Origin of the sequence: Staphylococcus sp. HMSC036D05 (assembly GCF_001836225.1) — a bacterium.
In the GTDB taxonomy this organism is placed as follows: domain Bacteria; phylum Bacillota; class Bacilli; order Staphylococcales; family Staphylococcaceae; genus Staphylococcus; species Staphylococcus caprae.
Genome location: NZ_KV827781.1, coordinates 120,054 through 169,910, shown reverse-complemented (window position 1 = coordinate 169,910; position 49,857 = coordinate 120,054). Strand labels below are relative to the sequence as shown.

Annotated in this window: 48 protein-coding genes, 1 riboswitch and 3 other annotated features (1 of these 52 cut by a window edge); of the genes, 2 read left to right on the top strand and 46 right to left on the bottom strand. The window is 33.2% G+C overall.

The genetic code is table 11. The features are described 5' to 3' along the window. Nucleotides 1-374: 374 nt before the first annotated feature. The 17 genes from HMPREF2580_RS05515 to HMPREF2580_RS05440 all read right to left on the bottom strand — a co-directional run bounded on the left by HMPREF2580_RS05515 (nucleotide 375) and on the right by HMPREF2580_RS05440 (nucleotide 15,257). Nucleotides 375-893 (bottom strand): adenine phosphoribosyltransferase, encoded by a 519-nt coding sequence (locus HMPREF2580_RS05515; protein ID WP_002443255.1) that lies wholly within the window; start codon nucleotides 891-893, stop codon nucleotides 375-377. Between the two features lie 18 nt (nucleotides 894-911). Then, nucleotides 912-3,185, bottom strand: coding sequence for a single-stranded-DNA-specific exonuclease RecJ (gene recJ, locus HMPREF2580_RS05510; RefSeq protein WP_070830988.1), 2,274 nt, complete (start codon nucleotides 3,183-3,185; stop codon nucleotides 912-914). A gap of 136 nt (nucleotides 3,186-3,321) precedes the next feature. Next, complete coding sequence (gene secDF / locus HMPREF2580_RS05505; RefSeq protein WP_070830985.1) at nucleotides 3,322-5,613, bottom strand: protein translocase subunit SecDF; 2,292 nt, start codon at nucleotides 5,611-5,613, stop codon at nucleotides 3,322-3,324. 228 nt (nucleotides 5,614-5,841) lie between these two features. Further along, on the bottom strand, nucleotides 5,842-6,105 hold the full coding sequence (gene yajC, locus HMPREF2580_RS05500; protein WP_002443260.1) for a preprotein translocase subunit YajC: 264 nt from the start codon (nucleotides 6,103-6,105) through the stop codon (nucleotides 5,842-5,844). Between the two features lie 15 nt (nucleotides 6,106-6,120). Beyond that, entirely contained in the window at nucleotides 6,121-7,260 is a 1,140-nt protein-coding gene (gene tgt, locus HMPREF2580_RS05495) for a tRNA guanosine(34) transglycosylase Tgt (protein WP_070830982.1), read from the bottom strand. 20 nt (nucleotides 7,261-7,280) lie between these two features. Beyond that, nucleotides 7,281-8,306 carry a tRNA preQ1(34) S-adenosylmethionine ribosyltransferase-isomerase QueA gene (gene queA / locus HMPREF2580_RS05490; RefSeq protein ID WP_070830979.1) on the bottom strand — a complete coding sequence of 342 codons (1,026 nt, stop codon included), beginning with the start codon at nucleotides 8,304-8,306 and terminating at the stop codon, nucleotides 7,281-7,283. A gap of 1 nt (nucleotide 8,307) precedes the next feature. Beyond that, complete coding sequence (gene ruvB, locus HMPREF2580_RS05485; RefSeq protein ID WP_037541493.1) at nucleotides 8,308-9,312, bottom strand: Holliday junction branch migration DNA helicase RuvB; 1,005 nt, start codon at nucleotides 9,310-9,312, stop codon at nucleotides 8,308-8,310. A 34-nt stretch (nucleotides 9,313-9,346) separates the two neighbouring features. Continuing rightward, nucleotides 9,347-9,949 (bottom strand): Holliday junction branch migration protein RuvA, encoded by a 603-nt coding sequence (gene ruvA, locus HMPREF2580_RS05480; RefSeq protein ID WP_070830976.1) that lies wholly within the window; start codon nucleotides 9,947-9,949, stop codon nucleotides 9,347-9,349. A gap of 11 nt (nucleotides 9,950-9,960) precedes the next feature. Next, nucleotides 9,961-10,416, bottom strand: coding sequence for an ACT domain-containing protein (locus HMPREF2580_RS05475; protein ID WP_070830973.1), 456 nt, complete (start codon nucleotides 10,414-10,416; stop codon nucleotides 9,961-9,963). Nucleotides 10,417-10,427: 11 nt separating this feature from the next. Beyond that, nucleotides 10,428-11,720, bottom strand: coding sequence for a GTPase ObgE (obgE, locus tag HMPREF2580_RS05470; protein ID WP_070830970.1), 1,293 nt, complete (start codon nucleotides 11,718-11,720; stop codon nucleotides 10,428-10,430). A gap of 146 nt (nucleotides 11,721-11,866) precedes the next feature. Continuing rightward, a complete protein-coding gene (gene rpmA / locus HMPREF2580_RS05465; RefSeq protein ID WP_001830822.1) occupies nucleotides 11,867-12,151 on the bottom strand; it encodes a 50S ribosomal protein L27 in 285 nt (94 codons plus the stop codon). A gap of 11 nt (nucleotides 12,152-12,162) precedes the next feature. Continuing rightward, the gene (locus HMPREF2580_RS05460; RefSeq protein ID WP_002443268.1) at nucleotides 12,163-12,483 is read right to left on the bottom strand and encodes a ribosomal-processing cysteine protease Prp; all 321 of its coding nucleotides are present in this window, start codon (nucleotides 12,481-12,483) and stop codon (nucleotides 12,163-12,165) included. Nucleotides 12,484-12,487: 4 nt separating this feature from the next. Beyond that, nucleotides 12,488-12,796: a 50S ribosomal protein L21 gene (gene rplU / locus HMPREF2580_RS05455; RefSeq protein WP_002443269.1), complete on the bottom strand. Its 309-nt coding sequence runs from the start codon at nucleotides 12,794-12,796 to the stop codon at nucleotides 12,488-12,490. 12 nt (nucleotides 12,797-12,808) lie between these two features. Continuing rightward, nucleotides 12,809-12,912 (bottom strand) — a sequence feature (ribosomal protein L21 leader region). A 23-nt stretch (nucleotides 12,913-12,935) separates the two neighbouring features. Continuing rightward, nucleotides 12,936-13,466, bottom strand: coding sequence for a rod shape-determining protein MreD (gene mreD / locus HMPREF2580_RS05450; protein ID WP_070830967.1), 531 nt, complete (start codon nucleotides 13,464-13,466; stop codon nucleotides 12,936-12,938). Further along, nucleotides 13,466-14,308, bottom strand: coding sequence for a rod shape-determining protein MreC (gene mreC, locus HMPREF2580_RS05445; protein WP_070830964.1), 843 nt, complete (start codon nucleotides 14,306-14,308; stop codon nucleotides 13,466-13,468). Before mreC ends, mreD begins: the two co-directional genes overlap by 1 nt. 231 nt (nucleotides 14,309-14,539) lie before the next feature. Beyond that, nucleotides 14,540-14,683 (bottom strand): hypothetical protein, encoded by a 144-nt coding sequence (locus HMPREF2580_RS12310; protein WP_002443277.1) that lies wholly within the window; start codon nucleotides 14,681-14,683, stop codon nucleotides 14,540-14,542. Between the two features lie 88 nt (nucleotides 14,684-14,771). Next, nucleotides 14,772-15,257: a DUF4930 family protein gene (locus HMPREF2580_RS05440; protein WP_037541496.1), complete on the bottom strand. Its 486-nt coding sequence runs from the start codon at nucleotides 15,255-15,257 to the stop codon at nucleotides 14,772-14,774. Between the two features lie 163 nt (nucleotides 15,258-15,420). Between HMPREF2580_RS05440 and HMPREF2580_RS05435 the strand changes: the two genes are divergently transcribed. Then, nucleotides 15,421-15,600 (top strand): hypothetical protein, encoded by a 180-nt coding sequence (locus tag HMPREF2580_RS05435; RefSeq protein WP_037541562.1) that lies wholly within the window; start codon nucleotides 15,421-15,423, stop codon nucleotides 15,598-15,600. Nucleotides 15,601-15,716: 116 nt separating this feature from the next. Here the strand turns inward: HMPREF2580_RS05435 and radC are convergent, their stop codons facing one another. The 4 genes from radC to HMPREF2580_RS05415 all read right to left on the bottom strand — a co-directional run bounded on the left by radC (nucleotide 15,717) and on the right by HMPREF2580_RS05415 (nucleotide 21,204). Next, on the bottom strand, nucleotides 15,717-16,406 hold the full coding sequence (radC, locus tag HMPREF2580_RS05430) for a RadC family protein (RefSeq protein ID WP_002443283.1): 690 nt from the start codon (nucleotides 16,404-16,406) through the stop codon (nucleotides 15,717-15,719). After that, the gene (locus tag HMPREF2580_RS05425) at nucleotides 16,403-17,113 is read right to left on the bottom strand and encodes a prepilin peptidase (RefSeq protein WP_070830961.1); all 711 of its coding nucleotides are present in this window, start codon (nucleotides 17,111-17,113) and stop codon (nucleotides 16,403-16,405) included. The genes radC and HMPREF2580_RS05425 overlap by 4 nt, the downstream gene beginning before the upstream one ends. Nucleotides 17,114-17,297: 184 nt before the next feature. Then, a complete protein-coding gene (locus tag HMPREF2580_RS05420) occupies nucleotides 17,298-18,563 on the bottom strand; it encodes a bifunctional folylpolyglutamate synthase/dihydrofolate synthase (protein WP_037541497.1) in 1,266 nt (421 codons plus the stop codon). Between the two features lie 10 nt (nucleotides 18,564-18,573). Next, nucleotides 18,574-21,204 carry a valine--tRNA ligase gene (locus HMPREF2580_RS05415; RefSeq protein WP_070830958.1) on the bottom strand — a complete coding sequence of 877 codons (2,631 nt, stop codon included), beginning with the start codon at nucleotides 21,202-21,204 and terminating at the stop codon, nucleotides 18,574-18,576. Between the two features lie 40 nt (nucleotides 21,205-21,244). Beyond that, nucleotides 21,245-21,490 (bottom strand) — a binding site (T-box leader). 58 nt (nucleotides 21,491-21,548) lie between these two features. Here HMPREF2580_RS05415 and HMPREF2580_RS05410 point away from each other — a divergent pair. Beyond that, nucleotides 21,549-22,109: a DNA-3-methyladenine glycosylase I gene (locus HMPREF2580_RS05410; RefSeq protein WP_070830955.1), complete on the top strand. Its 561-nt coding sequence runs from the start codon at nucleotides 21,549-21,551 to the stop codon at nucleotides 22,107-22,109. A gap of 170 nt (nucleotides 22,110-22,279) precedes the next feature. On the opposite strand, the gene HMPREF2580_RS05405 is transcribed toward HMPREF2580_RS05410, so the two are convergent. From HMPREF2580_RS05405 to pnpS, 25 genes are all read right to left on the bottom strand, one after another. After that, a complete protein-coding gene (locus tag HMPREF2580_RS05405) occupies nucleotides 22,280-23,353 on the bottom strand; it encodes an AbrB family transcriptional regulator (protein ID WP_070830951.1) in 1,074 nt (357 codons plus the stop codon). A gap of 174 nt (nucleotides 23,354-23,527) precedes the next feature. After that, entirely contained in the window at nucleotides 23,528-24,811 is a 1,284-nt protein-coding gene (gene hemL / locus HMPREF2580_RS05400; protein ID WP_002443297.1) for a glutamate-1-semialdehyde 2,1-aminomutase, read from the bottom strand. A 28-nt stretch (nucleotides 24,812-24,839) separates the two neighbouring features. Then, nucleotides 24,840-25,814: a porphobilinogen synthase gene (gene hemB, locus HMPREF2580_RS05395; protein ID WP_070830948.1), complete on the bottom strand. Its 975-nt coding sequence runs from the start codon at nucleotides 25,812-25,814 to the stop codon at nucleotides 24,840-24,842. Then, the gene (locus HMPREF2580_RS05390; protein ID WP_070832581.1) at nucleotides 25,804-26,484 is read right to left on the bottom strand and encodes a uroporphyrinogen-III synthase; all 681 of its coding nucleotides are present in this window, start codon (nucleotides 26,482-26,484) and stop codon (nucleotides 25,804-25,806) included. The genes hemB and HMPREF2580_RS05390 overlap by 11 nt, the downstream gene beginning before the upstream one ends. 35 nt (nucleotides 26,485-26,519) lie before the next feature. Beyond that, a complete protein-coding gene (gene hemC, locus HMPREF2580_RS05385) occupies nucleotides 26,520-27,446 on the bottom strand; it encodes a hydroxymethylbilane synthase (protein WP_070830945.1) in 927 nt (308 codons plus the stop codon). Nucleotides 27,447-27,622: 176 nt separating this feature from the next. Next, nucleotides 27,623-28,435, bottom strand: coding sequence for a cytochrome C assembly family protein (locus HMPREF2580_RS05380; protein ID WP_002443305.1), 813 nt, complete (start codon nucleotides 28,433-28,435; stop codon nucleotides 27,623-27,625). A gap of 21 nt (nucleotides 28,436-28,456) precedes the next feature. After that, nucleotides 28,457-29,803 carry a glutamyl-tRNA reductase gene (gene hemA, locus HMPREF2580_RS05375; protein ID WP_070830942.1) on the bottom strand — a complete coding sequence of 449 codons (1,347 nt, stop codon included), beginning with the start codon at nucleotides 29,801-29,803 and terminating at the stop codon, nucleotides 28,457-28,459. Between the two features lie 192 nt (nucleotides 29,804-29,995). Continuing rightward, complete coding sequence (yihA, locus tag HMPREF2580_RS05370) at nucleotides 29,996-30,583, bottom strand: ribosome biogenesis GTP-binding protein YihA/YsxC (protein ID WP_070830939.1); 588 nt, start codon at nucleotides 30,581-30,583, stop codon at nucleotides 29,996-29,998. A gap of 155 nt (nucleotides 30,584-30,738) precedes the next feature. Further along, nucleotides 30,739-32,001: an ATP-dependent Clp protease ATP-binding subunit ClpX gene (clpX, locus tag HMPREF2580_RS05365; RefSeq protein WP_002443310.1), complete on the bottom strand. Its 1,263-nt coding sequence runs from the start codon at nucleotides 31,999-32,001 to the stop codon at nucleotides 30,739-30,741. Nucleotides 32,002-32,208: 207 nt separating this feature from the next. After that, on the bottom strand, nucleotides 32,209-33,510 hold the full coding sequence (gene tig / locus HMPREF2580_RS05360) for a trigger factor (protein WP_070830936.1): 1,302 nt from the start codon (nucleotides 33,508-33,510) through the stop codon (nucleotides 32,209-32,211). 164 nt (nucleotides 33,511-33,674) lie between these two features. Continuing rightward, nucleotides 33,675-34,598: a hypothetical protein gene (locus tag HMPREF2580_RS05355; protein WP_070830934.1), complete on the bottom strand. Its 924-nt coding sequence runs from the start codon at nucleotides 34,596-34,598 to the stop codon at nucleotides 33,675-33,677. A 19-nt stretch (nucleotides 34,599-34,617) separates the two neighbouring features. Beyond that, the gene (locus HMPREF2580_RS05350) at nucleotides 34,618-35,226 is read right to left on the bottom strand and encodes an NUDIX domain-containing protein (protein ID WP_070830931.1); all 609 of its coding nucleotides are present in this window, start codon (nucleotides 35,224-35,226) and stop codon (nucleotides 34,618-34,620) included. Between the two features lie 129 nt (nucleotides 35,227-35,355). Continuing rightward, on the bottom strand, nucleotides 35,356-35,712 hold the full coding sequence (gene rplT, locus HMPREF2580_RS05345) for a 50S ribosomal protein L20 (RefSeq protein WP_044466739.1): 357 nt from the start codon (nucleotides 35,710-35,712) through the stop codon (nucleotides 35,356-35,358). A gap of 39 nt (nucleotides 35,713-35,751) precedes the next feature. Continuing rightward, complete coding sequence (gene rpmI / locus HMPREF2580_RS05340) at nucleotides 35,752-35,952, bottom strand: 50S ribosomal protein L35 (RefSeq protein WP_001830767.1); 201 nt, start codon at nucleotides 35,950-35,952, stop codon at nucleotides 35,752-35,754. A 27-nt stretch (nucleotides 35,953-35,979) separates the two neighbouring features. Next, nucleotides 35,980-36,507: a translation initiation factor IF-3 gene (gene infC / locus HMPREF2580_RS05335; protein WP_002443322.1), complete on the bottom strand. Its 528-nt coding sequence runs from the start codon at nucleotides 36,505-36,507 to the stop codon at nucleotides 35,980-35,982. Between the two features lie 27 nt (nucleotides 36,508-36,534). After that, nucleotides 36,535-36,658, bottom strand: a sequence feature (ribosomal protein L20 leader region). 60 nt (nucleotides 36,659-36,718) lie between these two features. After that, nucleotides 36,719-38,218, bottom strand: a complete 1,500-nt coding sequence (locus HMPREF2580_RS05330; RefSeq protein WP_070830928.1) for an amino acid permease — start codon at nucleotides 38,216-38,218, stop codon at nucleotides 36,719-36,721. 224 nt (nucleotides 38,219-38,442) lie between these two features. Further along, nucleotides 38,443-38,618: riboswitch (Lysine riboswitch) on the bottom strand. Between the two features lie 50 nt (nucleotides 38,619-38,668). Then, a complete protein-coding gene (gene thrS, locus HMPREF2580_RS05325) occupies nucleotides 38,669-40,606 on the bottom strand; it encodes a threonine--tRNA ligase (protein WP_070830926.1) in 1,938 nt (645 codons plus the stop codon). Nucleotides 40,607-40,950: 344 nt separating this feature from the next. Then, the gene (dnaI, locus tag HMPREF2580_RS05320; protein WP_070830924.1) at nucleotides 40,951-41,871 is read right to left on the bottom strand and encodes a primosomal protein DnaI; all 921 of its coding nucleotides are present in this window, start codon (nucleotides 41,869-41,871) and stop codon (nucleotides 40,951-40,953) included. After that, the gene (locus HMPREF2580_RS05315; RefSeq protein ID WP_070830922.1) at nucleotides 41,871-43,259 is read right to left on the bottom strand and encodes a replication initiation and membrane attachment family protein; all 1,389 of its coding nucleotides are present in this window, start codon (nucleotides 43,257-43,259) and stop codon (nucleotides 41,871-41,873) included. The genes dnaI and HMPREF2580_RS05315 overlap by 1 nt, the downstream gene beginning before the upstream one ends. Nucleotides 43,260-43,262: 3 nt before the next feature. Next, the gene (gene nrdR, locus HMPREF2580_RS05310) at nucleotides 43,263-43,730 is read right to left on the bottom strand and encodes a transcriptional regulator NrdR (protein ID WP_002443329.1); all 468 of its coding nucleotides are present in this window, start codon (nucleotides 43,728-43,730) and stop codon (nucleotides 43,263-43,265) included. Nucleotides 43,731-44,083: 353 nt separating this feature from the next. Continuing rightward, the gene (gene gap / locus HMPREF2580_RS05305) at nucleotides 44,084-45,109 is read right to left on the bottom strand and encodes a type I glyceraldehyde-3-phosphate dehydrogenase (RefSeq protein ID WP_002443330.1); all 1,026 of its coding nucleotides are present in this window, start codon (nucleotides 45,107-45,109) and stop codon (nucleotides 44,084-44,086) included. Between the two features lie 207 nt (nucleotides 45,110-45,316). Continuing rightward, nucleotides 45,317-45,928 carry a dephospho-CoA kinase gene (gene coaE, locus HMPREF2580_RS05300; protein ID WP_070830919.1) on the bottom strand — a complete coding sequence of 204 codons (612 nt, stop codon included), beginning with the start codon at nucleotides 45,926-45,928 and terminating at the stop codon, nucleotides 45,317-45,319. Nucleotides 45,929-45,943: 15 nt separating this feature from the next. Then, nucleotides 45,944-46,816: a bifunctional DNA-formamidopyrimidine glycosylase/DNA-(apurinic or apyrimidinic site) lyase gene (mutM, locus tag HMPREF2580_RS05295; protein ID WP_070830917.1), complete on the bottom strand. Its 873-nt coding sequence runs from the start codon at nucleotides 46,814-46,816 to the stop codon at nucleotides 45,944-45,946. Between the two features lie 15 nt (nucleotides 46,817-46,831). Then, entirely contained in the window at nucleotides 46,832-49,462 is a 2,631-nt protein-coding gene (gene polA, locus HMPREF2580_RS05290; RefSeq protein WP_070830914.1) for a DNA polymerase I, read from the bottom strand. A gap of 291 nt (nucleotides 49,463-49,753) precedes the next feature. After that, nucleotides 49,754-49,857, bottom strand: the 3' end of a protein-coding gene (pnpS, locus tag HMPREF2580_RS05285; RefSeq protein ID WP_070830911.1) for a two-component system histidine kinase PnpS. Its footprint extends 1,594 nt past the window's final position; the window shows 104 of its 1,698 coding nt (coding positions 1,595-1,698); the start codon falls outside the window, past its right edge; the stop codon is at nucleotides 49,754-49,756.

The following is a 49,857-nucleotide window of genomic DNA, read 5'->3' as shown; positions in this document are numbered from 1 at the left end:
TGCTAAATTATATTTCTGTCCCACTCCCTTGTTTGTTTTAATTAAATTTATTTCGCGAAAATTTAAATCTTTTATATTTGTAAAATTCTGATTACAGCAAATTTATACCCTTGTTATATCAATATATAATTACTTATATTTAATTTACTCTATATTATCCCCTAACTTAAATAAGGTAGCTCGCTTTTATCTAAATAATAGTTCTATGATACTACAATTTTTTAAATAAATAAACGTTGTTGAACCAGAAGTAATCCATCATCCTTGATTTAGTAGCAATGATACGTTGTTGATTTCAATTATTAAAATAAAAAAGTTATACCTTGTATTAACTGCATATTAACACAAGATATAACTAATATTATGGCTTTATTCTATTCATCATAAGAAATAAGGCTCATGACGTCGTAATCTTTAATTTTTTCAATACCATGGAGATATTTTAATTCAATAATAAATGCGATACCAACGACAATTCCGCCTAACTTCTCAACAAGTTTAATTGCCGCTTCAATTGTACCTCCAGTAGCGAGTAAGTCATCAGTGATTAACACGCGTTGGCCTGGTTTAATCGCATCCTTATGCATCGTTAAAATATTAGTGCCATATTCTAAACTATATTCGTAACGGATAACTTCTCTAGGTAGCTTACCTTCTTTACGAACAGGAGCAAATCCAATGCCCATTGAATAAGCAACAGGACATCCAATAATAAATCCTCTAGCTTCCGGTCCAACAACCACGTCCACTTCTTTTTCTCTCGCATATTCAACGATTTGGTCAGTCGCATATCCATAAGCTTTACCATTATCCATAATCGTTGTAATATCTTTAAAGCTCACACCCGGTTTTGGCCAATCTTCAACTTCTGAAACATATTGTTTTAAATCCATTAAATTTCCTCCTATAAATTAACTTAACTGAGATTTTATCCATTCTTTAATATTTGAAAAGTCATCATACAATAATCGTTTTTCAACTTCCATTCGTGACTGTCTCAATTGATATATATGACTTGATTCAATAGCTTGCTTACTAGGCTGGCTATTAATTTTAATAATTCCTTGATCATCATAAATAAATTCTAAATCTTTGAATACTTTAAGCATAAATTTAAGTAATTCAGGCTTAACTTTTAAATATTCACATAACATCATACCCTCTTCAACGAGGTTTGTTTCCTTTTTATTAATTAATGCTTTATAACAATTTTTGAAAAGATCTTTGCTTGGCATACCTTCAAAATAGATTGACTGCTCGTGTTGTAATACAAGATAAAGTTGAGATAATTGTAATTGATTTAATGTTTGCTCAATTTCATCCATCGTATTTGGCAAATCTCTAAATACGACTTTATCATAATTTGTCGAAATTTCCTCACCATAATGATAATGATGATTTGTTGTTTTTTCTTTTCTAGGATGAATGACATAGGCAGTGTTCACATCATCTTCTGAGAATTGATAATGCTTACGTTTACTACGATAGTCTAAAATCTGTAGTGTTTCCATAGCTATATCTTGAATAATAAGCTGTGGCGATTGATTGCCATTCCATTCATTGATTTGTAATTGTCCTATTAAGTTAACAGGTTGCCCTATTTCTAATTCATTTGCAAGGTGCCCATTACTCCAATAGAGTGCTGCGATTTGATTTTCACCGAGTGATAATTTCAAATGTTTCCCATCTTGGCCTATCGCTTTGATAGACTGTACATTTAAATCTTTGAGTTCAAATGTTGGGCTATTAAAATCTGTACCAAATGGACGTAGTCTTTGAATGTCTCGAATATTTTTAACAGAAATTTCTCTTTCATCAAGTAAAACATCAACATGCTTTCTTGGTTCTAATGATTTCGTTTCAGCAAGTTGGCCCATCCAGTCATTTAATCCTTTGCGAAGTTCATCGATATTCTCAATATCCATAGTCATTCCAGCAGCCATATGATGACCACCAAATTTTGAAATTAAATCTTGGTGCGCATTTAAAATCTCGAACATGGATACTTGATCTATCGAACGCGCAGACCCTTTGGCATGATTTTGTTCTAAATCAATGTTTAGTATCAACGTAGGCAAAGCGTATGTTTCGACAACTTTAGAAGCCACAATACCTAACACGCCCTCATGCCAATTCTCTTTCGCTAATAATAAGAATAAATGTCCTTGTTGAACCTGTTCTTCTGCTAATGCTAATGCCTCTTCAGTAATCTCAGAAACGATGTCTTTTCTTTCTTGATTAAAATGTTCGACTTGTTCAGCTAAAAATTCTGCTTCTTCTATCTCTTCTGACATTAATAATTCAGCAGCAAGCGACGCATCTTCTAAACGTCCAACAGCATTTAATCTCGGTCCAATGATAAAACCAATCGTTTCTTCGTTGATATTATCGTTGTATCCAGCTTGCTTTAATATGGCTTGAATAGACACAGGTGCATTGCTATTAAGTATATTTAGACCTTGTTTAACGATAGAACGATTCTCATCAGTAAGGGATACTAAGTCTGCAATTGTACCTATAGCTGCTAGCGCTAGAAATTGCTGAGGTGGATGACTTAATAAAGCTTGTGCAAGTTTGTATGCCACTCCAGCACCACATAAATATTGAAAAGGATAACTAAACTCAGGATGCATGGGATGTACAATCGCATAAGCCTCAGGTAAAGTGCGACCTATTTCGTGATGGTCGGTCACAATCACATCTACCCCTAAGTCTTGCACCATTTTTATCTCTTCGTGCCCTTGGATACCATTATCAACAGTGATGATAAGTGACGTGCCCTCTTCATATGCATTTTGAAAAGCAAGTGCGTTTGGACCATATCCTTCACTAAAGCGGTTAGGAATATACCATCCTACTTGCGCGCCTAATTGACGCAGCGTATTAACAAGTATAGTGGTTGAAGTCACACCATCAGCATCATAATCACCATATACTAAAATACGCTCACTTTTATCAATAGCTAAATTAATACGATCTACTGCTTTTTGCATATCACTGAGCGCCCAAGGATCATGATTAATGATTTTATCTTGTAGTACATCTTGAATCATTTCTTCTTGTACTAAATTTTTACTCTCTAAAACCTTTTTGACTATCGGAGAAAGTTTGAGTTCCTTTGCAAGTTCTTCTGTTATGTATTCAGTTGGTTCAGCTAAATCCCAATTATATTTAGGTTTAATCATAACAATCGTCCTCATTTCCAAAAGTCATTATACCGAAATTTAAATAAAATAAAAAGTACAACCCGTTGTGGTTTGAAAATTTACATAAAAAAACTGCCAATAAAGCGATGTGCTCTATTGGCAGATAAATTGGGAATTATACTAATATTTTTTCGTCGTTAGATTTCTTCTCTTTGTATACTTTTAGCTTATGATTTGGAGATTTTTTCAATTGACGTTTTTTCATGATGCCCCATAAAGGCACAGCTATGAATACAGATGAGAATACACCTGAGATTAAACCAATTAATAATGCTAATGAGAAGTTAAAGATTGTTGGCGCACCAAAAATGAGGATTGCCACAACTACAACAACTACAGTTAACACTGTATTAATTGATCTTGTCATTGTTTGTCTAATTGAGCGATTGACCATATCGTCAATTTGTTCAGGACTTGTAATGACTTTAAGTTTGTGTAAGTTCTCCCTTACTCGGTCAAATGTAACAATCGTATCATTGATTGAATAACCTACAATCGTTAAGACAGCAGCGATAAATGTAAGGTCGACTTCAATTCTGAATAAGCTAAATACCGCAACGATAATAAAAACATCATGTAATAAGGCAAGTACAGCAGATAAGCCCATTCGCCATTCGAAGCGTAATGATACATAAATAATGATACCTAATGACGCTAATATAAGTGCAGTAATTGCGTTTTTGGCTAATTCCTGACCAATTAATGGAGATACGGTATTGATTTGAGGTGTATCGCCAAATTCAGATTTGATTTTATCACTCAATTTATTATCTTCAGCACGTGATAAATCTTTTTTGAATTGTACTGTAGCTCCTTTATTGCTGCTACCATTAATTTGAATTTGATCTGGTTCTAAACCTACATCTTTAACAGTTTTTTCAACTTTAGCTTGTGTTAAAGGTTGTTTCGCATTAATATCAGCTCTTGTACCAGATGAGAAATCGATACCTAAGTTAAGTTTAAAGACTGCTAAAATAACTAAACCAACCACGACGATTAATATACTTAATGCGATAAGCGGTTTCGCTAACTTAACAAAGTTCCATTTTTCAAATGAGGTCTTAAGATCATGAACGTCTTTACCATCGTTCATATCATGACGGTCTTTCTTCTTAACACCGAATAACCAGTATTGTTTCTTGAAGAAATTAGATGATACTAATAAATTTAAAAGACCACGAGATAAGAAGACGGCAGTGACAAATATCATCAAGATACCTAGTAAGAGCATTGTTGCGAAACCTTTAACTGAGCTTTCACCGAAGAAGAATAATACTGCTGCGGCGATAACAGTTGTAAGGTTGGAGTCAAAGATAGTTAAGAATGAACTCTTATTAGCTTTAGAATAAGCTTGTTTAAGCGTTCGTCCTATTCTAAGTTCGTCTTTTATCCGTTCGTACATAATAATATTAGCATCTACAGCCATACCTACACCTAGAACTAACGCAGCGAGTCCTGGCAACGTAAGTACACCTGAAATAAAGTTAAACGCTACTAATGTTAAGTAGATATATGTAGTTAGAGCGATAATCGCTACTAAACCAGGTAATCTATAGAATCCTAACATGAATAAATAAATAATTGCGACACCAATAAATGACGCGAATATTGTTTTATTGAGTGCATCTTGACCGAACTGTGCACCTACAGAATTTGAATAAATTTCTTTAAGATCTACAGGTAATGAACCAGCATTCAATAGCTCAGAAATTTGCTTAGCTTCTTTTACACCTTTTTTACCATTGAATCCACCAGAAATTTCAACACTGTCTGAATTAATAGGTTGATCTACATTTGCTGCTGAGACATATTTAGGTTCTTTACCTTCTTGCTGTTTTTTAGCCTCTTTTTTGTAGCTATCACCTTTTTTGAAATCCATCCAAACGACCATTACATTGTCACGTTTTTTTGAAATCTTTTCAGTGACTTTTTTAAATTTATCTTTACTTTTAACTTTAAATGTAACAGTTGGTTGATTTGTTTCTTGTTTAAATTCTTGTTTTGCTGAACCTTGTTTAATATCTGAACCAGACATAAGAACATGGTCTTCTGCATCCCTAATTGTTAAATTGGCTTGCGTTGATAACATTTTTCGTGCTTGTGCTTGGTCTTTAATACCCGCTAATTGAACACGAATACGATTAGGGTCTTCAATTTGAATTTTAGGCTCTGAAACACCTAAGACGTTAACACGACTTTCAAGTGTTTGAGATGTAGCTTGAAGTGCTTTCTTATCTATCTTCTCACCTTTATGTAAAGGATCAACTTGGAAAAGTACTTCGAAACCACCTTGCAAATCAAGTCCTAAATTAACATTTTTAACTACATTCTTATACGTTAGTCCCATTCCAGCAAACAATAGAACTACGAGGAGTATGAATGCAACTAATCTACTACTTTTCTTCACATGAACACCTCATTATTTACTTATGTATTTAGAATACTCGATGAATAAATTATCATGCAAGTTAAAATGATATTACGTTCACTTTAACGACCTATCTATATTAACATACTACACTTAATAGTGAAATTGTTGGCTAAAAGAATGGAGTTTTGTCATTAAAACATCATAATTAAATGAAAAAAGGAACTCAACAACTTGAGTTCCTTTTTTGTCAAAATGACTTCTGTTTTATGAAGGATCTACTTGTTTAATGGCTGGTTTCTCGAAAGTCATTTCTGTACCATGACCATTTACTGTGATCACAACTGTAGTTTCATCTACAGATTTAACAGTTCCTTTAATACCACCGATTGTAGTAACCTTTTGACCTGATTCTACACGGCTAATCATTTCACGATGTGCTTTAGCACGCTTTTGTTGTGGTCTAATTAAAAAGAACCACATAACTGCCAATAATAGAATCGGCAAAATTAATGATGCAAATTGGCCCATTGTTAATTCTCCTCTTTAAAAGTTTTTAGGGTTTTCTACATTTAATCCATACTGTTCAAAGAACTCGTCTTTGAAATCTAAAAGACGGTCTTCTCGAATGGCTTGTCTTATATCTTCCATTAATTTTAGCAGAAAATGTAAATTATGAATAGTAGTAAGACGGATACCAAAAGTCTCTTCCGCTTTGATTAAATGTCTGATATAGGCTCTTGAATAATTGCGACATGTATAACAATCACAATGTTCATCTAAAGGTCCTAAATCATCAGCATATTTCGCATTTTTGATCACTACACGTCCATTAGACGTCATACATGTACCGTTTCTAGCGATTCTAGTAGGCAAAACGCAATCAAACATATCCATACCTCTGATACTACATTCTATAAGTGCATCAGGTGAACCAACGCCCATAAGGTATCTTGGTTTGTCTTTAGGCATAAATTGCTCTGTATGTTCAACCATTTCATACATAACTGGTTTAGGCTCTCCAACAGATAAACCACCAATGGCATATCCAGGAAAGTCAAGATCAACAAGTTCTCTCGCACTTTGTTCACGTAAATCTTTATATTCTCCGCCTTGAATAATTCCAAATAAAGCTTGGTCTTCAGGACGTTGATGTGCCTTTAAACATCTTTCAGCCCATCGTGTTGTTCTTTCAATTGAATTTTTAACATAATCATATTCAGAAGGCATTGGTGGGCATTCATCAAATGCCATCATGATATCTGAACCTAGATCATTTTGAATTTGCATTGATTTCTCAGGACTAAGAAATAGTTTTGACCCATTCGTATGGTGTCTAAATTCTACACCTTCTTCAGTTATTTTACGTAAATTGCTTAAACTGAAAACTTGAAATCCACCAGAATCAGTTAGTATCGGACCGTCCCAATTCATGAATTGATGCAGTCCCCCAGCACGCTTGATGATATCATTTCCAGGTTGCAACCACAAATGATATGTGTTTCCTAAAATAATTTTTGCTTCAATATCTCTTAATTCCTCAGGACTCATTGTTTTAACAGTAGCTTTCGTACCAACAGGCATAAACATTGGTGTTTCAAAAGAACCATGTGGTGTATGTACGATACCTAATCTTGCTCCTGATTGTTTACATGTTTTTATATGCTCATAAGTTACTGCAGGCATATGTTAAACCTCACATTCTATTAAATAATTAACATTGCATCTCCAAAACTAAAGAATCTATATTTCATTTCAACTGCTGTTTGATATGCGTTTAAAATATTATCTCTCGTACTGAAAGCAGAGACTAACATGACTAATGTAGATTTCGGTAAATGGAAATTAGTAATTAAACCGTCAATTGCTTTATATTCAAATCCCGGGTAAATAAAGATATCAGTCCATCCACTTTTCTCAACAAATTGCTCATGGTCACGTCGTATCGTTTCTAAAGTACGAGTAGAAGTAGTTCCTACAGAAATGATTCTCTTTCCATTCGCTCTTGTCTGATTCAATAATTCTGCAGTTTCACGCGTCATTTGATAATATTCACTATGCATTTCATGATCGTCAATATTATCTACACTAACTGGACGGAATGTGCCTAAACCTACATGCAAGGTAATAAATGTTATATTTATCCCTTTAGCTTTAATTTGATCAAGTAACGCTTCCGTGAAATGAAGTCCTGCAGTCGGCGCAGCAGCTGATCCACTCTCTTTAGCATAAACTGTTTGATAGCGATCAGGATCATCTAAACGCTCTTTGATATATGGTGGGAGTGGCATTTCACCTAGCTCGTCTAAACGTTCCTGTAATATACCCTCATAATGTAAACGCATAATACGTCCACCCTGCTCTAATTCTTTAACGCATTCAGCAACAATCTTACCATCACCAAAACTTAAACGATTCCCAACTTTAATTCTTTTAGCTGGTTTTAGCAAAACTTCCCAGTCGTTACCTTCGATTTGAGTGAGCATTAGCATTTCAACTTTGGCGCCGGTCTCTTCTTTTAAACCGAAGAGACGTGCCGGCATCACACGTGTATCGTTTAGAACTAACGTATCACCAGGATTCAAATAATCTATAACATCTTTAAAATGAAGGTGAGCCATTTCGCCAGTTTCTCTTTGAAGTACAAGCAAGCGACTCTGGTCTCTATTTTTTAAGGGTGTTTGAGCGATTAAAGATTCTGGCAAATGATAGTCAAATTCTTCAATATTCAACTTACTTCCTCTTTTCATCTATGTTTTTAAAATGCTCATAAGCGAATGCCGTAGCTTTTCTACCACGTGGCGTTCTCTCTAAAAAGCCTTTTTGAATTAAAAACGGTTCATAAACGTCTTCAATTGTAATACGTTCTTCACCTATAGATACAGCAATCGTATCCAAGCCTACAGGGCCACCATTATATTGGTTGATAATACAATTCATCATTTTGTGGTCTATGTAATCCAAACCTTCTTGATCAACTTGTAATAATTGTAATGCCCTTTTGGTTGTTTCAATATAGATTTGATCATCTTCATTCACTTGTTGGAAATCTCTCACACGTTTTAATAATCTATTTGCAACCCTCGGTGTACCTCGTGACCGACGTGCTAATTCTAGGGCACTTTCTTCATCAATTCCTGTATCAAGTACTTCAGCAGTACGTGTGATAATTTCTTTTAGTTCATTTTCATTATAATATTCAAGTCTTAAATGAACACCAAATCTATCTCTAAGCGGACCAGTTAAACTACCAGCTCTCGTCGTCGCTCCAACAAGAGTAAATGGTGGTAAATCAATTCTGATACTTCTTGCTTCATCACCTTTACCTATGATGATATCTAGGAAAAAGTCTTCCATCGCAGGATAGAGTACTTCTTCTACAACACTACTAAGACGATGGATCTCGTCAATAAATAATACATCGCCTGGTTGTAATCCAGATAAAATAGCTGCTAAATCGCCTGGTCTCTCTAAAGACGGACCAGAAATCGTTCTTATATTCACTTCCATCTCATTAGCAATAATATTGGAAAGAGTCGTTTTACCTAGTCCAGGAGGACCAAATAATAGAACGTGATCGAGTGGTTCTTCTCTTAATTTAGCAGCTTTTATAAATACTTCTAGATTACTTTTAATAGAGGATTGACCGATATATTGTTTAAGTTTTGTAGGCCTTAATGACAATTCAAAAGCCGAGTCTTCATCATGAAATTCTTGATCGACCATTCTTTTATCCATATACGTTTCCCCCATTAAATCATTATTATTTATATTAAGATATTAAGGTTTGTAAGCCAAGTTTGACTGCTTCATCCACTGAAGTAATACTTTGCTTGTTTAGCACCTTTTCCACTTTAGAAAGTTCACGTTTAGAATAACCCAGTGCTTCTAATGCAAGCATTGCTTCTTTAACGATTTGACTTTGTTCAGTTGAATTTAAATCAACTTGAAGTAGTGTGTCACTGTCTTCTTCATTAATCGTTACCTTACCTTTTAAATCTAACACAATTTGTCTGGCGGTTTTCTTACCAATTCCTGGGAATTGTGTGAGATATGCATCATTTTCATTCTCTATTGCTTGTTTAACTTCATTTGGAGTACTAGCAGCTAAGATTGCTAAGGCTGATTTAGGCCCTATACCAGTAACCTTAATTAAACTAAGAAACATATCTTTTTCTTCTTCACTTATAAAGCCATAAAGCAATTGTGCATCTTCTCTAACTATTAGTGATGTGTATATTTGTACTTCTTTATCCAAATATTTTTGAAAACGATAAGAATTCGGTGTCTGTATTTCATAACCTATTCCAGCTGTTTCTACAACAACGTGAGTTGGAAATAACTGAGATAAAGTCCCTTTTACATATGCATACATGTTAGCACTCCTTACATACTCATACTTATTAATTCTACTTTTGAAACATGTTCTATCTTTCTCAGTGAACTAACCACATCATCAACTGATAAATGAGAAGATTGCGCATTCAGTGATAACGTAATCGTTGCTTTATCTTCCATTGGAACACTTTGATGTATTGTTAGAACAGATAATTGTAATTGAGATATTGTATTTAACACTTGTGCTAACATTCCAACGATATCATTCACATACAAAATTAATGTAAACTCTCTATGGTCAAGCATCTTTTCATCAACTGGAAAGATTGTCTCTCTATATTTATAAAAGGCACTACGCGACAAATCGTATTGTTTTACAGCGTCATAAATGGACAACTTAGGATCGTTTTTCAAAGCATCTTTTACTTTTAAAGTTTTAACCACAGATTCAGGTAATACATCTTCTCTAATTAAATAAAACTTTTTATAATCTTTATTGTCCAAAGTTTACACTCCTATTCGACGAATTCAAACTCTCCACCTAGAATTCTTACGATATCACCGTTGCTACATCCTCTTTCTCTAAGTGCATCGTCAATTCCCATAGAACGCATTTGTCTGGCAAATCGACGAACAGCAGGGTCGCTATTAAAGTCTGTCATCTTGAACATTCTTTCTATAGCATTTCCGCTTACAACATATGCACCATCGTCATCTCTAGTAATCGTAAATGCATCTTGAGAAGGTGTATGTTTGTATAGTACACGATTGACGCCTACATTTTCATCTTCTTCAACTGAGAAGTCAATATCTTTAACTTCCTCTAGTTTATCTGCAATGAGATATAATAATTGGTCTATGTTATCACGCGTAACCGTTGATACTGGAATGATAGTCACGTCATCTTCTATTTCTTCTTTGAAAAGTTCTAAGTTTTCTTCAGCTTCAGGTATATCCATTTTATTCGCGACAACAATTTGCGGACGGTCTTCAAGACGTTGTTTATAATTCACTAATTCTTGATTAATTACTTTATAGTCTTCGATAGGATCTCTACCTTCAGAACCGCTCATATCAATCATGTGAACAATCACTTTCGTACGTTCCACGTGTCTTAAGAATTGATGTCCTAAACCTACACCCTCTGAAGCGCCTTCTATAAGACCTGGTAAATCGGCCATAACAAAACTTCTTTGATCTGGTGTGGAAACAACACCTAAATTAGGTTTAATAGTAGTAAAGTGGTAAGCACCAATCTTAGGCTTCGCTTTAGAAACGATAGATAATAACGTTGATTTACCTACACTTGGGAAACCAACTAGGCCTACATCTGCAAGTAATTTAAGCTCTAAGGTAACATCTAGCTCTTCGCCCGGTTCACCATTTTCACTAAAGTCTGGGGCAGGATTTCTTGGAGTTGCAAATCTTGAATTACCACGTCCGCCTCGTCCTCCGCGAGCTACAACGGCTCTTTGACCATCTTCAACTAAATCCGCTAATACTTCTTCAGTATCTACACTTTTAATGATTGTGCCAGGAGGTACTTTTAGCACTAAATCTTCGGCATTTTTACCATGCATGTTACTGCTTTGTCCATTTTCACCTTTTTTAGCTTTGAAATGACGCTGATATCTAAAGTCTAAAAGAGTTCTTAGACCTTCATCTACTTCAAATACGACAGAAGCACCTTTACCACCATCGCCACCTGCAGGTCCACCAAAAGGGACGTATTTTTCTCTTCTATAAGCTGTGATTCCGTTTCCTCCGTCACCAGCTTTAAGAGATATTTTAACTTGATCGACGAACATATATCTCACCTCTTTTGCTCTGCAATTTTCATCTTTATAATTATATCATTATCACTATTTTTAGAAAAATCATATTTAAATATGATGTCGTTTTAAACAAAAATAAAACACCAGAAGCATTCACTTCTGGTGTTAACTAGACAAAATTATTCAGCTACTGCGTATACAGAAACTTGTTTTTTGTCGCGACCTTTGCGTTCAAATTTAACAACGCCGTCGATTTTAGCGAATAATGTATCATCGCCACCACGACCTACATTTTCACCAGGGTAGATTTTAGTACCACGTTGGCGATAAAGAATTGAACCACCTGATACGTATTGACCGTCAGCACGTTTAGCACCTAAACGTTTAGATTCAGAGTCACGTCCGTTTTTTGTAGAACTTACCCCTTTTTTAGATGCGAAGAACTGTAAGTTTAATTTTAACATCGGGATACACCTCACTTATAATTTAATCTGATATTCTCATTATATTCTTCTTCAATCGTTTGTAAAGAAACTAACATCGCTTGAAGAATTAATTGCGCTTCTTTGTTATTAGTATCAACACTTCTTATATGAAAATGACCACCATCATCGTCGTAATCGATATCAGGCTTTTCAGATGTCAATCCCATAATTGCGTTTACACTACCAAATAAAACAGCTGAGGCTCCAGCACAGACAATGTCATGACCATATTCACCATGATCAGCATGGCCATCCATGATCACATCTGTCACTTTGCCTTCATCATCAATTGTAATATCAACAGTAATCATAAAATTATGCGTTAATTTTATCGATTGTTAATTTAGTATATGGTTGACGATGGCCTTTTTTACGTTTAGAGTCTTTACGACGTTTGTAAGTGAAGACAGTGATTTTCTTACCGCGTCCTTGTTTATTAACAGTAGCAGTAACAGAAGCACCTTCAACAGTTGGCGCACCAACTTTAACTGAATCGCCACCTACAAATAATACTTTATCAAAAGTGAATGAGTCGCCTTCATTTACGTCTAATTTTTCAACGAAGATTTCTTGACCTTCTTCTACTTTGATTTGTTTTCCACCTGTTTCAATAATAGCAAACATACTTTGCACCTCCTATAATATAAGTCACGCCATATACAGGTGACGTTAGCTCAAGTTAAATATTAACTCTATGCTTCATTGTTCTTAAACCTGTATTTGAGCGGTTGTATGTAGCCTGAAACTACTCAACTATTGAATCTTACCATCGCTTAGCTTTACTGTCAATTGTGTTTTGTACTTTTTTAGTAAATTTAATAATAATTGGAAATAAGATCAATAGTAATATGAAATTAAGTAACAGTGTTGTAACAAGTCTGAATAAAATAAATTCAATAAAGTTAAATTGAATAAATCCAATGACACCGTATATCGCAACAACATATATTTCAAGTACTATTGTACTTAAGAGTACGATACCAAATAGCATCGAATAGTCTCTATAAAATACTTTAAAGAATTTATCTATAAGTACGACAAGAATGATATAGCCAAACATGTATAAGCCATAAATGCTTCCAAAATATAAGTCAGTAATGATACCAAAGAATATAGCAAGTATAAGTGCTACACCGAATCCTCTGTACACTGTCATAATTAAAATATACATCAGCGTTAGATGAGGCACAAAAATGATATCAATTTTACCAAAATGCAAAGGGATTACTAATCCAATTGCTGTATCAATATAGAATAATAAAATTCCTATAAGAAAATAGTAAAGGGTACGCATTAGTTACCCCCACTTTCATCATCAGGAATCGTGTTCACATCACGTTTTGCTACATATACATGGTTTAAGTCGGCTAAATCTGCGCCAGTTTTAACTCTAACTTCTTTAGCAAGACCATATTGGTCATTCTCTACTTCAGTTACTTCACCTATGTAAAGATCACTTGGTAATTGATCCGCTAAACCACTTGTAACAACCTTATCTCCTTTTTTCACACTATCTTTATTATTGATGTCACTGATGACTAACTCTTCATTTTTAGCATCATAATGATCAATTAAACCAAAAACATTTTTAGAACCATGTTGTACATTCACTGAAAGTTTACCTGCACGTGTGTTAGTAGAAATCAAATCCACTTGCGATGAAAATTGATTTACCTTCGTCACTCTTCCTACTAAACCTTCTGAAGTCATCACAGCCATATTGTTCTTAATGCCTGACTTAGACCCTTTATCTATCACAATAGTATTCATCCATTGATCTGGGTTTCTAGCAATGACCGTTGTAGAAATAGGTTCATACTTTGATAAATCCTTCACATCAAGTTCTTTTTTATATTTTTTATTTTCTGTCTCTAATTTCTGATTCTCCGCTTCAAGTTGTTTGATTTTATTTTTATCTTGTTTCGATCCATCTTTATTAAAGATATTTCCAATAGCTCCAGTTACAAAATGAATCGGATAACTTACTGCTCTTTGCCCCAAAGAAACCGAGTCGCCGACATATTGTTCTGGAGGTGATTGAGTTTGAGAACGAATGGATAAACCTATTAACGCTATAAAAACGATAATCGCACATAAAACAACAACAAGCTTGTTATTTTTAAAAAAGTTAAGCACCCAGAACACCTCTATAATACTAAATTTATTATCCTTTTATATTTTATATTACTCATCTCTTTAAATAAAGCACTAACTCATTATTACAGATAAATTTTACGAATGATTTAGTTGAGCGTTGTTATTTAGTGAGTTAAACCTGTATATATATAATAAAAAACTACCAACAGTTACGTTAGTAGTTAGTTAAAATTAATTTTAAATTTTTATCAGAGCCAGACAAACTTGTAATTATTTACTCTCATCTTCATTAGAATCTTTATTTTCTTTCTTTTCGTCTTCGCTGTACAACGTTTCTTCTTTTCTCCAACGAGCAAAAAGATTTTGCGCTTTTGCTTGTTCGTTTGCTTGTTTTTCTTTTGATTGTTCAGCCATTCGAAATCACACCAACCTTTACTCTATTTATCTATATTCAAAGGTTAACTTATTTAAAATCACATTTCAAATTCATAGTTTATGAGATTTAATTGTATGCATCGGCCGGTTTTAGTTCTATATGTTGCCCTAGTTTATTTAAGTCTTGTTGCATTTCAAATTCAGTTTTGTAAACTCTTATAGAATCAGATCCAAATTTGTAGATAATGAATTCATCGTCTCTTTGCCCTGCGAGATATTTGTCATTATATCCCATTCTACCTATACCGGAAACAGACATAAATTCTCTTTTATCTATCATATTAAAAACATTTTTTATCTGACTTGAAGGTACATTGTTAATAATATCATTTTCTTTTAATGAATAACGCTTACCATTTTGAGGCTCTCCCGATGATGAACCATTTGGATTTTGTGTGTCATTTAAATTTTGTTGGACATTATTCGAAGTATCACTTAGTGGATTCCATTCTTGATCTCTAAGGAAAGGGGCGTATTTAAGTGCTATATAGATAATGGCTATAATTGCTAGCACTGCAACGATGTTCTTTACTATACTGAAAATAAATCTCATATTTGCCCTCCTTAACATATTAAATTAAGTATAATTTAATTATGGCATTTTAGCATCAGACTAAGGAAGTAGGATTTTTATATCTATGGACTGATGTCATTGCTATTTGTATACATTATAATACATAATATGGAATGTACACATAATAAGGAGGTACAACATGTTGAGCATTTTAACAATCATACTCATCGTACTATTAGTCATACTGCTATTTAGAGTAGGTTTGTCTATTTTACGATTCTTAATATCTGCTGGTATTGTTTTATTATGTATATATTTAGGTTACCAAGGCGTGATTTGGTTACTTGATCATTTTCAAAATTTATCAGGTTTTATTCATTAGTCAATAAGTTAGCTATTCATTTTATGTATGTTTGGGTTGTATGCTCAAATTTCATATTTGGTTTAGCTAACTTTTTTATTTTTACATGGATAAAATAAACAATCGAAAGGACGATATTAAATTGAATTATCTTCAAAATAGCCCGCTTCTACTAAACTCGTAAATTTATTATCTCCTATAATAATATGATCTAACAATTCGATACCTAAGATAGCTCCACATTCTTTTAAACGTAATGTTGTAGTTATGTCCTCTCTTGATGGAGTCACATCACCAGATGGATGATTATGTACAACAATCATTGCATTTGAAGATTCTCTTATTGCTATATTAAATACCTCTCTTGGATGGATAATCGAACTATTGAGTGTACCTTTATATATCCACGATTGTTTAATAACAATATTTTTCGAATTAAGTAATAACACTACGAAATGTTCTTGCTCCAAATCTTTCATTTTAGACATCATTAATTCAGCTACATCGCCAGGGCTTGTAATTTTCACTTTATCAATCGTACTCGTTGCATTTAATCTTTCCCCTAACTCAAAAGCAGCTTTTAACGTGATTGCTTTATATAATCCTATACCTTTTATTCTTAACAAATCATTGATTGACAGTTTTTTTAATTCTCGAATTGAATGATGATTCTTTATTAATTCATTCGCTATATCAATGCTTGAGAAACCTTTTCTTCCTGTGTTGATAAGAATAGCTAACAATTCAACATTCGATAGACTTTGAGCACCAAAATTCATCAACCGTTCTCTAGGTTTTTCTGACACTGCCATTTCATTAATTTTCAATAAAAATCGCCTCCTAAAAATTGATTTATTTCTTGATAAAAAAGTGCGTTAGTTACAAAGGAAAGAAATATAAAAGGGATAAGTGGAATATATTTAATATCTTTTTTAATAAACAATTTAAAAAGAATCACGACTAATCCACCTATTATAAAAGTGAAGATAAACAAATAAAAAGAGAGTTTCAACGGTAAAAACAATGCAAGCATATTAAAGATAATAATATCGCCATATCCAATAAGTTTATACATAAATAGATATAATGTATGGGTTATAGTAAATACAATTAAAAAATTCCAAAAATAAATATGTGAAAACAAACATGTGATAATGATATAGATACATACGAGTCTTAAATCGACTGTCATTGAATGCATATCGTAGAGAGACATTGTAAGTAAGAATAGAAAAGTGGTTAGAAAAAGTACAAAATGAATATTTGTATTTGTCATCGAATAAAGGAATATCGGAATAACAGACAGAACTTCACCTATAAAGTAGTATATTTGTAATTTTTGTCGACAACAACGTGAACGACCATTTAACGTAATAAAACTGATAATCGGTAATAAATCATAAGGTTTAATTATTTCAGCACAGTAATCACATCTAGACCTTGTATAAAAGTATCTCAAACTGAGAAAACCTTTATGACTAAATTGATATAAAAAGCTGAAAATCACACTACATGAATATGCAAGTAGAACCATATATCATCCTCCTTAAATTTATTATAAGTATTTTCAACTCAATGTAAATAACTTGTATTCCTCTAAAATTCCGTTAACAAAATAGAGAAATTTCCTATTTATAATCATTCAAGTTTTTGCACCTTCAACACAACAAAAGAGCAAAACAAGGAAGTATAACAACCTGTTTTGCTCTTTTAGTTAATTAATTAAATTTTGTTTTAGCTTTTACTTCACTGATAAAGTATAAACTTCCAGTAATGATTAAGCCTTCACCTTGATAATTTTCTATAAATTGAACGTAGTCATCTACAAGTTCTATATTTTCAAAATTAATTTCTTCAGCAATTTCTTCTTTAGTTAACGCTTTTGGAAAGTCAAAGTCGGCAATATAAAATCTTGATGCAATATCGCTTAGATTACTCATCATACTATTGATAGGCTTCCCTTTAATTGCAGAAAAAAGTACATCAATTTTATCTCGGCCATAATAATGTTTAATTGTGTCTATTAGCGCTTCTACACTTTCATTATTATGCGCACCATCAATAACCATAAGTGGATGTTCTTTAACTTGTTCAATACGACCTGTCCAATTTACAGATTCAATACCATCAATCATTTTATTAAAGTCAAGATCAATCATATGCGCTTCATTAAGTTCTATAAGTGCTGTAATAGCTAACGAAGCATTCTCTTTTTGATGTTCTCCAAGCATATTTAAAAGAATCGTCTCTAGCTCATAATCCTTATATCGATAAGTAAATTCATCATCTTGTGAAATGATCGTTATTTCTCGATCTAGTTCAATAGGTTTCGCATTTTGCTCTAAAGCATAGTCCCTAACATATTTTAAAGCATCATCATTTTTAACTGCATATATAATCGGTGTATTAGGCTTAATAATAGCTGCTTTATCTTTAGCTATATCTAAATAAGTTGTACCAAGAATATCGGTGTGATCAAGTCCAATGCTAGTTAAAATAGATAAAATAGGTTTAAATACATTCGTGGAATCGTGTTTAATTCCTAACCCTGCTTCAATAATAACGAAATCAACTGGATGAATCTCTCCAAAGTATAGGAACATCATCGTAGTAATAATTTCGAATTCCGTAGCGCCCCCTAATTCAGTTTCAGTTTCTAAGGCTTCGCTTACAGGTTTGACGCGTTCAACAAGTTGAACAAGTTCGTCATTTGTAATTGGTGTTCCATTCAAGCTAATGCGCTCATTAAAACTTTCGATAAATGGTGAAGTAAAGGTACCTACTTCATAGCCATTTTCCACTAAAGCAGTTCTCAGATAAGCTACCGTAGACCCCTTACCATTCGTGCCACCAACATGAATACCTCTAATCTTATCTTGAGGATTATTAAATTGTTCTAACATCCATTCCATACGCTTGACACCAGGTTTAATACCAAATTTCGATCTTTCATGTATCCAATACAAGCTGTCTAGGTAATTCATGATCATACTCCTATGCTTTTAATTGTTCAATTCGTGATTTAACACCATCATATTTTTCTTGATAATGTTGTTGTTTTTCTTTCTCTTCATTTATAACTTTTTCCGGAGCTTTATTTACAAAGTTCTCATTTGAAAGTTTTTTATCTACTCTATCTAATTCACTTTGAAGTTTATCTAGTTCTTTCTCCAAACGTGCAATTTCTTTTTCCATATCAATAAGACCTTCAAGTGGTAGAACGACTTTACCAGCTACGACCATTGAAGTCATTGCCTTTTCAGGAATATCGATTTCTGTATCAATGATTAACTCACTAGGATTACAGAATTTGTGTAAATAACTCACATTCTCTTTAAGCGTTTGTTTAACATTCTCATCCTTAGTTTGAATTAAAATTGGTATCGATTTAGAAAGTGGCGTATTCACTTCAACTCTTGATTGACGAACTGATTTGATGATTTCAACAAGTTGTTGCATTGTTTGTTTACTTTCGTCAAATGTAAATTCTTGCTTAACCGTCGGCCAACTTGCATTGACAATTGTTTCACCTTCGTGAGGTAAACTTTGCCAAATTGTTTCAGTAACAAATGGCATAAATGGATGCAACATTTTCATAATTTTATCGAGTACATAACTCAATACTGAACGTGTTGTTTGTTTTTGAGTTTCATCATCACTATTCATTGGTATCTTACTCATTTCAATATACCAATCACAGAATTCATCCCAAATAAAGTTATAAAGTGCACGTCCTACTTCGCCAAATTCATATTTGTCACTTAACTCTGTTACTGTTTTAATTGTTTCATTTAATCTTGTTAAAATCCACTTATCCGCTAAAGATAATTCACCTGATAAATCGATATCTTCTACTTTAAAGTCTTCGCCGATATTCATTAAGCTAAAACGCGCTGCATTCCATATTTTATTGATAAAGTTCCAAACAGATTCTACTTTTTCAGTTGAATAACGTAAATCATGACCTGGAGATGAACCAGTAGCTAAGAAATATCTTAAACTATCCGCACCATATTCATCAATTACATCCATAGGATCAACGCCATTCCCTAAAGACTTACTCATTTTACGTCCGTCTTCAGCTCTTACTAACCCATGAAGTAACACATCATTGAATGGTCTTCTATCTGTAAATTCTAATCCTTGGAATATCATTCTAGCTACCCAGAAGAAGATAATGTCATAACCAGTTACTAATGCATTCGTTGGATAATAACGTTTAAAGTCTTCTGAGTCCGTATCAGGCCAACCTAATGTAGAGAATGGCCATAATGCACTTGAAAACCACGTATCCAATACGTCTTCATCTTGGATCCAATTTTCGATATCTTTTGGTGCTTCTTCACCAACATAAATTTCATTCGTTTCTTTATGATACCATGCTGGAATTTGGTGTCCCCACCATAACTGACGAGAAATCGTCCAGTCTCTGATTTCTTCCATCCAACGATTGAACGTATTTTCAAAGCGTCCAGGGAAGAAGTCGATTCTATCGTCGGTTTTTTGATTATCTAATGCTCTTTGCGCTAGTGGTTTCATTTTAACGAACCATTGTGTTGATAAGTAAGGCTCTACAATCGCACCTGTTCGCTCTGAATGACCCACAGAGTGTGTATGTTCCTCAATTTTAATCACTAAATCTTGTGCTTTCAAATCTTCAACAAGTTGTTTACGACAATCGAAGCGATCCATACCTTCGTATTTTCCAGCTTTATCGTTCATTTTACCGTATTCATCCATCACGATAATATTTTCCAGATTGTGACGTTGACCAATTTCAAAGTCATTTGGATCATGTGCTGGAGTGACTTTCATTGCACCAGAACCGAATTCGATATCAACATATTCGTCTGCAAGAATAGGCAACTCTCTACCTACTATAGGTAAAATTACCTTTTTGCCAATAACGTCTTTATAACGTTCATCATTAGGATTGACGACAATGGCTGTATCTCCAAGCATTGTTTCTGGACGTGTTGTCGCAATTTCAATATACCCTTCGCCATCTGCAAATGGATATTTAAAATGATAAAATGCACCCTGAACGTCCTCATGGATAACTTCTATATCAGATAACGCTGTTCTTGCTTGAGGATCCCAGTTAATGATTCTTTCACCGCGATAGATAATACCTTTATTATATAAATCGACAAACACTTTTCGAACAGCTTTACTTAATCCTTCATCTAAAGTAAAACGCTCTCTACTATAATCTAAACCTAGACCAAGTTTAGCCCATTGTTGTCTAATAAATGACGCATATTCTTCTTTCCAATCCCATGCTTGTTCTAAGAATTTATCTCGTCCAAGGTCATGTCTAGAAATACCTTGTTCGTTTAATTTTGCTTCAACTTTAGCTTGTGTTGCAATCCCAGCATGGTCCATACCAGGAAGATATAAAGTGTCATAACCTTGCATACGTTTCATACGTGTAATAATATCTTGTAACGTTGTATCCCATGCATGTCCTAAATGCAACTTCCCAGTTACATTGGGTGGTGGAATCACAATCGTATATGTATCTTTCGATTTATCTTCTGACGGTTTAAAATAACCATTTTTTACCCATTCTTCATAACGACCCGCTTCAACTTCTCTTGGATCGTATTTCGGTTTCATTTCCATAAAAAATCCTCCTAATAAATTAAAAACACCCACCCTATAAAAATAGGACGGATGTTCCGTGGTACCACCTATATTCAAGAAGAATTACATTCTCAATTTGTTACATGTAATGTCTTCAAGCACTTAAGTATTAGATTAACGCTCAAACACGCTTTCACCTACTATATATATGTTCAGTGAAAGTTATTAACGGGCTACCTTCAATTCAAACCACTTACATATTTCCACCAAATATATGCTCTCTATAAAATGATTAGAATTTACTCTTCCCTAACATTATATTCATTTACTCACTTATAGTATAATGGATATATCAATAAGTCAATGTATTGGAGGTAAAATTTATGAATGAGTGTGCCTTTAGTACAAAGGATGAAACATACTTAGAATATCACGATGAATTTTGGGGGCAACCATTATACGATAGTAAGGAATTGTTTAAACTGATTGCTTTAGAGTCACAACATGCAGGTTTATCATGGCTAACTATTTTAAAGAAAAAAGATGCATACGAAGAAGCTTTTTATAACTTTGATCCTGAAAAGGTTGCTCAAATGACGAGCAAAGATATCGACCGATTAATGGAATTTCCTAACATCGTTCATAACAGAAAGAAGCTAGAAGCAATTGTGAGTCAAGCTCAAGGTTATTTAAAAATCGAACAAGATTATAATAGTTTTAGTGATTTCTTATGGTCATACGTAAACAATAAGCCTATTGATATGGGATATAAAAAGCCAAGTGATCGAATAACAGTTGATGAACGCGCAACACAACTTTCGAAAGATCTTAAGAAATACGGTTTTAAATTTTTAGGTCCAGTGACTGTCTTTTCTTTTTTAGAAGCTGCTGGCTTATACGATTCACATTTAGAAGGTTGCCCTGTCAAACCTTCACATGCATAAAATTAAAAAGAGGTCGGGACAAAAGCGTTTAGGATTTGAGCAGAACCGAACAATGAGCAAAATTGTTTCTCAAATTTTGTCGAATTGTGAGTGTTACTGCCGAAAATCCTGCTTTTGGGACACCGTTAATCGGTTTCCCAGAGTATAAACGATAAGGTTTCCCGCCTCTTTTACTTTTCATTATATCTTGCTCTGTATTTTAAGAAGTAACCAATTAATGGTGCGATAACAAATAAGATAAAGAAGATTCTAAATATATGATAGCTTGATATCATTGCAACGTCAGCACCTGTTGCCATAGCCACAAGTACGATTTGGCTCATACCACCTGGCGCTGCACCTAAGAATAATTCATTGATGGAATTATTGGTAAACACATGCACAATGACAACCATGATAAATGCAGATAGAATTAACATGATATTTTGAAATGCAATTGCTACAGCGATCCTGCCCTTCAAGTCATTCAGCAAATAAGCAATTTGTATTCCGATACGAATCATATACACAACTTGTGCAGACGCTAATAACCAATGATCTAATGTAAAAGTAAGATTTGTTGTCATGTTCCAAACTATAAGTACCACGATTGGTGCAAGTAACTGTTTCGTAGGAAAATTAATTTTAGCCATTAAAATATAAACAATTGCAACTAATAATAGTAGAAGTGCAATTTGCCATATTTCTAACGCTTGCGTGAATGGCGCTACTTTCATGCTAGCTCCTTCAGAAGAACTACTAGAATCTCTGAAAAAGTAAGAAATCAGCGGTACTAAAATCACAACAAATATAATTCGTGAGGTTTGAGTTAAACTGACTACTAAAATATTTGCTCTTTTATCTTCTTCCGCCATTATTAACATTTGACTTAGCGCACCTGGAATCACGCTTAAAATAGCTGTTTCTGTGTTAACTTGAGCAATCTTTTTAAAGAAGTAAGCAATGAATAACGCTAGGACTAGTAATAGTACCGTAATAATGATGATGGTTAACCAATCATTCCTAATATCACCTATGACTGTCTTCGTAAAGGTAGAACCAATTTGTATACCTAAAAATATTAAACCAGTTTGGCTTAACCAAAATGGCCATTTGATTTCTAACTTGAAAACTTTCACACATAAAATTGCTGCAATCATCGGACCAAACATGAACGGTAATAATATATGTGAAAATTTTAAAGTTAAACTTAAAATAATGGCTAAAGCTAAGACAATAAAGTTATTTCTTTGTATTTTATTCATCCTATCACGCCACTTTCTTGAGTACAGAAGTTAAATAGAAATCGTTGAACCTTAAATTATATGATTCCTTGATCATTCTACTCAGACATTTACTGTCAATATGTTAAATGAGGCTGAGATAATCAATCATGTCTCAGCCTCACTAAATTGTTATCTTATATTAAATTAAATTTATCATACAATGCGACTTAAGGCATTATCAAATGCTTGAATCGTTTTTTCAATGTCCTCTTTAGTATGTGCCATTGATAGGAATGTTCCTTCAAATTGTGAAGGTGGTAAGAATACGCCCTCTTTTGCCATTTCTCTATACATATTACTGAATAGTTCTAAATCACTTTGATTAGCTTCATCAAAATTAGTTACTGGACCTTTATTTAAGAAATAACCAATCATTGAACCAGCTCTGTTAACTGTAATAGGCACATTATGCTTACCAAATACTTCTTTAAGACCTTTTTCTAAAATATCTCCTAATTCATTGAAATATTCGTACGACTCAGGTGTAAGTTGACTTAATGTCTCATAGCCACTCGTCATAGCTAATGGATTACCTGATAACGTACCTGCTTGGTAAATATTTCCAACAGGAGCGATTTGATCCATAATTTCTTTTTTACCGCCAAAGGCACCAACTGGTAAACCGCCACCGATGACTTTTCCTAAACAAGTTAAATCTGGTGTTACGCCAAAGTAACCTTGAGCACAATTATAACCTACACGGAAACCTGTCATAACTTCATCAAAGATGAGTAATGCACCATATTCATTTGTAATATCACGTAAACCTTGTAAAAATCCTTCGACAGGAGGTACAACGCCCATATTCCCAGCAACAGGCTCAACAATCACACCTGCAATGTCGTCGCCATACTTTTCAAATGCGAGTTTAAGGGAATTTAAATCATTGTATGGTACAGTGATGGTATTTTTAGCAATACCTTCTGGTACACCTGGAGAGTCCGGCAAGCCTAATGTTGCTACACCAGAACCAGCTTTAATTAGTAGCGAGTCACTATGTCCATGGTAGCAACCTTCAAATTTAATGATCTTGTTGCGACCAGTATAACCTCTTGCAAGACGCAATGTATCTAATGTAGCTTCAGTACCTGATGACACCATTCTAACCTTTTCTATTGATGGAACACGGTCAATGACAAGTTCTGCAAGTTTATTTTCTTGTAAAGTTGAAGCACCAAAACTTGTACCATTATCTACTGCTTCATGAAGTTTTTCTATAACTTGTTTATTTTTATGTCCTAAAATGAGAGGCCCCCAACTTAAAACATAGTCTATATACTCATTGCCATCGATGTCATATATTTTGGAACCTTCAGCATGATCCATAAAAATTGCAGGCGTATCAACTGATTTAAATGCTCTTACAGGACTATTCACCCCACCAGGCATAAGTTGTTCCGCTTTTTCCATTGCTTTAATAGATTTTTCATAACCCATAATTAAGTGCCTCCTTAGTAGCGTATTATTATTTATCTAAATAACGACAAATATCTTTTGCAAAATACGTAATGATTAAGTCAGCGCCCGCACGCTTCATAGAAACCATTTGTTCCATTACGATTTTTTCTTCGTCAATCCAACCGTTAAGTGCAGCAGCTTTAGTCATACTATATTCGCCGCTGACATTATAAGCTACTACAGGTACATTAGTATTGTTCTTAACATCTCTCAAAATATCTAAGTAGCTTAATGCAGGTTTAACAATCATCATATCGCAACCTTCTTTAAGGTCACTTTCTAATTCTCTTAAAGCCTCTAGACGATTGGCAGGATCCATTTGATATGTTTTTCTATCTCCAAAAGATGGTGCTGAATCTGCAGCGTCTCGGAAAGGACCGAAGAAACTAGATGCATATTTAATACCGTAACTCATGATTGGAATATTTTCATAACCTGCTTGGTCTAAACCTTCTCTGATTTCAGCAACAAAGCCATCCATCATATTACTTGGAGCAATAATATCTGCTCCTGCTTCTACTTGAGAAATTGCAGTTTTCACTAATAAAGGTAATGACTTGTCATTATCTACATCATGTGTATGATCATCTATCACACCACAGTGACCATGATCTGTATATTCACAAAGACATGTATCAGCAACAATTAATAAATCACTATACATTTTTTTAGCAATTCGAGTTGCCTCTTGAACAACGCCATTATGATCATATGCGCCAGAACCTACATCATCTTTTTCATTCGGAACACCAAAGAACATAATCGCTCTTATGCCTAGGTCATAAGCTTCTTTAATTTCTTCATGTAATAAATTTAAACTAATTTGATATACACCTGGAAGAGATTGAATCTCACTTTTAACATCATCTTTTTCAACCACAAAGATTGGATAAATTAAATCTTTTTTTCTCACATGTGTTTCTCTTACCAAATCACGCATTGTTTGTGAAGAACGTAATCTTCTATGTCTATCAAATTTCATTATTGTCCCTACTTTCTAAAATTTTATCTATTAATGATTCTGAAGTTTGTTGATCAGCAATCCGAACATTTTGATGATATTCTTTCAGCGTATCAGCCGTCTGTTTTCCTATCGCATAATAATGATTAAATTCTGGAATATTATTATCACTAAAATAAAATCTAACAGCCGATGAACTAGAAAAAGTAATAGCATCAATGTGTTTTTCTTTTACTAATTGTTTTACTTCCTCAATATGTTGTTGATGCGGTACAGGTCGATACAAATCTATCTTAGTAACATCATTATATTTGTTCAATTGATTTGCTAATTTAGGCCGTGCGTACTGACTTGATGGAAGTAATATTTTTTGGTCCTTATTTTGAAATTCTGCTAAAAATCCTTCTTGTGAAAAATCTTGTGGAAGAAAGTCAACATGAATATTTAAATCTTTGCAGTATTGAGCAGTTTTAGCTCCAATAACTGCTACCTTTTTAACTTTAACGCTTTTTAAATATGCATAAAAGTATTTAACTGCATTTTTTGACGAAAAAATAAGCCAGTCATAGCTATGATTGAGCAAATGTTCATTAAAAGAAAGTTCTTGAATTTGTATCAATGGTTTGTGAATAATATTCACTAAATCACTTTGAACTTTACTTGTTTGCGTCATAACTATCACTGGTTTCATCATTTTAGTGCCACCTCTAAGGTATGGTTATATAATTAATTTTCTTCATTTAACTTTCTAATGATTTCATAAGCACCTTGTTCTTTTAAAACACGACTTACTTCTTGTCCTAACTCAACAGGATTGTGACCTCTAGCGGTATGTTCATAACGCTCTTTTCCGTCAGGTGTCATAATTAATCCCGTAAATTCAATTTGACTATTACCGTCAATCGTTGCATAACCTCCGATAGGAACTTGGCAACTACCATCCATCTCAGATAGGAAAGTACGTTCAGCTGTCACGCATTGTGCAACTTCGTGATTATGAACCTTTTTAAGTAGATCAAGAAGTTCTTCATCATCACTTCTACATTCTATACCTAATGCGCCTTGTCCGATTGCTGGTAAGAGAATATCTTTATCTAAATAAGTGGTAACGATATCATCTGACCAGCCCATGCGTCTTAAGCCAGCTGCCGCTAAAATAATAGCGTCATAGTCTTCTGTTTCTAATTTATTCAAGCGAGTATCGATGTTTCCACGAATCCATTTAATTTCTAAATGTGGATACTTGGAAAGAATTTGAGCACCACGACGTAATGAGCTTGTGCCCACAATACTACCTTCAGGTAATTCACTTAAAGGTGTATGATTCTTCGAAATGTATGCGTCAAATGGTACTTCTCTATCCGGTATACATCCTAACGTAAGCCCTTCAGGGATAATGCTTGGTACATCTTTTAATGAATGGATAGCCATATCGATATCTTTATTAAATAATTCGTTTTGAATTTCTTTAACAAAAAGTCCTTTGCCCCCAACTTTAGATAATTGTTTATCAACTATTTTATCACCTTTGGTAACAATCTCTTTAATCTCAATATCTAAATCAGGTTCAATTTCCTTTAATTTATCTATAAACTGTTGACTCTGTGTTAAAGCTAATTTACTTCTACGTGATCCAACAACGAGTTTACGCATATGTTGAATGCCTCCTAGGTACTAGTATCTTCTTAAAATGATTGAAATAGATGACAGACTGTAGATAAGCCTTTTAAAAACATAACTTAAATCTCAATACTCTTTAATTTTAACAAAAGATTATTAACAGTCTGTTTTGTTTATTTTGCTTCGTCCTTAAGTGCTTAAATTTATTTTTAAGTAAAGTGGGCTGTAAAGAACAGATTAATCATACAAAGACAAAATAAAATGATATTAAAATACACTAAATTTCTTTGAGTAATCCATTTTTTGATACGTAAAAAAATGTAAACGCCATATAAGAATGTAATGACCGAAGAAAGTATGACTTTAGGATCTATAAATATTTTATTACCTACTGCGAAAACGCCCCATTGCGCGCCTAATATAATACTTAAAATGAGTACAATAAAACCTGTTAGAGTTGAATAAAAAATAATTGACTCTAAAGTACCCACACTACCGATTCTAAAATAATTTTGATCAAAGTTTTTCTCTTTTAAGTTTCTATATTGAATAATATATAATAATGCATTCACAAATGCTACGGCAAAGAAAGCGTAACTTAATACAGCTAATCCAATATGCACAAGCAACAACTCATTTATAACTGCTACTTGTTGGATTTGAGTTTGATAATTTTTCGGCTGGAACGTATTCATTGCCATAAGTATTAATCCTATAAGATTCAAGAAAAATACAGAAAAATTAAGTACTTTAATTAAATTCAATACTAGAGAAATCGTTATAATAATCCACGTCAACGTGAAAAAGACATCAAATATAGAATTTAAAGGGACCTTCTCTGTTTGAATGATAAAAACAGATAAAGAGATTGTTTGTAATATCCAAACAATCCCTAGTGAATAAACGCCTAAAGTCCTAACTTTATAACTTTTTCTTATAAAGTCCACAAAGTAGCATACTATGCTCAATATATAAATAATTAATATAAATTCATGAAATCTAATAAACAGGGTTTCTTGCATATTATCACCATATTAATATGCTTATTCAAAACTAAAAATTCGACGAGCAGAAATTTCCTTTGCTTTACTTTCTTTTTCTAGCTTAGCCTTTTCTCTAGGATCTTCGGCTTCAATGTCAAAAATGTTTTGAAATAGCTCTAATTTTTCAGTACTTTTCTTATCACTGCTTAATTCTTTAGCCTGTTTGATTGGATCTTTCAACATTTGGTTAATAATACTTTTTGTATGTTTAGAAATAACCTTTCTTTCTCTCTCTGAAAGATTCGGCAACTTGTGATCGATACTTTCCATCGTTTCAGATTGTATATTCATCGCTTTTTCTCGTAAAGCACGAATAACAGGAACAACACCTAACATATTGACCCATTCATTGTGGGAATCAATTTCATTAGGGATTTGTTGTGCAATTGCTTCGGCTGCAAGTTGACGTTCTCTTAAGTTTGCATCGACTAAACCTTTTAAATCGTCAACATCATAATTGAAGATATTCGTAATCGCATCAATTCCTGGTTCGATATCACGAGGAACAGCAATATCAATCATGACTAATGAATCGCCTTTTCTACGATCAGAAATTTGATCAATCATGTGATTGGTAATGATATAGTCTTGAGAACTTGTAGAACTAATCACAATATCAGTTTGCTCTAATAATGATGGCAAAGCATCTAAAGAATCGTAAGAGACATTGTGCTTATTAGCTAACACTTCAGCTTTAGCTACTGTACGATTGACGATAGTGATATTTGAAATTCCAGAACCTAACAGATTTAAGAGTGATAATTCGCTCATTTCCCCTGCACCAATAATGACAGCATGTTTGCTTTTCAATTTTCCGAATACCTTTTTAGCTAATTCAACGGCAGCATAAGAAACACTGACAGCATTATCTGCAATATCAGTTTCACTGTGTGCGCGTTTAGCAAAAGTAATCGCCTGTTTGAATAAATGATTAAATATAGTTCCAGTAGTACCTGTTTCTTGTGCTAAGAAAAATGCATCACGCATTTGACCTAGAATTTGAGTTTCTCCAAGTACTATTGAATCAAGGCCAGAAATCACACGCAATAAATGTTCTACTGCGTCGTCCCCCACTTTGACTTCTGACATTTCTTTAATATCATCTACTTCAAATCCAAAAGAACGTGCTAAGAAACGTTGGATATAGTAACGTCCTGTATGAATTTGGTCAACTACGGCGTATACTTCAGTACGATTACATGTAGATAATATGACGTTTTCTAAAATGGATTTCGTTTCATATAAATCTTCATGGGCTAATCGCAAGGCATCATCTCTGAAAGCTACTTGCTCTCTTAGTGCTACATCAGCAGTACGATGATTTATGCTAATTGCAATAAAATGCATTTATAACGCCCTCCATATACTAACAATAAACCAAGTATAACACATTTATTTACACAATTAAGTTGAATGCTCAAATAAATTAGAAATATTCTAATGTAACTTCAAAATTTTGTCAAAATAGTAACAAATCATTCATTCGTATTTACAAGATTTTATATTTCTGTGATTTTAATTACTTATACATAAGAATAGTTATAAATAAGAAGCAATGATATCCCAAACTTGCTGTTGTTTACTATTTTTAATAGAAGAATAGCTGATTATCTCATCTTCAGGTTCAAGATCTAATTTTTCTTTAATATTTTTAATGTGTTTTTGAACTTTACCTTTAGCAATTTTATCCTCTTTGGTACAAATCACTAATGTTGGAATATCAAAATGTTTCAAATAATTATACATGAGTACATCATCTTCAGTTGGATTATGTCGTAGATCGACCAGTTGAATAACAAGTTGTAGATTTTCTCGTTGTGTTAAATACTCTTCAATCATTTTACCAAACTTTTCTCTTTGAACTTTACTCACTTTAGCATAACCATATCCAGGTACATCGACAAAGATAAGCTGTTCATCTATATTAAAGAAATTGAGCGTTTGCGTTTTCCCTGGTTGTTGGGAAGTACGAGCCATATTCTTACGTCCTATCATACTATTAATGAAAGTCGATTTACCCACATTAGAACGTCCGCTTAATGCAACTTCGGCCATCTCTGTTTCAGGGTATTGAGATTTTTGCACAGCACTGATGATTAATTCGATATTATTAGGATTGATATTCATATTTTATCCTCTCTTTATCACTTAAATTTAACTTAACTCTAACATTATAAATGATTTTATGTCGATAAGATATGTTTGAAATCATATTACGGTGTGATTTATATAAAAAAACTGAGCCACAACTTATGTGGCTCAGTATGTTTCATCAATATGAATTATGCTGAAGTTTTACTTTCGTTAACAAGATTACCTTCAGAATCGTATAGTTCAGGTTCAATTTCTTCATTAATTGTTTGTTCAGTAATAACAACTTTGCTTACATTTTCAGTTGAAGGAACATCATACATGATATCAATAAGTGCTTCTTCAATAATTGAACGCAAGCCACGTGCACCTGTTTTACGTTCGATTGCTTTCTCACTAATTGCTGATAATGCTTCATCAGTAAATTCTAATTCAACATTATCTAATTCTAGCATCTTAGTATATTGTTTAACTAACGCATTTTTCGGTTGCGTTAAGATATTTTTAAGTGCTGCAATATCTAATGTTTCAAGGTTAGCAACAATCGGTACACGTCCAATAAATTCAGGAATTAAACCATATGATTGTAAATCTTCTGGTCGAATTTGTTCTAATAAAGCTTCTTCATCATATTTATCAGCTTCATTACTAGCAAATCCAATTACTTTCTCACCTAAACGACGTTTGATTACTTCATCAATTCCGTCAAAGGCACCACCCAAGATGAATAAAATATTCGTAGTATCAATCTGGATTAACTCTTGGTTTGGATGTTTACGTCCACCTTGTGGAGGAACACTTGCAGTTGTACCTTCTAAAATTTTAAGTAAGGCTTGTTGAACACCTTCACCAGACACATCACGTGTAATAGAAGTATTCTCAGATTTACGAGCTATTTTATCAATTTCATCGACATATATAATACCTTTTTCAGCTTTATCTATATCAAAGTCAGCAGCTTGGATTAAACGTAATAGAATATTTTCAACGTCGTCGCCGACATAGCCTGCTTCAGTAAGACTTGTAGCATCTGCAATCGCAAATGGTACATTAAGCGTCTTAGCTAATGTTTGCGCTAATAATGTTTTACCGCTACCTGTAGGACCAATTAATGCGATATTACTTTTTTGTAACTCTACATCATCTTCACTAGGGCCTAATTGTTGAATACGTTTATAGTGGTTATAAACTGCAACAGCCAATGATTTTTTTGCTTTTTCTTGGCCAATGACATATTCATTTAAATGATCCATAATTTCTTTAGGAGTTGGTAATTCAGTAAATCCTTCTGACGTATTTTGAGCTAATTCTTCTTCAACGATTTCTGAGCAAAGCTCAATACACTCGTTACAAATATATACGCCACTTCCTGCGACTAATTTTTTAACTTGATCTTGGTCTTTACCGCAGAAAGAACATTTTAAGTTTTCTTCATCTTCATTGAATTTGAACATTCTTTTTTACACCCCTATTCCTTAAAGACTATACTAGATTGCATTCTACAATGCAACTTTGTGCATTTACAATTTATCTGCTTAAATAGTTATAGCAGATACACATTACATGTATCTGCTACCTTTTTCACTTAGTCATTAAATATGAACAATCTTTGATTAATTATACTTTGTTGATGATATCGTCAAAGTAACTTCACCTAATAATTAGTCTTCTTTTGTTGATTCAACATATTTAGCGTTATCTCTTAATAAATCGATAACTTTTTGAATACGTACATCATTTTTCACGATATCTGTATTACCTAAAGTTGATTTAATATCTTCAACTGAAATATTAAACTGTTCACTCATTTTTTCTAGTTCTTTATCGATATCTTCGTCAGAAACTTCAACATTCTCAGCATCTGCAATAGCTGTAAGCGTTAAGTTTGTTTTAACACGTTGTTCAGCATCATCTTTCATTTGCTCTCTTAATTGTTCTTCGTTTTGACCAGAGATTTGATAATACGTTTGTAAGTCTAAACCTTGTTGTTGAATTCTTTGACCGAATTCTTGAATCATACGGTCTAATTCAGTGTTAACCATAGCTTCTGGGATATCAATTGTTGTGTTGTCAGTAGCTTTGTTGATTGCTTCTTCTTTTTCAGTATTTTCAGCTTCTGTAGCTTTTTGTTCAGATAAACGTTTACGTAAGTTTTCTTTATATTCATCTACAGTTTCAGCATTTGAATCTAATTCATTTGCTACTTCATCAGTAAGCTCAGGCACTTCTTTATATTTGATTTCATTTACTTTTGTTTTGAAAGTAGCTTCTTTACCTGCTAATTCTTCAGCATGATATTCTTCTGGGAAAGTTACAACAACGTCTTTTTCTTCTCCAGTTTTCATACCTTCTAATTGCTCTTCGAATCCTGGGATGAATGAACCTGAACCAACTTCTAGGTCATAGCCTTCAGCTTGACCGCCTTCAAATTCTTCACCATCAACTGAACCACTAAAGTCAATGTTTACTGTGTCGCCATTTTCAACAGCGCCATCTTCTTTAACAACCATTTCAGCTAAGTGGCCTAAACTGTGATCAATAGATTCTTGTAATTCTTCATCAGTAAGTTCAGTCTCTTGTTTTTCAATTTTAAGACCTTTATATTCACCTAATTCAACTTCTGGTTCAACTGTAACTGTAGCATCGAAGATAAAGTCTTTACCTTTTTCGATTTGAGTAACACTTACTTCAGGTTGTGCTACTGGATTAATACCAGTTTCATCAATAGCTTCTCCATAAGCTTCAGGTAATAAGATATCTACTGCATCTTGGTATAATGCTTCTACACCAAAACGTTGTTCAAAGATTGGACGAGGCACTTTACCTTTACGGAAACCAGGCACATTAATTTGTTTAACTACTTTTTTAAATGCTTGATCTAATGCTTTGTCTACTTTTTCTGCAGGAACTGTAACTGTTAATACGCCTTCGTTACCTTCCTTTTTTTCCCAAGTTGCTGTCATGTATAAATACCTCCATGATTGACTAATTTATTTTTTTCAACTTCCCTATTATATCATAGGTTTAAATCGTAAACAAACATTGAAAACACTGAGTTTTTCAAGTTTATTTATTTTCAATAGATACTATATTAAATTTCTTTTTCTAAATTTGCAACAAATGAATTTCAGTTCTCAATATCTAAAGATTTAATAAATTCTAATGTGTTTAAATTCTCAACAGTTATTTCTATACCAATTAATGATTTAAAATAAACATCATAAGCATTAATCCATTCATCAATATGGTATAGAGATTTAATTTCTAATGGATATAAGAGTATTGAATGATTATTCATAATATGATGCGCTTCATCTACAATGTGTAATGCGCCTTCTTCAAGCCTTTGTATCACTTGAGGAATCACAGTTTCTTTCATCGTTGTATGTTCTAATCCAGTTAGGTTTGAAGGTATGACGTTTACCTCTTGACCATACTTTCTGATTACAATTTCATTATCGTATTCAGCAAATCTTAAATATTCTAACATGAGGCTCATAATATTATGAGGTAATTTCAATGTTGATAATAAATGCGCAACACTCTCTTTAAATTGATAATGTCCATTATCAATCAGTTGTAAAACTAACGCTGTTTGTTCTCTACTATTATAATCTTCGAATTTTGAAAGAGATGATGAAATCATTTGTCGATCTTCATCTAATTTAGATTGTGCATACTCTTTTAAAGGAAAGAGTGCCATTCTTGTTTTATGATCACGCACTTCATCAATAATTTGATTGATTACTTCAACTGTCTGATAATATTGACCTAAACCATTTAAACTCTTAACGTAATAAATCATTAAGTCATCATAACAACTCAATCCACGCTTCAATAATATAATGGCTTCTTCCCTTAATTCTAAAAATGAACTCATTTGATTAAGCATCCAACATTTTTTCAAAGCAAGATCTTCAGTAAGTTCGAAATGTCTTTCGTAGGTCTCAAATAGGTTATACATTTCTTCATAATCATGATTGTGTTGAGCGTTTTTTATTTGCGTGATTATTTTTTGTTCAGATTGTGGAAAAGGAATTACATTCGACAATTATTATGCACTCCAATCTTTATAGGTCTTGAAGAATTAAAGCACTCCATGTCTCAAAATCATCGTAAGATTCAATACTTCCTTTTTCTACCCACTTTATTCTAAGTGTATCAGTTTCTTTTGCTTCAACATCAGAAGTTTGGACAGTAATTTTAAACACTACACCCATATGAACTTTACCTACTTCATTAGTATCATCATTAATAAAACCAATGTATTCCATATTTTGTGAATCTTCACTAGCTAGACCTACTTCTTCTTCCAATTCTCTTTGCGCATTAACTCTTAAAACTTCATTAATAGAATCTGCACCAACGACGTCATTCATGTGACCTCCTACACCAATAGAAGATTGACCGTGTAATCTCTCTTCTCCGCCACCAGATAGACGTTCGTAGACAAGAATTTCTCCTTTTTCATTTTCCAATAAACAATAAGAGATAAGCTGTTTAAACGTAGGATCTTCTTCCATATCACCACGTCTTTTGACTTCATATTCACTTAAAGCGTTAAAGATGTCTTTTCCTTTAATATTATTTTTATGTAAAAAACCATTGAAAGCATTTTTATCATCATTAAATAATACACTTCTTGGTACAACGATAATTTGTTCATCAAATTTAGACATTTTTATCTCCTTTTGAATTTATACTTTTATACCTGTCATTTTAGCAAAAATCATTATATTTTGCGATTTAACACTTGCGATTTGGCAATAAAAAAAGAGATGACCTCTACATCATCTCTTAATCAATTATTATTTTAAAGCTTCTTTAGCTTTAGATACTAATTCACCGAAAGCTTTGTCGTCAGAAATAGCGATTTCTGATAACATTTTACGGTTAATGTCGATTTCAGCTTTTTTCAAGCCGTTCATTAAACGAGAATAGCTCATGTCATGTTGACGTGCAGCCGCATTAATACGAGTGATCCATAATTTACGGAAATCACGTTTACGTTGACGACGGTCACGGAAAGCATATTGACCTGATTTCATTACTTGTTGTTTAGCTACTTTGTATAATGTGTGTTTCGCACCGAAGTAACCTTTAGCTAATTTAATCGTTTTTTTACGACGGGCTCTTGTAACTGTTCCACCTTTAACTCGTGGCATAATAAATTCCTCCTTAGATATTAACTATCGTACTATTTCTTATTTTTTGTATGCTAATAATTGTTTTACACGTTTCATATCACTTTTAGACACTAATTTAGCTTTACGTAATTGACGTTTTTGTTTAGTGTTTTTATTTGCGAATAAGTGAGATGTGAAAGCTCTTGAACGTTTTAATTGACCTGAACCAGTTCTTTTAACACGTTTAGCTGCTCCACGGTGAGTTTTCATTTTAGGCATGATTCATTTCCTCCTATTAATTGACGATTATTTTTCATTGACAGGCGCTAACATAATAAACATTTGGCGCCCTTCCATTTTAGGTTTTTGTTCAACAGTTGCGATATCTTTACATTCATCTACAAATTTTTCTAATACGCGTTGACCAATTTCTTTATGCGTAATCGCACGTCCTCTGAAACGAATAGAAACTTTACATTTATCGCCTTTAGATAAGAATTTACGTCCATTTTTCAACTTAGTTTGGAAGTCATGTTCTTCAATAGTTGGACTTAAACGTATTTCTTTAACATTGATAACTTTTTGTTTCTTTTTCATTTCTTTTTCTTTTTTCTGTTGTTCGAATTTATATTTACCGTAGTCCATAATTCTCGCAACAGGTGGTTTAGCGTTTGGTGCTACAACAACTAAATCTAAATCTACACGTTCAGCCATTTCTAACGCTTCACGTTTAGGTTTCACACCAATTTGTTCTCCATCTTGGCCTATTAAACGTAGTTCTTTTGCACGAATTTTCTCATTAATTTGAGTTTGATCTTTTGCTATGGTTGACACCTCCTAAAGTTTTACGAAATTGTCCCAAGCAAAAAAGAAGAGCGAGTATCACTACCCGCTCTTCTTTCACACATTTATTGTGTAACATGATTAACCTGCCAACTGCATTAGCGTCGCTACAGGTGAGAAGCGGGTGCTTCTACTTGGTTCGTTTCGTATTCAACGTTTACAATCATATCAGTAATAAACATGTAAGTCAATTGTTTTTTTATTATTTATCATGATGTCTAATTTCTTCCATTGAAACATCTTGTCTTAGATCCACTTTATTAAGTGGAATCATTTTAGTTTTATAGCGTAATTTATGATAAAGGAAGAAGATTAAAAATACAGGTATACCCATATAGGTAATTACAAATCTATTTAGGTCAAAATGTCCTGTTTTAATAAAATCAACATCTTGCCCGATAATAACAATCACACATAATATACCTGCGAATATAGGACCAAATGGGAAAAGTTTGGCTTTATATTTAAGCTTACTTTTATCGTAATCTTGTTTATCAAAAGCGCGTCTAAATCTAAAGTGACTAATCGCTATACCTACCCAAGCAATAAATCCTGTCATTCCACTCGCCGCAACAATATATTCATATGCATCGCCACTGAGGTGTTGTAAAGCGAAAATAAGTACAACTAGTACGCCAGTAGCAATTAATGATAAATAAGGTACACCACTTTTGTTTGTTTTGCCAAATGAAGCAAACGCAAGTTTATCTTTACTCATTGAATATAACATACGAGTAGACGCGTACATTCCTGAATTTCCGGCTGATAGTACTGATGTAAGTATAACAGCGTTCATGAACGAAGCTGCAAAGGCAAGACCTGCATTCTTAAATACAAGTGTAAATGGTGAAGTAGAAATACTATCTCCGCCACCCATTAATGCCTTACTATCATAAGGAATCAACATACCTATGATAAATATTGCCAAAATATAAAATAATAAGATTCTCCAAAATACTTGTTTTATCGCCTTTGGAACAGCTCTTTCAGGATTTTCAGATTCACCAGCTGTAATACCTATTAATTCAGTACCTTGGAATGAGAATCCAGCTACTAGGAATACACCTAAAATAGAGAGAAGACTACCTCCAAGGTTTCCACCTAGGATAGGACCGTCACCTTTAGTGAATGTATCGAATCCTACAAATTCTCCACCCATGATACCTAGTATTGTTAATAAACCTATCACAATAAAGATAATTACAGTAACAACTTTAATTAAAGCAAACCAATATTCACTTTCGCCATACACTCTCACTGATAAAGAATTTAATGCGAAAATAATAACTAAGAATATACAACTCCAAACCCAAGCAGGCATCCCTTGCATTGGAGTCCAATACTGTATAACTTGAGCTGCAATCGTTACATCAGCTGCAACTGTAATAACCCAGTTAAACCAATAATTCCAACCTAAAGCAAATCCTAAAGAAGGATCTACGAATCTTGTAGCATACGTACTAAAAGATCCTGAAACCGGCAAATATGTTGCCATTTCACCTAGTGAAGTCATTAGGAAGAATACCATCGCACCAATAATCGCATACGCAATTAATGCACCTAATGCACCAGCATCATGAATGGCACCACCTGAAGTCATAAATAGACCTGTCCCAATACAACCGCCAATTGCGATCATAGAAATATGACGATCTTTTAATCCTCTTTGAACACCGCCATTTTGATTTTCATTTTTACTCATAGAAGTTCCCTTTCCTTGTCTTAGAGGCTAACATGTAACTATTTCTCTGTGTAGAATAACTATACATGTCTTGTATGAAAATTCGATTAAAATCATACATAGTTATGAGTAGGCTTAATTTCATCATCATTGAATTGAAATTATACGAACTTTAGTTACACACAGAACTCAAACAAAAAAGTGGTTACATACCTTTAAGATATGCAACCACTTTGCTTTTATCTATATAAGGTAGCACATCACATTCAGTGACAGTACAGCTTCTTATCGAAAACTGTCCCAACAAATGTAAATTATGGTTTTACATTTGTTTCGGCATTGTTACCTTTTGCTAATTCAACATATGTTCCATACAACTTCTGATTAGCTACTGATTAACAATGCAACCTCTAACTCTAATTTATATTTGATTCAATTGTAATATACATGATACGGCCTGTCTTTTCAAGCTTATCTATGTTTTTTCAAGCGGATTTCATCAACAAGATTCCAAATGAACTCATCTTTTTCAAGTGATTCTTGGTCTTCTGAACCATATTTTCTAACATTCACTTCGTTATTTTCCACTTCTTTGTCACCGACTACAATTTGGTATGGGATTTTTTGCATTTGTGCTTCACGTATTTTATATCCCATTTTTTCATTACGGTCATCAATTTCGACACGTACACCTTGTGATTTAAGCTCATCTTGTAATTGACGTGCATAGTCATAGTGAATATCAACATTTACAGGAATAATTTCAACTTGTTTTGGTGCTAACCAAGTTGGGAATGCCCCTTTAGTTTCCTCAGTTAAGAATGCAACAAAACGTTCCATAGTTGAAACCACACCACGGTGGATAACAACTGGTCGATGTTGTTCTCCATCGCTTCCTATATAAGTAAGTTCAAAGCGTTCTGGTAATAAGAAGTCAAGTTGAGCTGTAGATAATGTTTCTTCTTTACCCATAGCTGTTTTAACTTGGACGTCTAATTTTGGACCGTAGAAAGCCGCTTCACCTATAGCTTCTACATATGGTAAGCCCATTTCATCAACTGCTTCTTTAAGCATTGATTCAGCTTTATTCCACATTTCGTCATCGTCCATGTATTTCTCTTTATCTTCAGGGTCTCTATAGCTTAATCTAAAAGTATAATCCTCGAAACCGAAATCTTCATATACTTCTTGAATCATGTTTACAACTCGTTTGAACTCTTCTTTAATTTGATCTGGTCTTACGAAAATATGAGAGTCATTTAAAGTCATACCACGAACACGTTGTAATCCAGAAACAGCACCACTTGCTTCATATCTATGCATTGTACCTAATTCAGCAATACGAATAGGTAGTTCACGATAAGAGTGTGGTTTATTGTTATAAATCATCATATGATGTGGGCAGTTCATTGGTCTTAATACCATTTCTTCTGTTTCATCTAATTTCATTGGCGGGAACATATCCTCTTGATAATGGTCCCAGTGTCCTGAAGTTTTATATAAATCAACATTTGCGAGTACAGGAGTATATACATGGTCGTAACCCATGCTTACCTCTTTATCAACAATGTAACGTTCAATTTCACGTCGAATTGTAGCCCCATTAGGTAACCATAGAGGTAAACCTGCACCTACGAGTTGGCTATTAGTAAATAACTCTAAGTCTTTACCAATTTTACGATGATCTCGTTCGCGACGTTCTTCAAGCATTTGTAAGTGCGCTTTTAGATCTTTTTTATCGAAAAATGCAGTACCGTAAATACGTTGTAACATCTTGTTATTACTATCACCACGCCAATAAGCGCCAGCAGTGGATAATAATTTAAATTCTTTAATTTTTGAAGTTGAAGGTACGTGAACACCGCGGCATAAATCAGTAAACTCACCTTGTGTGTATAAAGTAACATTTTCATCTTCAGGAATTGCATCAATCAATTCCAATTTATAAGGATCATCTTTGAAAAATTCTTTAGCTTCGTTTCTACTCACTACTTTTCTTTCAACTTTATAATTTTCATTAACGATTTGTTTCATTGTTTTTTCGATTTTGTCAAAGTCATCTGATGATACCTTTTCATCCATATCAAAATCGTAATAGAACCCACCTTCAATAACTGGTCCTACACCAAACTTCACATCTCCATATAAACGTTTTAAGGCTTGAGCCATTAAGTGAGCAGTTGAATGACGTAATACTTCAAGTGCTTCTTCACTTCCAGGTGTAACAATTTCAATTGATCCATCTTCTTCAAGAGGACGAGTTAAATCGACCATTTGACCATTAAATTTACCTGCTACAGCTTTCTTTCTTAAACCTGGGCTTATAGATTGAGCGATATCTTCTGTAGTCGTACCTTTATCAAACGCCTTTGAATTACCATCTGGAAATTGAATATTAATTTGATCCATACTTAACCCTCCTAAATAATAAAGCATCTGATCGTTGACTTGTTTAATAAATATCCATAAAAAACACAAAAAATCCCGCCCCAAACAAGGGACGAGATTATCGCGGTACCACCCTAGTCGTTTAACTCTTATTCTCATTAAAGAGTTAAACTTCTCTACATAAGATAACGGTCTTGAGCCGGATATTCATTACAAATATCATTTACTGAAGTAGTAATCATTTAATATGTTAGCCATATTCTCATTAGCTAATGACTTTCTGTGTAACAGTGATTAAATTATCTTGTCTTCAATAATTTCAACGATTTAGATTTAAGTCTATTATACACCTCATAAGATAAAATTCAATTGTTTCTATAATTTTTACCTTCAAGATAATATGAGTTGGATAGCGTCTTAACACGTTCGATAATACGAGCGGCTTTCGTTTTTTCAGATCCATCTCTTGTAATAGATAAGTGATGCTCAAGTTCACTATAATCAAAGTTAGAACTAAAGAAAGTTGGTAGTTCATGTACCATTCTATAATGTAGCAATGGTCCTATGATTTCATCCCTTACCCATGGCGTAACTTCTTCAGCACCAATATCGTCTAACATTAATATATTAGCTTCTCGCACACGTTCTAATTTCCTTTCGAAGCTACCATCTTTAAATCCACTCTTTAAAGTACGTATAAATTCAGGTAAATACACGATAGTAGAGGAAATCTTTTTAGACTTAAGTTGATTGGCAATTGCGCCTAGTATGAATGATTTACCTGTACCAAACGGACCATGTAAATATAGCCCTTTTACTTTTTCATCATTAGCAATAGCAGTACAGATTTCTTCTGCAGCCATCGCTACATCTAAACGATCGCGTTGGTCCATATAGATGTCTTTCAACTTGGCATTTAATGTATCTCGTTGCATATGATGAGAGGTTATGAGTTGAGAATTAAATCGTTCTTCGTCATGTTTAATTTTGCAAGGACACATTAAATATCGAATTTTTATTCTATCATTTTCTATGTAGAGTTCAGGTACATGTCCTTTTACAAAATTGGGGCAATCTTCGAAGCGATGACCATCGTAATGCTTTTGTTGATCTTTATATTCTTGCAATACATTTAAATCTTCATCAATCATCGCATTAGTAAGTTCAGATTGATGGTGCTCTAAAAATTGCTTAACATCTGGGTCATTTATTACGTCTTTTTTTATTTTTTCAATTCTTTTATCTAAGTCTTGTGACGACCCCATAATATTTTTGAAGCTTTTCATCACTCATCACCTTCCTCCCATTTTTTATTTAATTTCTCTAGGAATGCTTGACGGTCTTTTTCTAATTTATCGTCATTTTGTTTTGATTGTTTTTCAGAAGTGTTTGCAGATTGATTATCTCGATTTTCTAACCATTTTGGTGTTTTTTCTTTAGATATCAATTGTTTGTTTTGTCTTGAATAATTTCTACTTCCTTTATAATTCTGCTCATAATTTTTAGGTTGATTGACTTGAAGTGCATAATCATAAGCCTGTTTCGCAGTTTTAATGTCTTTTTTATTCCAATTTGACGCTATCTCAAATATATAAGATTTCGGCAACTTCATATCTTCTTTAAGCATAACAAATTGCAATAGAATATTAATGACACCAAAATTCATCTTCTCTCTATTCATTAATTCTTCAATCATACTTTTCTGAGATTGTGTAGGCTCTGACCCAGACCAACTTGCCAACATATCGATTGGACTTGTTTCATCAAGTAATTTCAACCATGCTTCAGTATCATTTTGAGGTGAGATTTCTTCACTATTTGATGAGACTTCTGATTGTTGCTCTTTTAATTGTAATTTGGGTAGATGATTTTCATGTTCTATTAGATAGTAAGAACGTGCCTGTTTTCGCATCTCTTCAAAAGATAATTGTTGCGCACTAGTAATGGAATTTAATATAACCTTTTTCATACCATCTGGAGTTAATCCATATAATGTAGCGAGTTGAATGATGAGTTCTTTAGCATCCTTATCAATGATTTCATTACTGATAAAATGATGATTTAACATTTGTTTTAATAAATCGAAATCGAATGTCTCATTAGATAAATCAACACCATCATAGTGCTTAATTTGCTTAAGTTTGGATAAATCTTGGTCCATCATTTTCTTAGGAACGCTAAATACTTCAGTAAACTTTCGTGTTGTTTGTTGATAACTACTTAAATCTTTTTTATTCCTTTCAAAATGAGCTTTAAGCATTTGATAACGATTCTTATCAACTTCACTATATAAAAATACAGAAAGCATCGGGTCATTAAAAAATTGATATGCTGTTGGAGGTTGAATTAATTGATACACAAAATGTGTTTGTTTCTTTTCGTGATTTACGAAAGTTTTGACCAATCCTATTGCTTCTAGGTAATCCATTTGCTTCCTAAAATCTAGAAGGTTAATTTTTAATTCATTCATAAATACATAATGTGTTAGCGGATAATGATTATTGTCATCAGTAAACTGATTCATAAAATGATAAAGTCCAATAGACTGGGGCCCAATTAAAGGCGTAAACAGGCGATTTAGTATTTCTAAGTGTTCTGTCGTTATTTGAAATTCTTTAATCACTTCAAAGCCATCTTGAGGCCTCAAACCATATTCATAGGATTGTAATCCCATTTATTAATCACTCCGTTTGTTATCATTCAAAATCCCTTGCATGGAAGCAAGTAGTTGGTCCACATCTTTAAATTCTTTATAGACGGAAGCAAATCTTACATAGGAAACTTGATCTACATGCATCAATAATTTCATTACATGTTCTCCAATGTCTCTGGAAGATATTTCAGTTTGCCCTTCATCTCTTAATTGCCACTCTACTTTATTCGTTATATCCTCTAATTGTTGATATCTTACCGGTCTTTTTTCACAAGATCTTACTAAGCCATTTAATATTTTTTCTCTTAAAAATTGCTCTCTAGTGCCATCTTTTTTAACAACGATAAGCGGACTTACTTCAATATGTTCAAATGTGGTAAATCGAGTGCCACAATTTTCACATTCTCTTCTACGTCTTATTGCATTAGCTTCATCAGCATGTCTCGAATCGACCACTCTTGAATGCGTTGAATTACATTTTGGGCATTTCATTTATGTCACCCTCTTAAGTTTGATTATCGTTCATTATACTATAAAATTAGCTTGTAAAAAAGAAAGGTCCTTTAAACTAATAATCGAATTATTATACTTAATAACTGAAATATTTTAGAGTGGATGACATAGATAAATACAATAATAATAAAAATGCATGTCACAAATTAAAATTTCACTTTTATAAGACAATATAAATTTTTTTGACATAGAAAATCCCCATGACGCAACAGGATTTTACTACTTTAAAATGAGTGTAGTAATAAAAAAGCTCTAAGACAATTCGAAACTGAAATTATCTTAGAGCTATCGTATCGGATTTTATATACCAAATTGATTAGCTAAATATTTAATTAAACTGCTTTAACTGTTGCTTCATCTTCAATAAGTTGACCAATTTGTTCAGCAACTTCAACAACTCGGTTTGAATATCCCCATTCGTTATCGTACCAGGCGATAACTTTAACTTTATTATCTCCCATCACCATTGTAGATTGTGCATCTAACACTGCTGAATTAGGGTTTGTATTAAAATCAACGGACACTAAAGGTGCATCTTCAACGTCTAATATGCCATCTAAGCCAGAATTTCTGAATGCATCATTTACTTCTTCAGCGGTTACATTTTTCTCTAAATCAACCACTAAATCCACTAGGGAAACATTCTTCGTTGGAACACGTAGCGCCATACCGTGAAGTTTTCCTTCAACTTCTGGTAATACCTCTTTAAGTGCTTTAGCTGCACCAGTTGAAGTAGGTATAATACTTTCGTTACATGAACGTGCTCTACGTAAATCTTTATGTGGATTATCAATATTCTTTTGGTCATTTGTAATAGCGTGAACAGTTGTCATTAAACCATTTACAATTCCAAATTTATCATTTAAGACTTTGGCTACTGGGCCTATACAATTGGTTGTACATGAAGCGTTACTAAAGATATCATATTGATTAATATCTAGTTGATCATCATTAACCCCTTTTACAATCATTTGCACTTCTCCGCCTTTTGAAGGCCCTGTTAACAACACTTTTTTAGCCCCTGCGTTAATATGCGCAATCGCTTTATCACCATGATTAAATTTACCAGTTGCTTCGATAACAAGATCAATATCTAATTCTCTCCATGGTAAGTTTTCAGGGTTTCTATCAGATACTAATTTAATTTCATGATCTCCAACTTTGATACCATTTTCTGTTGGTTCTACTTTCTTATCATATGTACCATGAGTTGTATCATAATTAATTAAATGTGCAATTGTTTCAGAAGGATAGCTTGCGTTAATAGCAACTACATTTAAATTTTCATTTTTTAAAGCTATACGTAATACCATTCTTCCAATTCTACCCATTCCATTAATTGCGATATTCGTTGACATTAAAAGCACCCCTTGAGCATTTATTTATATGTTATACTTTATAGGATTAGTATAACATAATTATTTATTTTTGAAAGCGTTTACTAATTGAAATAAATTACGTTTAGCTATCATTTTAAATAAGTTATACTTATGAGTCATTATCTGTTTTCACGTAATACATACAAAAAGCGTACACGATATCTTAATTCGCATACGCTCATACTCTTATTTAATTGAAGAATCGATATATCCTTGTACTTCAAGAAGTTGTTGTAAGTTTTGTTTTAATTCAAGTTTATCTCCTAAATTATCTATCACATGATCGGCCATTCTACTTTTCTTATCTATAGAAATTTGGCTATACACACGTGCTTTCGCATCTTCTTGAGATAAGTTATTTCTCTCCATCAAACGTTCTATTTGAATACTTTCAGATGTATATACCACCCATACTTCATCTACAGTATCTTGCAAATCATTTTCATAAAGTAAAGGAATATCCATAATCACATGATATCCTTCGTTTAAATAACAATTTTTCTCATTTTCCATAATTTCACGTACTATGGGATGAACAATCTTATTAAGTTCTAATCGTTGTTCTGGATGTTTAAATACAAGTTCTCCCATATATTTACGATTCATTTCTCCATTTTCATCAATCGCCTCTGGACCAAATTTTTCTTTAATTTGTTCTAAACCCTTTGATCCTTTTTTAACCGCTTCACGGGAAGCAAGGTCTGCATCGACAACTTTAAAATCATATGCTGTTAATAATTCTGACACTGTTGATTTCCCAGTTGCGATGCCTCCTGTTAGTCCGATAATCTTTGGCATAGTCTCACGCTTCCTTTATTTCTGACAATTTGGGCAAAAATGACTATTTCTAGTGGCAATCACTTTTGTTTCTATTTCATGCCCACAAATTTTACAGTACTTTTGTTTATATACATTTAAATGTAATTGCATCTCTCCTGTTTTACCATCAGCATGGCGATAATCAGAGATACTCGTTCCACCGTATTTTATACCCTCTTTTAACACTTCTCGAACATAATAAAATAACATTTCTCTTTCTTGATGATTCAACGTGTGTGCAATTTTATCAGGACGAATTCCCGCTCTGAAAAGTGCTTCACAAGCATAAATATTACCGGCACCTGCAATCACTTTGTGATCAAGTATCATTTGCTTAATAGGTTTGTTTGCGTATTTATTGATATCAAAGCAACTTAAATAATGCGCTAACGCTTCCTCTTCAAATGGTTCAGGTGCTATTTCTAAAAATGGAGGATAACTTTCAAATCCTGCGACATTTCTAATTTCACCGAAACGTCTGATATCTGAGTAGACTAACTTTTTCTCATTTTCAAGTTCAAAAATAACTTGCCAATGTTTACGGTAATTAGGTGTAGCAATGTCCTCTAGGTCGTCAACAACGAAGAATCCACCCGCCATGCCTAAATGACTAATTAAAATTCTTTGATCGTTATCTCTTTCAATATGAAGCACAATATATTTACTACGTCTTAACACTCGAGTAATTGTGTAGCCTTCGGTAAGCTTTGCAAAGCTATCTAACTCCATACCTTTAATGATCGTTTCTCTATTGTCTTTCTTACCTTTAATGACATTATCTGAAAAAATTACTTTTTTAATTCTTTCGTTTTTAATATAAGGTTCTATGCCTCGTTTCACATGTTCTACTTCTGGTAATTCTGGCATATTTGTGTCCTTTCTTTATTTGGCATCATACCATGTTGGTCCATAGCTTGAATCTACTTTTAACGGTACATCTAAATCAAGCGCATTTTCCATAATTTCTTCAACAAATTCACTAAAGTCTTCAACTTCTGATTTAGGTAATTCAAAGATTAATTCATCATGAACCTGTAATAATAATTTTGCATGGTAGTTCGTATTTTTTACCTTTTCATTAAATTTAACCATAGCTAATTTAATAATATCTGCTGCACTACCTTGAATTGGAGTATTCATAGCAGTTCTTTCTGCGAAACTTCTTAAATTGAAATTTCGGCTTGTAATATCTGGAATATAACGGCGACGATGTAACAGCGTTTCAACATAACCCTGCGCTTTAGCATCTTTGACGATATCAGACATATATTGCTTAACGCCTGGGAAACTGGCCAAATAATCATCAATAAATGCTTTCGCTTTCTTACGCGTAATACCTAGACTTTGACTCAAGCCATAGTCACTAATTCCATATACAATACCGAAGTTAACAGCTTTAGCTTGTCTACGCATAAGGCTGTCTACGCCATTTGCCTCTACATTGAAAACTTTCATCGCAGTAGCTGTATGAATATCATGGCCATGTATGAAAGCTTCTTTTAAACTTTCATCTTGAGTAATATGCGCAAGCACACGTAGTTCAATTTGTGAATAGTCAGCTGATAATATCACACTATCTTCTGAAGTAGGTTTAAACGCTTTTCTAATTTTTCTACCTTCTTCTAAGCGGATAGGAATATTTTGTAAGTTCGGATCTACACTTGATAAACGACCTGTTTGTGCAAGCGTTTGATTGAAGCGCGTATGAATTCTATTATCTTTGCTGATTACTTTTTGTAAGCCTTCTACGTAGGTAGATTGTAATTTAGAAAGTTGTCTATATTCTAAGATATGTTCAATAATTGGATGCTCACCTTTTAATTGTTCAAGTACATCAACAGCCGTTGAATATCCGGTTTTTGTTTTTTTAATCACTGGAAGTTTTAATGTTTCAAATAATACGACACCTAATTGTTTTGGTGAATTAATATTAAATTCTTCTCCGGCAGCTTCATGTATATTTTTAATAAGAACATCTAATTTTTCTTGAATCTCATTTTCCATATGCTTCAAATCATTCACATCAGTGTAGATACCAATTTCTTCCATTTCACTTAAAATTTTAGCAAGCGGAAGTTCTAAATCTGAAAGGAGTTCAACTTGATTATATTCTTTTAATTGTTCTTCCATTAATGGTTTAGCACTCGCAATGGCTTCTGTAATTGAAGCAACGTGTTCATTTAAGATATTGTCTTCTGGAATATGATGTTTTTTTCCTTTTCCATAAATAGAAACATTATCTTTAACATAATTCTGTCCATATAAGGATACGACTGATTTCACATCATCAATTGCACGTGATGGATCAATAATATAGCTTGCGAGCATAACATCAAATTGAACGTTTTGGATGTTAATATCTAAACGATGTGCAGCTACATACGTTTTCTTAGCATCATACACTGTCTTAACAGTTTGTGCATCTTCTAACCATTCGATTAAATCTGAATGTTGTTTAATATCTTCTGCATTGATTACGATGTGCGTGTCATCTGAGTAAAATCCAAATTTTAATATATTATCTTTTAGATAATTGGTGTCTTCTAACTCAAAATGAATTGTGGCATGAGATATATTTTTAAAATCAATGTGTTGAAAATCTGTTTCAACGTCAAACGTTTTATCTGTAACTTCCTCGTTATTCGCATCTTCATCAATATCTGATAACAATTGCTTAAATTCTAGCTTTTTAAATAACTCTATTTTTTCATGATTATCATCTTGGTTTTCCAATTTTGTATCTTTAAGAGAAACTTCAATTGGACTCTCAACATTGATTGTAGCTAGGTCTTTACTCATCAATGCATCATCTTTACTATTGATAAGTTTTTCTTTTAATTTTTTAGCAGTGACTTCGTCGATATTGTCATAAACGCCTTCAACAGAATTAAATTGATTAAGTAATTTAATTGCCGTTTTCTCACCTACGCCTGGAACACCAGGTATATTATCAGAAGTATCTCCCATGAGACCTTTCATATCGATAATTTGCTTAGGTTCTAAGCCGTTATATTTTTCAGCAATAAAACTTGGTGTATAGTGATCGACATCCGTAACACCTTTCTTAGTGTAATAAATAGTGACATTATCAGTAGCCAATTGTGTTAAGTCACGATCCCCAGTAATAATAATTGTTTCGTAACCCGCTTGATCTGCTTCTTTACTTAAAGTACCGATAATATCATCCGCTTCATAATTCTCAAGTTCATATCTTTTAATATGATACGCATCTAATAATTGACGGATATAAGGAAATTGTTCACTTAGTTCAGGTGGTGTTTTTTGTCTACCACCTTTATACTCACTGTACTTTGAGTGTCTGAAAGTCGTTTTACCAGCATCAAATGCAACTAAAAAGTGATTAGGTTGTTCTTCTTTAATTATTTTTTCAAGTAACATTGCAAAGCCATACACAGCATTTGTATGAATACCAGCTTTATTAGAAAGTAATGGCAAAGCATAAAATGCTCTAAAACTTAAACTGTTACCATCTATTAACACTAATTTATCCAAAATACGTAACCTCCAGAACAGATTTACATACATTTTAGCATATAAAGTGGTACTTGTATTTCAATTGAAATACATAGTACCACTTACGCATGAGTTTTTAACTCATGTGTTCCTTTTTTGTCATTTAACGACTATAGTGCGTTTAGCTTCCCTTAGTGCATCATAGAAATGGTTAATGATTTATCATTTAGCAGTTCTTAGTGCATTTAACCTGAAGTTAAATGCAAACATTAGATCTACCACCTCTTAATAAAAAAGCTGAGACTTGATTGTCTCAGCTCCTTTAAAAATTTATTCATCTATAAACGTTACTTTAAATGTTGAACCTTCTCTTGGCTTACTACTTACACTAATTCGACCATTATGCGCTTCAACAATATGCTTCGTAATAGACA

What these genes read in the sequence shown, in the direction of transcription:
- gap (WP_002443330.1), bottom strand. Translation starts at nt 45,109, where the DNA reads ATGTCAACGAATATCGCAATTAATGGAATGGGTAGAATTGGAAGAATG.
- HMPREF2580_RS05425 (WP_070830961.1), bottom strand. Translation starts at nt 17,113, where the DNA reads ATGGTTCTACTTGCATATTCATGTAGTGTGATTTTCAGCTTTTTATAT.
- HMPREF2580_RS05440 (WP_037541496.1), bottom strand. Translation starts at nt 15,257, where the DNA reads ATGAGATTTATTTTCAGTATAGTAAAGAACATCGTTGCAGTGCTAGCA.
- recJ (WP_070830988.1), bottom strand. Translation starts at nt 3,185, where the DNA reads ATGATTAAACCTAAATATAATTGGGATTTAGCTGAACCAACTGAATAC.
- tgt (WP_070830982.1), bottom strand. Translation starts at nt 7,260, where the DNA reads ATGCCTGCAGTAACTTATGAGCATATAAAAACATGTAAACAATCAGGA.
- HMPREF2580_RS05460 (WP_002443268.1), bottom strand. Translation starts at nt 12,483, where the DNA reads ATGATTACTGTTGATATTACAATTGATGATGAAGGCAAAGTGACAGAT.
- ruvB (WP_037541493.1), bottom strand. Translation starts at nt 9,312, where the DNA reads ATGGATAAAAGAATGGTCGATCAAGAATTTCATGATGAAGACTCGGCT.
- hemL (WP_002443297.1), bottom strand. Translation starts at nt 24,811, where the DNA reads ATGGGTTATGAAAAATCTATTAAAGCAATGGAAAAAGCGGAACAACTT.
- rplT (WP_044466739.1), bottom strand. Translation starts at nt 35,712, where the DNA reads ATGCCACGAGTTAAAGGTGGAACAGTTACAAGAGCCCGTCGTAAAAAA.
- HMPREF2580_RS05315 (WP_070830922.1), bottom strand. Translation starts at nt 43,259, where the DNA reads ATGGGATTACAATCCTATGAATATGGTTTGAGGCCTCAAGATGGCTTT.
- HMPREF2580_RS05330 (WP_070830928.1), bottom strand. Translation starts at nt 38,218, where the DNA reads ATGAGTAAAAATGAAAATCAAAATGGCGGTGTTCAAAGAGGATTAAAA.
- rpmI (WP_001830767.1), bottom strand. Translation starts at nt 35,952, where the DNA reads ATGCCTAAAATGAAAACTCACCGTGGAGCAGCTAAACGTGTTAAAAGA.
- HMPREF2580_RS05420 (WP_037541497.1), bottom strand. Translation starts at nt 18,563, where the DNA reads ATGAATTACCTAGACAGCTTGTATTGGATACATGAAAGATCGAAATTT.
- dnaI (WP_070830924.1), bottom strand. Translation starts at nt 41,871, where the DNA reads ATGAAAAGCTTCAAAAATATTATGGGGTCGTCACAAGACTTAGATAAA.
- HMPREF2580_RS05415 (WP_070830958.1), bottom strand. Translation starts at nt 21,204, where the DNA reads ATGGAAATGAAACCGAAATACGATCCAAGAGAAGTTGAAGCGGGTCGT.
- coaE (WP_070830919.1), bottom strand. Translation starts at nt 45,928, where the DNA reads ATGCCAAAGATTATCGGACTAACAGGAGGCATCGCAACTGGGAAATCA.
- HMPREF2580_RS05515 (WP_002443255.1), bottom strand. Translation starts at nt 893, where the DNA reads ATGGATTTAAAACAATATGTTTCAGAAGTTGAAGATTGGCCAAAACCG.
- tig (WP_070830936.1), bottom strand. Translation starts at nt 33,510, where the DNA reads ATGACAGCAACTTGGGAAAAAAAGGAAGGTAACGAAGGCGTATTAACA.
- rpmA (WP_001830822.1), bottom strand. Translation starts at nt 12,151, where the DNA reads ATGTTAAAATTAAACTTACAGTTCTTCGCATCTAAAAAAGGGGTAAGT.
- mutM (WP_070830917.1), bottom strand. Translation starts at nt 46,816, where the DNA reads ATGCCAGAATTACCAGAAGTAGAACATGTGAAACGAGGCATAGAACCT.
- hemA (WP_070830942.1), bottom strand. Translation starts at nt 29,803, where the DNA reads ATGCATTTTATTGCAATTAGCATAAATCATCGTACTGCTGATGTAGCA.
- HMPREF2580_RS05410 (WP_070830955.1), top strand. Translation starts at nt 21,549, where the DNA reads ATGAATGAGTGTGCCTTTAGTACAAAGGATGAAACATACTTAGAATAT.
- nrdR (WP_002443329.1), bottom strand. Translation starts at nt 43,730, where the DNA reads ATGAAATGCCCAAAATGTAATTCAACGCATTCAAGAGTGGTCGATTCG.
- obgE (WP_070830970.1), bottom strand. Translation starts at nt 11,720, where the DNA reads ATGTTCGTCGATCAAGTTAAAATATCTCTTAAAGCTGGTGACGGAGGA.
- clpX (WP_002443310.1), bottom strand. Translation starts at nt 32,001, where the DNA reads ATGTTCAAATTCAATGAAGATGAAGAAAACTTAAAATGTTCTTTCTGC.
- HMPREF2580_RS05380 (WP_002443305.1), bottom strand. Translation starts at nt 28,435, where the DNA reads ATGCAAGAAACCCTGTTTATTAGATTTCATGAATTTATATTAATTATT.
- HMPREF2580_RS05350 (WP_070830931.1), bottom strand. Translation starts at nt 35,226, where the DNA reads ATGTCTAAATTTGATGAACAAATTATCGTTGTACCAAGAAGTGTATTA.
- HMPREF2580_RS12310 (WP_002443277.1), bottom strand. Translation starts at nt 14,683, where the DNA reads ATGGCTGAACAATCAAAAGAAAAACAAGCAAACGAACAAGCAAAAGCG.
- HMPREF2580_RS05390 (WP_070832581.1), bottom strand. Translation starts at nt 26,484, where the DNA reads ATGAAACCAGTGATAGTTATGACGCAAACAAGTAAAGTTCAAAGTGAT.
- ruvA (WP_070830976.1), bottom strand. Translation starts at nt 9,949, where the DNA reads ATGTATGCATATGTAAAAGGGACTTTATCTCAGTTATTTCCAACTCAC.
- rplU (WP_002443269.1), bottom strand. Translation starts at nt 12,796, where the DNA reads ATGTTTGCTATTATTGAAACAGGTGGAAAACAAATCAAAGTAGAAGAA.
- hemB (WP_070830948.1), bottom strand. Translation starts at nt 25,814, where the DNA reads ATGAAATTTGATAGACATAGAAGATTACGTTCTTCACAAACAATGCGT.
- thrS (WP_070830926.1), bottom strand. Translation starts at nt 40,606, where the DNA reads ATGGATCAAATTAATATTCAATTTCCAGATGGTAATTCAAAGGCGTTT.
- yajC (WP_002443260.1), bottom strand. Translation starts at nt 6,105, where the DNA reads ATGGGCCAATTTGCATCATTAATTTTGCCGATTCTATTATTGGCAGTT.
- mreD (WP_070830967.1), bottom strand. Translation starts at nt 13,466, where the DNA reads ATGCGTACCCTTTACTATTTTCTTATAGGAATTTTATTATTCTATATT.
- HMPREF2580_RS05405 (WP_070830951.1), bottom strand. Translation starts at nt 23,353, where the DNA reads ATGAATAAAATACAAAGAAATAACTTTATTGTCTTAGCTTTAGCCATT.
- yihA (WP_070830939.1), bottom strand. Translation starts at nt 30,583, where the DNA reads ATGAATATCAATCCTAATAATATCGAATTAATCATCAGTGCTGTGCAA.
- hemC (WP_070830945.1), bottom strand. Translation starts at nt 27,446, where the DNA reads ATGCGTAAACTCGTTGTTGGATCACGTAGAAGTAAATTAGCTTTAACA.